Below are 41,050 nucleotides of genomic sequence, written 5' to 3' on the forward strand. Positions count from 1 at the left end.
GAAAGCGGGCCTCCTTCGATGGAGCAACTGGCGTCAGACACCAGCAGCTTCGAGGGAGGCCCGCCCTTCTCGGCGGAGCCACACGGGTGGGGAACTTCGATGAGCGTCAGTGGGGAATTTCAGCGAGTGCGATCACGCAGGGTTCGTCGGGCATATTCATGGGTTGTTCCGTTCGCAGTAAGTCGGAAAGCTCAGTCGGACGCGGGGAGCGCCTTTGCCTGCTTCATCCCAAGCACCTGACCGTCGACACCGAGTGCCGCCTGCCCGCCGCGGGTGCACAGCAGCTCCAGCCCCAGGTCGTCGTGGGCGTACCGCTTGCCGATGAGCGTCTCGCCGCTCCACCCGTCCTCGACACCAAGATCGCCTGGGTGCTCGGTGTCGATGGGAATCATCGATCGGCCGCCGCAGGTGACGTCGATGTCCTGGCCGGGGGCGCGCACGACGATCACCTCGGTGGCATCGACGACGCTCTTCAGGCGTTGACCATTTGTCAGCCGCATTGTCCGCCTCCTGCATCCTGGATCCGTGTGAAGTTCCGCAGTGCCTGGAGGCAACAGGGAAGTTGATGTGTCACAGAACACAGCCTACTATGCAAGTTGCATCCTGGATACAGGATGGTAGTACGGTCAGGGTCCTTGACGGACGGAAGGTGCGTGTCCACTGTGGAGTGGTACTTCGAGAACGATCCAGACTTCGAAAAGCAGCTCGTATGGGTAGATCAATTCGTCACCCAGGAGATCGAACCGCTTGATCTCCTGCTGGGGCATCCCGCAGACGTGCACGATCCGCTACGCAATGAACTGATCCGCCCGTTGCAACAGCAGGTCAAAGATCGCGATTTGTGGGCGGCTCACCTGGGGCCGGAACTCGGGGGACAGGGCTACGGGCAGCTGCGGCTTGCACTTCTGAACGAAATTGTCGGTCGATCACGTTGTGCTCCTGTGGTTTTCGGCAGTCAGGCGCCAGACTCCGGAAACGCCGAGATCCTGGCTCACTTCGGCACGGACGAACAGAAGGCCAGGTATTTGCAACCGCTCCTGGCCGGGGACATCGTCTCCTGTTTTTCGATCACCGAACCTACCGGGGGCGCCGATCCCACATCCTTCACCACCGCGGCGCATCAGGACGGTGACGAGTGGGTGATCAACGGAGAGAAATGGTTCTCGTCGAACGCGCGCTATGCAGAGTTCCTCATCGTGATGGCGGTGACCGACCCCGAGGCGGGTCCCCATCGCAGGATGTCCATGCTGCTGGTCCCGGCAGGCACGCCGGGTGTGGAGATAGTGCGCAACTCCGCCACCGCGGGGCAGCCCTTCCGGGACGGAACACACGCCTATCTGCGATTCACCGACGTCAGGGTGCCTAGCGCTAATCTGCTAGGCGACCGGGGAGCGGCATTCGCCATCGCCCAGACACGGTTGGGTGGGGGCCGTATACACCACGCGATGAGATGCGTGGGGCTGGTCCAGCGCGCGCTCGACATGATGTGTGAGCGGGTTCTGTCCAGGAGCACCCGAGGAGCGCCGCTGGCAAATCGTCAGACCGTGCAAGAACTCATAGCAGACTCCTGGATGGAACTGCAACAGTATCGTCTGCTGGTACTCCAAACTGCCTGGCGCATCGACAAATACAACGACTATCAAAAGGTCCGCGGCGACATCTCCGCGGTCAAGGCGCTGATGCCCAAGGTGCTCAACAACGTGGCGTCCCGCGCGCTTCATCTACACGGGTCGATCGGTACCACCGACGAGATGCCCTTCGCCCGAATGATTCTCGAGTCATTCCAAATGGGTCTGGCAGACGGGCCGACTGAGGTGCACAAGGTGATGGTCGCGCGCGAGGTCCTCAAGAACTACCAGCCCACCGACTCGGTGTTCCCTGCCTACCACCTGATCAGCCGGGAGGCGGAGGCCAGGCAGCGATATCGCGACGAGCTTGCCCGGCACGAGGCCGTGACCGCATGGGCCTGACGAGGGACATCGGGCAGCTTTTCACCCTGGCCGGAAAGGTCGCGATGATCTCCGGTGGCAGCCGCGGTCTCGGGCGTGCCATGGCCCGCACGTTCGCCGCCGCGGGGGCGGAGGTGATCGTGTCGTCGCGCCGTCAGGAATCGTGCGACCAAATCGTGGGGCAGATCCGCGCCAACGGTGGGAAGGCCCACGCCATCGCCGCCCACGTGGGCCGGTGGAACGAGATCGACCGGCTGGTCGAGCGGTGCCTGGAGGTGGTGGACGGGATCGACGTACTGGTGAACAACGCCGGCATGTCGCCTTTGTACCCGACGCCGTCTGCTGTCAAAGAAGAGCTCTTCGACAAGGTCATCGGGGTCAACCTCAAAGGCCCATTCCGGCTGACCGCACTGGTCGGTGAGCTGATGGTCGCCGCCGGTGGCGGATCGATCATCAACATCTCGAGCACGGGCGCGGTGCGGCCGAGCGGGCAGATCATTCCTTATGCCGCAGCCAAGGCCGGGCTCAATGCCATGACCATCGGCTTTGCGGACGCCTTCGGGCCTTCGGTCCGGGTGAACGGGATCATGCCGGGCCGATTCCGGACCGATGTCGCAAAGCACTGGACCGCCGAACAACTATCCGGCGCCAACGCCATGCTCAAGCGGGTGGGCGAAGAAGACGAGATCGTCGGTGCTGCCCTCTATCTCGCCTCACCGGCGTCCAGTTTCACCACCGGTTCGCTTCTGACCGTCGACGGTGGAGGACACTGATGACAGCACCCGACCCCGTCAGCGACTCTGGTCTCACCACGTCGGAACTCGATCGCGTCGCCGACTGGCTCCGAAGAGAGGGTGTGCTTTCCGGTGACATCGAAAACGTCGAGGCGATCGGTGGTGGAACGCAGAACATCCTGGTCGGTGTGGTCTGCGATGGAAAGCATCTGGTGTTGCGGCGCCCACCCCGGAACAAGCGGGCCGGCAGCGACAAAGCCATGCTGCGCGAGATTCAGATTCTGCGGGCACTGGCCGATAGCGAAGTTCCGCACGCACGAGTGCGCGCGGCCTGTAACGATCAGGACGTCATCGGTTCGGTGTTCTATCTGCAGGACCGGGTCGACGGCGTCAACCTTGCCGAGAAGTTCCCCACTCACTATCTGACCGATCTTGACCTTCAGTTCCAGATTGGCCTGTCGCTCGTCGATGCCCTGTTGACGGTGGGCCGCACCGCGATAAACACCGACGCATTTGCCGGATTGGGCCGCCCCGAGGGCTGGATCGAGCGTCAGGTGCGGCGCTGGCACGGGCAACTGCATGAGTATGCAGGCGGGAAGAGCTACGCCGCAGGCCAGTTGCCGCACGCCGAGCGCGTCGCGGCGTGGCTGAATGCTCACCTACCGCCACGGTGGGAACCGGGGTTGATGCACGGCGATTACCACGCCGCCAACGTCATGTTCGACCCCGCACAACCGGTGGTCGCGGCGATCGTGGACTGGGAGCTCGCGACGATCGGTGACCCGTTGGTCGATCTTGCCCATCTGGCCATCACGTGGCCGTCGCTGGACAGGTCGAGCGGCCGCGACATCACCGGTGCAAGAGGGCTGGCCACTGCAAGCGAGCTGATAGCCCGCTATGCCAGGGGAACCGACCGCGACATGAGCCACTTCGAGTGGTACATGGTGTTCGCCAGGTTCCGGCTCGGAATCCTCCTCGAAGGCACCTACGCGCGAGCGTGCGACGGCAAGGCCGACGTCGCCACCGGCGCGCGCTTGCACGATCACGCGATACGCCTCCTCACCGACGCGTTCGCCGCAATCGATCGGGCCGAGGTGCTGATGTGAGATCCCAAATGTCCGATGACCGGAACCACGCGCACGAACCGAAGGAGTAGAGATGTTTCCCACAGAGGCCCCGGATGATCAGGCGTTCCGCATGCAGGTGCGGGAGTGGTTGCACCGCAACAAACCCGAGCTGCCGATGCCGTCGACAGAAACAGCCGACGGCGTACCTGTCCACCTGGAGTGGGAACGCAAACTCCACGAGGGCCGGTGGGCGGCGGTGTCGTGGCCCGATCAGTACGGAGGGCGCGACGCCTCACTGTGGCAGTGGCTGATCTTCGAAGAAGAGTACTACCGGGCCGGGCTACCGCAGCGAGTCGCGCAGAACGGCATCTTCCTGCTGGCGCCGACGCTGCTCGAACTGGGCACCGAGGACCAGAAGGAACGCTATCTGCAGCGGATGGCGGCAGTGAACGACCTGTGGTGCCAGGGCTGGTCGGAACCTGAGGCAGGCAGCGACCTGGCTTCGCTGCGATCCCGCGCGGTTCGTGACGAAGAGGCCGGCGGTTGGCGGCTGTACGGGCAGAAGTGCTGGACCACTCGCGGGGTTTACTGCAGCCACATGTTCGGAATCTTCCGCACCGGTACCCCGGAGGAGCGCCATCGCGGTCTGACCTATTTCCTGATCGACCTGAAGCAGCCGGAGATCACCGTGCGTCCGGTCGCAAGGCTCGACGGTGATGACGGGTTTGCCGATGTGTTTTTCGACGGCGCTTTCGTCGCCGATGCCGATGTGCTCGGTGGCGTCGGACAGGGGTGGCGGGTGGCGATGGCTACCGCGGGATCCGAACGAAGTCTCTCGCTGCGCAGCCCGGGCCGCTTCATCGCTTCGGCTGATCGGCTGATCGATCAGTACCGCAGCGGTGGCGCGGAGATCCGTGACGACCAGCGCCTCCGTCAGGCCGTTGCGGATTCGTGGATGGCGGCGCGCGCCTACAAGCTCGCGACCGACGGGACGGTGTCGCAGCTGACGTCCGGAGGGAACCTCAGCGCCGAAGCGAGTATGAGCAAGGTGTACTGGTCCGAGTTGGACGTGGCCCTCCACGAGACGGCGCTGATGCTTCGTGGAGCCGACGCCGAGATCGATGAGGAGTGGATGCGCGGTTATCAGTTCGCGCTGTCCGGCCCGATCTACGCCGGCACCAACGAAATTCAGAAGAACATCATTGCCGAGCGGTTGCTCGGGCTTCCACGGCCCTAGCCCAAGAAGGAGCACACACATGGATGCATGGTTGAGCGACGACCAGATCTCACTACGCGATGGCCTGCGGGAGGTGCTGAAATCCACTTGCCCGCCGGACGTCGTGCGCGCCGTCTGGGAGAAGGGGATCGGGGCGCACGAACCGCGCCGACTCTGGCAGACCTTGGCCGATCTGGGTCTGTTCGGGCTGCTGGCCGCGGCGGACCTCGGTGGCGGGGACGGCAATGAGGTCGACCTCGTCGTCATGATGGAGGAATGCGGACGGGCCGCAGCACCGGGCCCGCTACTCGAACAGATCGCGGTCGGCGTACCAGCACTGGCAACAGCGCCGGGAAAGCTTGTTGAACAAGCCATCTCAGGTTCAGCGGTGATCACGGCGCAGGAGTCGGACGGGGCGCGCGTCCCGTGGGCCGTCGACGCCGACGTGATCGTGGCCGTGCAGCCCGACGGTGTGGCCTTCGCGACTCGCGACGCGGTGACGGTCTCGGCCGCCCCGGAGTCGGTCGACAAGTCCCGGCAGCTGAATTCGGTCGAGTTCGCGAAGACCACCGAGTTGCCCGGCGTCAGGGCGGACACCGTATTCAACCGCGCGGCACTGGCCGCCGCGGCACAGCTGCTGGGTCTGGCTGATCACCTGATCCGTGCCGCGGTCGACTACGCGCTGGTCCGTCATCAGTTCGGTGTTCCCATCGGCTCGCAACGTCCGGTCCAGCACATGCTGGCCTCGGCGTACATCGAATTGCAACACGCCCGACCCGTTGTGTACGAGGCAGCCAGGGTGATGGCCGCCGACCTCGACACCACCGACCGCGAGGTCAGCTTCGCCAAGGTATATGCCCACCGTGCGGCTCACACTGCAGCGCGTGCTGCACTGCAGTGCCACGGGGCCATCGGGTACACCTGGGAGCACGATCTCCAGCTCTGGATCAAGCGGGTGTGGGCGTTGGGTTCGGTGTGGGGCACCGACACGTTCCACCAGGATCGGGTGTCGCGGCTGGTCCTCGACGCCGGGTCTGAGCCGGTTGCGGTGCGATGAAGGTCCTCGAAGGTATCCGGGTGGTAGAGGTCACCTCGTGGTTGTTCGTGCCCGCCGCCGGAGCGGTGCTGGCCGAGTGGGGCGCCGAAGTCATCAAGATCGACCACCCGGAGCGGCCGGATCCTCTGCGCAACATGCGTGTTGCGGGTATGGGCCGGGATTCGCAGCCGCTGGCACCGATGTATCACCTTGCCAACCGCGGGAAACGCAGCCTCGGTATGGATGTGGGAAGCCGACAGGGGCGCGACATCCTCGCTCAGCTGGTCGCCGACACCGATGTCTTCCTGACGAGCCTGCTGCCGCGCAGCCGCGCCAAACTCGGCCTCGATGTCGACAGTGTCAGAGAGATGAACCCGCGCATCATCTACGCCAAGGGAAGTGGGTACGGACCAGACGGGCCGGATGCAGATGCACCAGGGTTTGATGGCACTGCCTACTGGGCCCGCGGCGGAATCGCGGACTCGCTGACGCCTGCCGGGGCCGCCGAACCGACGCCCTCAGTGCCGGCCATGGGGGATCTCCCGGCCGGGCTGACCCTCGCCGGCGCGATTGCCGCCGCGTTGTTGCGACGGGAGCGCACCGGCGAGACCCCGGTGGTCGACGTGTCACTGTTGGGTACCGCGGTGTGGAACGCGGCTCCGGCGATTTTGTCCTCCGCGTGGACCGGCCGGAAGCCGACCCGCGTCCCCCGAGAGCAGAATCCGAACCCCGCCACGCTCGTGTATCGCCTGCGCGATGATCGTTACATCAAGCTGTCTCTGTTCGCATCCGACCGTCACTTCACCGAGCTCTGCGAACGGATCGGCCGAGCCGACATCGTGGCCGATCCGCGGTTCACTGATTCCCGTTCCCGCGCAGAGCATCACGAGGCATGCATCGCCGAACTCGATGCGGTGTTCGCCACGTTGACGACGCAAGACGTCATCTCCCGTTTCACCGGGATGAGCGGCGCCTGGTCGTTGGTGCGCAATGTCGACGAGGTTGCGTTGGATCCTCAGGTACAGGCCAACGGCTATGTCAGAAGCTTCGCCGTCGACGGTGAGGACATGCCCACTGCGGCCTCGCCGTGGCAATTCGACTCCGCAACACCGGAATTGAGTGCAGCGCCAGCCCACGGTGAACACACCGACGAAATTTTGCTGCAGCTCGGATTGGACTGGGATGCGCTGCTGGAGCTCAAGATGGACGGAGTGATCGTGTGAGTGCTGCTCCGGCAGTGGCGGTGAGTCATCGGGACTCGTGCGCGATCGCCGGTATCGGCGCCACGGATTTTTCGCGGAACTCGGGCCGCACGACTCTGACGCTGGCAACCCAGGCTGCGGTGTCAGCCATCGCGGACGCTGGCCTTGAGCGTGCCGACATCGACGGTTTGGTCAAGTCGGACTATGACGACGTCCAGTGCACCGATCTCGCGCATTCGCTCGGCCTGCCTGGCGTGACGTACTGGGGGGCCACGGGGATCGGTGGCGGGGCACCTTGCGGGATGGTCGGTCAGGCGGTAGCGGCGATCCAGGCCGGACTGGCGACGAACGTGCTGGTCTATCGGGCGCTGAATGGTCGCTCAGGGGTTCGTTTCGGCAAGGGCTCCGGCGTTCAGCGGACCGGGGGCGCCCAGTATGTCGGCGGCAACGGCAGCTACGAAGAGTTCCTGTATCCCTACGGTGTGGTGGCGCCAGGACAAATGTTCGCCATGGTCGCTCGGCGACACATGCTCGAATACGGCACCACCTCAGACGATCTCGGCAGTATCGCGATGACGGTGCGAGCCCGTGCGAACGCTAATCCTGCGGCACAAATGCATGATCGGACGATGAATCGGCAACAGTACGATGCTGCGCCGCTGATCGCGGATCCGTTGCGGCTCTTCGACCACTGCCTGGAAACGGATGGAGCTTGCGCCGTGGTGGTCACCTCCGCCGAGCGGGCTTCGGACCGCCCGCATCCGCGGGTGCTCATCCGGGCGGTGTCACAGGGCATGATCGCGGAGCCGCAGAGCGGAAGCTTTCTCACCGCCCTGTTTCGCGAATCGTTGACCGATCAGCCTTCGGCCCAAGCGGCGAGGACGCTGTATCGACGGGCCGGCATGGGCCCCGATGAGGTCGACGTCGCTCAGTTCTACGACTGTTTCACCATCACGCTGCTGCTCCAGCTCGAGGATTACGGGTTCTGCGCCAAAGGCGAGGGCGGACCGTTCGCCACGAGTGGTGCGATAGACCTTGGTGGTCGGTTGCCGGTGAACACCGCGGGCGGGAATCTGTCCGAGGGCTATATCCACGGCCTCAACCATGTGCTCGAAGGGGTCCGGCAGATGCGTGGTACATCGACCTCCCAGGTGGATGGAGCGCAGACGTGCCTGGTGACCTCGGGTGTACCGGTCAACACGAGTGCGATGATCCTCAGGAAGGGATGATGTCTTCTCTCGCCCCATTGCCCTACACTGAAGATCCCGACACCGCGGGCTTCTGGCGAGCGGCCGCCGAGGGCCGCCTGGTGGTCCGGCAATGTTCGCAGTGCAGACACGTGCTACATCTGCCTCGTGCGTTCTGCGCGCGGTGCGGGTCATGGGACGGCCAATGGGCTGACGTGGCCCCAACCGGCACGCTGTACTCCTGGACGGTGGTCCACCGACTGGTTCATCCGGCGTTTCCCCCGCCCCACACAACGGTTCTGGTGGCGCTCACCGATTTCCCATCGGTCCGCCTCCTCGGGATGCTGGTAGGCGAGTCGCCTCTGTCTGTCGACATGCCGATGCGGGCCCGGTTCGACCGCCACGAGGACACGGTCCTGGTCAACTGGGAGCTTGCCTGACCTCACCGGCGACCGTGTTCAGTCGCGGATCAGTCGAGCACCTCGACGATCGTCGCGTTCGCCTGGCCGCCTCCCTCGCACATGGTCTGCAACCCGTAACGAATTGAGTTGCGGCGCATGTGGAACAGCAGGTCGGTGAGGATGCGGGCGCCCGAGCCGCCGAGGGGATGCCCGAGGGCGATAGCGCCTCCGTTCGGATTGAGCCGGTCATCGTCGACGCCGAACTCCCGCTGCCACGCGATGGGCACCGGCGCGAAGGCTTCGTTGACCTCGAACACTTCGATGTCGTCGATGGACAATCCGGACCTGCGCAGCGCTTTTGTTGTCGCCGGGATGGGCGCGGTGAGCATCATCACCGGGTCTGAGGCGGCAACGGAGGCAGCGACCACGCGCGCCATCGGCGTGAGTCCGTGTTCGTTGGCGGCGGCCTCGCTCATGACGAGCACTGCTGCGGCGCCATCGGAGATCTGGGAGGAATTCCCGGCGTGGATGACTCCGTCCTCTTTGAAGGCCGGCTTCAGGTGCGCCAGTGAGTCGACGGTCGTGGTGGGCCGGATTCCTTCGTCGTCGCTGACGGTAACGGCGTCGACTGTAACCGGCATCGACTGCTCTCGGAAGTGGCCGGCAGCTTGCGCTGCCGCCGCGCGCTGGTGCGACCTCGAGGCGTACGCATCCAGCTCTTCTCGCCCCAATCCCCATTTCTCGGCGATCATCTCGGCGCCCAGACCCTGGTGCGGACGTGATCCATAGCGGTTCAGGAAGGCCGGTCCGACGGGAACACCGCCCACCGCCGAAGACGTTCCGATCGGAATCCTGGACATTGATTCGACGCCGCCGGCGACGACCACGTCGCAATGGCCGGCGCTGACCGCTGCCACCGCGAAATCCAGCGACTGTTGCGATGAGCCGCATTGTCGGTCGATCGTTACCCCTGGAACGGTTTCGGGCCATCCGGCCGATAGCACCGCCGTGCGGGCAATGTCGACCGCCTGCTCGCCCACCTGGGCGACGCAACCCCAGATGACGTCGTCGATGAGCGCGGGGTCCAAGCCGGACCGGGTGGTCAGTTCGTCCAACACAAGGGCGGACAGATCAGCCGGATGAATACCGGACAGGCCGCCGTTACGCTTGCCGACGGGGGTGCGTACCGCGTTCACGATCACCGCTGTCATGGTCGATCCTCCTGATGTACTTGGTATTTCAGTGCGATGGTGGTGTCGACGCGCGCAGCGCGGGCAGCACCTCGCGCGCGAGCAGCCGGACCGACTCGAGGGTCGCCTGGCGCGGAACACCGGGATAGATAGTCCGGATGGTGATGTGGCCGGTGACGTTAGCAGGCAGGTCGGCCAGGATCTGCCACCATGGCAGCAGCTGGTCGATGCACTGCCGCGGCGTTCCCGCGACGAACTGCGGGGGTTTGCCGCCGGCGTCGCCGTCGGAGCCGAACTGCTTGCCCTTCAAGCTGGGTAGGTCGCCGCTCTCGTTGAGCCAGCTGCGATATTGCCGTCCGACGTGTTCGACCCCGGGCCGGACGGTGGCCCATGCGTCCTGCGCAGCGACGAATGCATTGATGGTTAGCGCAACGTGGAAGGGCTCGGTACGGGTCTGGAGTTCGAGCACGGCGAGGCGTTTCGACAGCGCCTTGGGATGGCTGAGTTCGGGGGCTATCCACCCGTTCCCGAGTTCGGCGGCTCGGCGAATCCCGACATCGGCGAAGGCGCCCACCAGCAACGCCGGGCCGCCTTCTTGCCGGGGCGACGGCGTGACCGGGGGAGTGGAATAGTCTGATAGGCCGTGAAATTCGACGGGTTTGCCCGACCAGGCCTGGCGCAGGACTGTGAGAAGTTCATCAAGGCGTCGGCCACGTTCCCGGCGATTGCGGCCCAGCCCCGCGTACTCCGACTCGCGGTAGCCCAGTCCCAGCCCCAGCATCAGGCGCCCGTTGCTGAGATGGTCCAGGACCGCCGCGTCCTCGGCGAGCCGGATCGGGTTGTAGAGTGGTCCGATCATGATGTTCGTGGCCAGTCGGATTCGTTCGGTCCGCTGGCTCAACGCAGCGAGCATGGTCAGGGGAGACGGCAGATAGCCGTCAGCGGCGAAATGATGCTCGCTGAACCACGCGGAGTCCATACCTTCGTTCTCGGCGAGCACGCAGGCATCCAGCGCCAGGGTCAAGGCCTCACCGTTTTCAGCCGACGTCCCGTTCAAGGTCTGAGCGCACACGGCTCCCAGACCCATCTCGATGGGCGGTCGTGGGTGGTGAACGTTTTTGCCGGTCATCTGTCCATCCCGTGTAGTGAAATCGCAAGCAGCGGAGTGGATTCAATCGCCGCGGTGTGCGTGCGCAACGCAGGTGGTTGTGCAGGAGAGACTCAAGTGTATCCTGGATGCAGGCTGTCCGGAATAGCGGTTGTCGGTGAAGATTCGACATGGAGGTCAACGTGGGATCACTCGAAGGCAAAGTCGTGTTCATCACCGGCGTAGCGCGCGGCCAAGGGCGATCGCACGCTGCCCGCTTGGCGTCCGAGGGCGCCAACATCATCGGAATCGACCTGTGTGACCAGGTCTCCACGGTCAGCTACCCGATGTCTACCGAGCAAGACCTGCTGGAGACGGTGGAACTGGTGGAGGCTGCCGGAGGCAAGATGTTAGCCCGCCGGGCGGATGTCAGAGACTTCGACGGGCTGCAGAGCGCAGTGGATGAGGGAGTCGCCCACTTTGGCCGCCTCGATGTCGTCATCGCCAATGCCGGGGTGATGTTTCAGGGGTGCCCACCTGAGCGCGACGGGGACGCGTTCCGTGACGCCATCGACATCATGCTCGTCGGAGCGTGGAACACCATCCGGGTCGCGCTGCCGCAGATGCTCGAGCAGGGAGACGGCGGCTCGATCGTCTTGATCAGTTCGACGAACGGCCTGCGCGGAGCGGTTGCCGGTGCCCGCGGCGGTAACTTCGGGTACGCGGCAGCGAAACACGGCGTTGTCGGACTAATGCGGATGTATGCTAATTACCTTGCACCGCACAGCATTCGAGTTAACACTGTCCACCCGACCGGGGTCGACACCCCTATGCTTGAGGGCTTCGCCGAGTTCGTCGCGCAAATCCCGCCGGATGAGCTGCCCAGTGACCGCTTGGGGAATCCCATGCCGGTAGAACGTATCGAGGCGATCGATGTCAGCAACGCCATCGCGTGGTTGGTGTCGGATCAGGCGCGCTATGTCACCGGAATTACGTTGCCTGTCGACGCGGGCTTCACCAATAAATAGACAGTCTGCCGTACCCTGTATCCAGGGTCCATCGGGAATGACCGGGAGGACCGCGGAGCAGGGGAGGCAACGTGCACGAGGGAACCTCGGGTCTCGGGACGGTGAGTCGCGGGCCGCGCCTGGTCGACGAGGTGGTGGCCAAGCTTCGCGAGGGAATTGTGACAGGTCGCTTGGCTCCCGGCACGCAGTTGTTACAGGTCGATCTCGCACGTGAACTGGGCGTCAGTCGGACCCCGCTGCGGGAAGCCTTTCGCGTCCTTGAGAACGACGGTTTGGTGCGTATCTCGAACAACAACCGCACGGTCGAGGTGGTGGCGATCACCGCCCGTGACATTCGCGAGATGTACGAACTGCGAGAAGTTCTCGACGGGCTCGCTTCAAGATTGGCTGCGGAACGGGGATTTACCCGCGGCGAGGAACAGCACGCGTACGACCTGCTGCGCGCGCTCGATGAATCAAGGGTGCACTATGACCCCGTCAGACGCACCGAGGCGCATACCAATTTTCACCAGTTTGTTGCCCGGGCTTCGGGCAACGGCCGGTTCGAGATGTTCATGGACCTGATCAGGACCAGCAGTGCTGCGCTGCATCAACCCTTCGTCACCGACCCCGAGGCCGTGCAATTGGTTCGCGGGAAAGAGCAGCTGAACTTCAGCGAGGTGATGGCGAAATCCGATGAGCAGCATCGAGAAATCCTTGAGGCGATCATCGCCCGGGATGGGCAGACTGCCGAGACCGCCGCGCGCCGACATGTGCAGCGAACCATCCAGCACGCCGCTGACGTCGACTTTTGGAGAAAGCTGATTACAGCCCGCTCGGAGGAGCTCTAAGTCAGCGCCGATCGCCGTAGCGGGCCGGGCGATCTTGATCCACTCGATCGCGCAGTGCGTCGTGACGTAGAGACACCGCTTTTCGTGAGTCCACGATTGCGCAGGATTGGTACGGCCTGTAGCGTGAGTCACAGCCGCTAGTATCCTGGATGCAGGATTTCGGCCAGAGGTCGGGCGCAGGAGTCGATGTGTCGGCCCACCCACTGGCGGCACCAACCCCTCGCGTCGGGAGATGAGTTATGAACAGCACTGTTGCCACTTCGTTACCCACCGACATGCAGGCTCTCGCGGACAAGGTCCGAAACTGGGGGCGGTGGGGTGAGGACGACGAACTCGGAACTCTGAACCTGATCGACGAGCAGAAAGTCGCGCAGTCCGCTCGGTTGGTCCGTACGGGGCGAGTGTTTTCGATGGGTGCCGATTTCGACACCTCCGGCCCGCAGGGGGCATTTCCTACGCGCACAAACCCGCTGCACTTCGTCACCGTCGATGCGGGCTGCTCGGCACCTGAAAGCGCAATGCAAACGGCGGCAGCTGAATTTGTGGCGGGGTTCTTGCAGGGCGGGCCAGCGCGCTACAACGACGACTACATCGTCATGCCATTGCAGGCCTCGACACAATGGGACGCACTGTCGCATGTGTACTACGACGACGCGATGTACAACGGATTCCCCGCCACCGCAGTCACCGCATTCGGGGCTGCCCGCCTGGGCATCGAGAAGCCCGGCTCGCAAGGTGTGGTGTCCCGCGGCGTGCTCCTGGATCTAGCCCGTCATCGCGGCGTGGATTTTTTGGATCCCGATCAGCCGATCATGCCGTCCGAACTGGACGCCTGCGCAGCGCGACAGGATGTCGCGATAGAGTCCGGCGACATCGTGTTGATCCGAACCGGTTGGTGGGACAGGTTCATCGGTTCGGGCGATCGGGACATGTCGAGTAGCGGCTTGAGCTGGCGATGTGCAGAGTGGTTGCACGAGAACGGGATCGCGGCGGTGGCCGCGGACAATGTGCAGGTGGAACCGCTGTTCCCAGAACCGGATTCGATTCCGCTGGGGCTGCACTGTCTGGCGTTGCGCGATATGGGCATGAGTCTCGGCGAACTGTGGGATCTTCGCGCGATCGCCGCCGACTGCGCGCAGGACGGCGTGTACGACTTCCAGCTCATTGCCCCTCCGATCCGCTTCACCGGCGGCATCGGTTCTCCGCTGAACCCGGTGGCCATCAAATGAGTGGGGAACCACATATCCAGTTCGATGCCCGCCTGCTGATCGACGGCTCCCTGGTCGACACAGACCGTCATTATGCGAATATCGATCCCTACAGCGAGAAGGTGTTGGGTTATACGCCCGAAGCCACCCTTGTGGATACGCAAGCTGCCATCGTGGCTGCGCGGCGCGCCTTCGACCGGACGCGGTGGCGCACTGATCATGACTTCCGGGCGACCTGCCTGATGCAATTGCACGACGGACTGCTGCGGCGGGTCGAGGAGTTGCGCACGATCCTGGTATCAGAATCGGGATGCCCGATCTTCATGACGAGAGGCCAGCAGCTCGACCTGGCGATCGCTGAGATCGTCAACTGGTCGGCGATGGCCAGGCAGTATGCCTACGAGTCCTACCTGTCTCCGACGGCGGGGCCCAGCGGGACGTCAGAGCGGTTGGTGTTGCGGGAGCCCATCGGTGTCGGTGCGCTGATCGCGCCCTACAACTATCCCGTCAACATGCTCATCACCAAGCTGGGCCCCGCCCTCGCCGCGGGTAATACCGTAGTGCTCAAGCCGTCGCCGCACACCCCGTGGACCGCGGCGTTCATCGGTGAAGTGGCTGCTCTGGAAACAGACATTCCCGCAGGCGTGTTCAACGTGATCACCGGCTCCGGCACGGATGTCAGCAGCGTGATGGTCGAGCACCCGCTGGTCGATTTTGTGCACTTCACCGGTTCGACAGAGGTGGGCCGCAGGATCATGGCCAATGCGGCAGGCACGGTCAAGAAGGTGATCCTCGAGCTCGGCGGCAAGTCGGCGCACATTGTTCTCGACGATGCCGACATCGAGGCGGCGGTGCGGTTCACCGTCGCCCGTATGAGCCGGCATTCCGGTCAAGGTTGTACCAACTTGACCCGATTGCTGTTGCCACGCAGGCACTTCGATGGCGCGTTGGAGGTGGCCGCAGAGGCAGCTGCTGAGGTCGTCTGGGGTGATCCGATGTCAGAACGGACGCACATGGGCCCTCAGATCAGCGAAAAGAGCCGCCAACGTGTCCTGGGCGCGATAGACAGAGCCGTGGGCGAGGGGGGGCGTCTGATCGCCGGGGGTGCCGCCCCGGACTCGAAGGGTTTCTTCGTCGAAGCAACAGTGATCGCCGATGTGAGCCCGAAGTCAGCTCTGGCGCAGGAAGAGTTGTTCGCACCTGTGTTGGCCGTGCTGAGTTACGAGGATGACGACGAAGCGGTAGCCATCGCCAATGACTCGATCTACGGGCTGTCGGGTGCGGTCACCGGTGGCTCCGATCGCCGTGCTCTGGAGGTGGCCCGTCGGGTCACTACCGGAACCATGGATGTAAACAACGCCACTTGGTTTGCTCCGGACTCACCGTTCGGTGGACTCAAACAGAGTGGATTGGGAACCGATTGGGGAGTGTATGGACTCGAGGAGTGCCTGCAGACTCGAATCATCGGCCATCCTCCGTTGAGCTGAGGATTGGAACGCAATACCATTGTCGCCCAACTGTTTACACAGAAAAACTACGATCCTGTATCCAGGATTCACAAATGAAAGGAAGGTACCATGCCGCTGCGAGACGACGTGCAACTGATCTCGGTGGATGACCACCTGATCGAGCATCCGATGGTGTGGCAGGACCGTCTGCCCAAGAAGTTCCTCGAGGACGGCCCGCGAATCGTCGAATCGACTGGAACAGAAACTGACCAGTACGGATTCGGGCGCTCCGTCTCGAAGGGCCGTCAGGTCTGGCAGCTCGAAGGAGTCATCTACGCCCAGCTGGGCCTCAACGCGGTCGCGGGCAAGCCGCGGGAGCAGCTGGGCACCGACCCGGTGCGGTTCGACGAGATGATCCCGGGTTGCTACGAGCCCAAGGCCAGGGTTGCCGATATGGACCTCGATGGGGTCCAGTCGGCATTGTTGTTCCCCTCGTTCCCGCGTTTCGCCGGAACGCTTTTCAGCTTTGTCAAGAACAAGGAACTTGCTCTGCTGTGCACCCAGGCCTGGAACGACTTCGTGCTCGAAGAATGGTGCGCGCCGTACCCCGATCGGTTCATCCCGATGATCATCCTGCCGTTCTGGAGCGTCGAGGAGTCGATCGCGGAGATCAAACGCCTTGCCAAATACAACATCCGCGCGGTCTCGTTTCCCGAGAACCCGGCGAAGCTCGGTCTCCCGTCGTTCCATTCCGACCATTGGGATCCGCTGCTTTCTGCCCTCGAAGAGGCCCAGATCGTCGTCTGCCTGCACTTCGGGACTTCGGGGCAGGTGACCATCACCGCAGACGATGCACCCATGGCCGTCATGACGACGTTGATGGGCACCAATTCCATGGCAGCGACGGCCGACCTGCTCTTCTCGCCGGTCTTCCACAACCATCCCAACCTCAAGGTGTCAATCTCTGAGGGTGGAATCGGTTGGATCCCTTGGCTTCTAGAGCGCGCGGACATCACCTGGGAACGTCACCGCTTCTACCAGAATATCCATCAGACGATCCGGCCCTCCGAACTGTTCAACAAGCATGTCTACGGCTGCTTCATCGTCGACCAATACGGCGTCGACAATCGCCACGCCATCGGGATCGACCGTCTGACTTGGGAATGTGATTACCCGCATTCGGATTCGTTCTGGCCGAACAGCCGCAAGACCGCCAGCGAAATGTTCTTCAACGTGCCCGACGACGAGGTGAAGCGAATCGTCGAGACCAACGCCCGCGACCTGTTCCGCTACCCGCGGATGTGATCTCCGCTCGAACTGATGAAGGAACACCGATGTCACCACTTATCGTTGGAATCGGCGGGACGCTGCGAGAGAACTCGAGCTCGCAGGCAGCGCTGGATGTCGCGCTGGCAGCAGCGCGGGCCAACGGAGCCAGAACGGCCCGCTTCGTCGGCAGAGATCTGGACATACCGCACTACGAGCCGGGTTCAGAGGGGTCGCGGAGCGAGAAGCAGGCCGCCCTGATCTCCGCGTTCCGCGCGGCCGACGGGTTCATCATCTCCAGTCCCGGCTACCATGGCACGCTCTCGGGCCTGGTGAAGAACGCGCTCGACTACGTAGAAGATCTGGTCAACGACGAACGCGCCTATTTCGCCGGACTACCGGTTGGGTGCATCGGCGTCGCCTACGGCAATCAGGCAGCGGTGGCGGTCGTCACCGGTTTGCGGTCCATCACCCACGCGCTACGCGGATTCCCCACGCCGTACGGGGCAACGGTGGTGGTCAAGCCGGAGATCTACCAACACGGCGTGTACGTCGATCGCGATGTCATTTCCTGCCTGGAGCTGGTGGGGACCGAAGTCGCGGCGTACGCAGGAAAACTCAGCCCCGCTGCCGCGCGGGTCTAGGGAGTAGGACGCAATGGGTATCGATCTGGTTCTGGAAATGGCGACGTCAGCGTTTCCGGATCGGCTTGCAGTGGGACGGCGAGGCGAGGGGCTCACGTACGAGGCGCTCGATCGTCTAGCCGACTGCGGCGCCGCTCTGCTGACAAACGCGAACGGGAGTCACCTCGTGTTCGTTGGTGTAAACGGGACGGCACTACCGGCGCTCACATTCGCCGCGGCGAGGGCTGGAATTCCATTCGTACCAATGAATTACCGCCTGGCGCAGCATCAATTGGTTGATCTGATCGGTCAGCTCGACGACCCGGTGGTGGTGGCGGACACGGACTATCTCGCCAGCGTCGCAGGAGCAGCGCGGGTGAACTGGTCGACAGACCAGTTCCTCGAGGCGGCAGGGGGCCACGAGCCACTGCCGCGCGCTGCGGTGCCCGATGACGCCACGGCCATCGTTCTGTTCACTTCGGGAACCACCTCGGCGCCGAAAGGGGTGGTGCTGCGCCATCATCACCTGTTGTCGTATGTCATGCAGACCGTGGACTTCGGCGCAGCCACCGAGGACCAGGCGGCGCTGGTGAGCACACCCCCATACCACATCGCCGGTATAGGAGCTGTGCTTTCGAATGTCTACTCAGGTCGACGTATGGTGCACCTGCCCAACTTCACACCCTCTGGCTGGCTGGACTTGGTTCGGATCGAGGGCGTGACGTCGGCAATGCTGGTGCCGACGATGCTGGCCCGGGTGGTCGAGCATCTCGACGGAGCACCCGCAGAGACACCCACCCTGGAATCGCTAGCCTATGGTGGCGCCCGGATGCCGCAGCCCGTTCTTGAAGCGGCTCTGGCTGCTTTCGCCGACACCGGCTTCGTCAATGCCTATGGGCTGACCGAGACGAGTTCGACGGTGGCGGTACTGGGGCCCGAGGATCACAGGGACGCGTGGCGGAATGACGAACTGCGGAGCCGGCTGGGATCCGTCGGCCGGATAGTGCCGGGCATCGAAGCCGAAATCCGCGACGAGAGCGGCGCGGTGCTCGGTGACGGCGAGACAGGTCTGCTGTGGGTTCGCGGTGGGCAGGTCTCGGGGGACTACATGGGACAGGCGTCCGTCCTCGACGAGAATGGTTGGTTCCCGACCCGGGATCGCGCGCGCATCGAGGAAGGGTTCCTGTACATCGGCGGCCGCGCAGACGACACGATCATCCGCGGCGGCGAGAACATCGCGCCCGCTGAGATCGAAGACGTTCTGGTACGCCATCCCGGTGTCAAGGAGATCGCCGTCATTGGCGTACCCGACGATCACTGGGGTGAGAGCATCTGTGCAGCAATAGTTCCTGCTGGCCAGACTGAGCCAGACCCGGATGACATCCGGGAATTCTGTCGGGCCAGGTTGCGCGGATCTCGAACGCCGGACTCCGTCGTGTTCGTCGCGGAACTACCCAAGAACTCCACCGGCAAGTTGGTCCGTCGTGACCTACTTCCGCTGGTGATCGCGGCGGCACCGTGACGGCCGAGCAGGGGCCACTGGCCGGATTGCGGGTGATCGAACTCGCGGGCATGGGGCCGGCACCGTTCGCCGCAATGATGTTGGCCGACCTGGGTGCGGAGGTGGTTCGGATCGACCGTCCCGGTGCGGTTCTCGGTCCGGATCTGATTCTGAACCGGAACCGGCGTTCGGTCGTGCTGGATCTCAAGGATCCGCGGGGCGCACAGGCGGTGTTGACGATGATCGAGGGCGCCGACGTTCTCCTGGAGGGTTTCCGCCCAGGAGTCGCGGAGCGACTCGGTCTCGGGCCGGAGCACTGCCTGCAGCGCAACCCGGCCCTGGTCTACGGTCGGATGACCGGGTGGGGACAGGACGGGCCACTGGCTGCGACGGCGGGCCACGACATCGACTACATAGCCAGGACAGGACTGCTTCACGCCATCGGCAGCGTAGGTGGTCCACCACAGGTGCCGTTGAACGTGGTTGGTGACTTCGGCGGTGGCGGAATGCTTCTGGCCTTCGGGGTCATGGCCGCGCTGTGGGAGCGATATCGGTCTGGACAGGGACAGGTCGTGGATGCGGCCATCGTCGACGGTGTCGCTTCGCTACTGGCAATGCAGTACGGATTCCTGGCCCATGGACGTTGGAACGACGAGCGGGGAACCAACCTGTTGGATTCCGGTGCGCCGCAATACACAGTCTACGAGACGTCGGACGGGCGGTGGATGGCCGTCGGCGCCGTGGAACCGCAATTCTATGCCCAACTCGTGGACAAACTCAGGCTGACCGGCCTACCCGATCGGGCGGACAGCGCCAACTGGCCCGAGATTCGCCGGGCCATCGCGCAGCGCTTCCTGGAGCGCACCGCATCGGAGTGGGAGTCGATCTTCGATGGCGCCGACGCATGCGTGGCTCCGGTGCGCTCACTGAGTGAGGCGCCGACGGATCCTCATCTAGCCGCGCGCGGCACCTACGTCGAAGCCAACGGGGTGATTCAGCCGGGTGTCTCACCCAGATTCTCCAGAACGTCTTCGTCGCAGCCACTTCCAGCACCGCAACCAGGCTCGCACACGCGAAGCACGCTGGTCGATTGGGGTGTGGGGGACGTCGAGGATCTCATTTCGGCCGGCGTGGCCAGACAGCTCGACTGACTCGATCACAGCACACACTTTTCACACCATCAGGAGTTCAATGAATATCGCGGGGAAGTCGGTTCTGGTCACAGGTGGCGCTTCGGGGCTCGGACGAGCCACTGCGCAGGTGCTGCTGGGACGGGGAGCGCACGTGATCTTGCTCGACCTGCCGCAGTCCAACGGCACCGCCGTGGCTGCGGAGTTGGGGGACCGAGCGGAATTCGTAGCCGCTGACGTGACCGACGAGCAGGGGGTCTCGGCGGCACTCGATGCCGCAGGACGTCGGGCGGAATTGCGCGCTGTGGTGCATTGTGCCGGGACTGGCAAGTCGCGCAGGGTAATCGGGCGTCAAGGTGTCTATCCGCTGGACGAGTTCGCCCGCATCGTCACCATCAATCTGATCGGCACGTTCAATGTCGTCCGGCTCGCCGCCGAGCGCATGTCGCGCTATGAACTCGATGGTGAGGATCGCGGCGTGGTCGTCACCACCGCGTCGGTAGCAGCATTCGAGGGCCAGGTCGGGCAGGCTGCCTACGCAGCCTCCAAGGCGGGGGTGTCGGGTATGACGCTTCCGCTGGCGCGCGATCTGGCCAGGCTCGGTGTGCGGGTGGTGTCCATCGCGCCCGGACTGTTCGACACCCCAATTCTCGGGGGCCTCAACGATGAGGCCAAATCATCTCTGGCCAAACAGATTCCGCATCCGAGTCGGCTGGGCGAGCCTGCGGAGTTCGGTGCACTTGCCGCCCACATCATCGAGAACGGGATGCTGAACGGCGAAGTGATCCGTCTCGACGGAGCCATCCGGATGGCTCCACGCTAGTCGGATCGGCCGCCGCGATTCAAGCGTCCAAGTCCGACTGCTGTTCTGCCACTGCGGCATTGAGGCCCTCGGCGAGGTCCTCGCGGGTGAGCGCAGTGAATCTCTGAATCTGTACGTCGGTGAAATCGACTTCGTCGGCGGCGAGCAACGCATCGAGGTCAGCGTCGTCGAGGCGGGCGCTGCGGTGGTCTCGAGCCCGCTCCACGACGTTGCGGACAAAGCCGGCGTTTCCGAGGACATCGATCGTGCGAATGTGGTCGCCGTCGTGGGAGATAGTCTCCTGGTTGTAGAATTTGGTGAAGGTTGGCTTGAGTACCGTCAGCGCGCCGTCGGCGATCGCGTCGCGTCCCTCGCCTGCCATCAGTTGGGTGAGGGCGATCAACTCGTCCGGGGTATAGCTGAAGAACTCGATAACGGTCGAGAACCGGCGCCGTAGGCCGGGATTGACAGCCAGCATCTGATCCATCGCCCGTGCATAACCCGCGCCGAAGACGATGAGTTCGTCACGGTGATTCTCCATGTACACCAACAGCGTGTTGATGATGGCGTTGCCGTAGGCGTCGCCTTGTGAGTAGCCCCGTTCGTGCAGAGTGTGCATCTCGTCGATGAACACGGCACCGCCGATTGCCTCATCGAGCACTTCCTCGGTGTTCTTCTCCGAGTCGGCCATGTAACGGCCTACCAGCTTGGCCCGACTCGTCTCCACCACATAGGGCTTCCGCAGTACCTCGAGTCCGCACAGTTGCTTGGTGAATGCACGCGCCACCGAAGTCTTTCCCGTGCCGGGAGGACCCACGAGCAGGGTGTGACGAGAAGTCGCCGGTACGGGAAGACCCATTTTGGCGCGCGCTCGGTTGACCTTCGTCGTCGACTTGATCAGCTGTAGTTCGCGTTTGGCACGTTCCATCCCGAACATGGCGTGCAGTTCGGCGTCCCCTTCGATGAGATACTGCTTGGCCTTCTGAGCGTGCTCGGCGGCCTCCTTCTCGGCTCGGGTGGGAGAACTGGCGGGATCCCAGGGGTCGGTCCTCGCCGCGATCGTCTGAGGGTCGCTGAGAATCAGTCGCAGGTCGGGTTGATCGAGCGCGGCACGGGCTGCGGTGAAAGACGAATCGCGCGAATACACCCGCCGCAGGATCTCGGTGGACTCGCCGTCGCGGGCCAGATGCCGCAGGCACATGGCTTGGCAGTACAGTGCAAGATTCGTCGCGGCCGGGATCAGGTCCAGCTCGGCGACTTCTTGTGCTTGGCGGCAGGCCTCCTCGAATACACCCAGCGATGCCAGCGCCTGCGTGACCATCGCTCCTGCCGCTGCCTTCACCTCTGGATATCGCCATTGCGTGGTCGCGGGGAACAACGTGATGACGCCCGGCCATCGACCGGTACGAAAGTGCAGAAGAGCGCGGACGTAGTTAACCACTTCTTGATCGTAGAATCGTTCCGGCACAATGGAATTAAGCAGATCATTGGCTTGAGCGAACTGACCGTCGGAGATCAGGGCCGTGGCATAGACGGCTGCCAGGGTCTCGGTACTGGTGATTGCCAACCGCAGAAACATGCCGTCTGAGACCTCAGGAAGGAACTGTCGCTCGTCGATTCCGAGGCGTCGAGTCTCCCAGCCGAACGAATGCGACGACGACCAGGCTTGAGCCAAGGTGTCGAGGCTGGCGTCCCCTGCCAGCACGCGAGCCAGCCAGCCGTCGCACATGCTGGGATCGATCGCGGTAGCCGTCGAGAACATTTGCAGCGCCACTTCGCGATTGTGTGACGGCTGCATGCCGTCCACGGAGATGCCGGAGGCCAGCAGACCGGCCACCATTGCTTTACGCGCGTTCAGGATATCGGCACGCGAGGTCGTCATCGGCCCGCGCCTTCTGGATCGAAGGAACGCCGACTCGAAGGCATCAACGGCAACAAGAGTTCTTCATCAGCAGCCAAGGGGCGGCGCGCAATGTCGAGTGACAGTTTCACGGGAACGGGAAGGGTTGCCTTCAGGGCAGCCAGCTGCTGTCCGTACGCCCGATTCAACCCGGCGGGCTTGTTGTCCGAGTCCGCGGCGCGGTGCTTTCGAACGAGTGCTGAGACCACAACAGTCTGTCCCGCAGCGGGTTCCAGCCGAATGACGGTGACTGTCGGCGCGGTGGCGTTGCTCAGCAGCGCATCAAAGGTGGCGTAGTGGATGTCGTGGGGAGATATCCACCAGCTCGACGCACTATCCACCTCCTCGTCTGCCGTGCGGCGCTTCAGCGTGCCGCACCGATGCTGAATTTCGTTTGGGTTCCACTCGATCAGCAAGTCCCGCTCGACCTCCGAAATCTCGTCGATCGTCAACGGAAGGACCGTGCAGTGTCGGCTCGTCATCAGATCCGAAAGTCGTTCGGTAACTGCCGAACACAACGATGCAACGCAGTCCCGCGCCGCGATGGCGCCGAAGTTCATCGATTGGTTCATCCGTACGATCAGCCAGGTGCGCGGCGGCGAGCCGTCCTGCCGGCCGCGGGTGACCGTCACGATGTCGGCACTGGACAGCCGCACGTCGAACTGGAATAGGCTCGACGCGACTGCCCCAATGGACAGCGTTTCCCTCTCGGCAGAGGCGTTGACGGCTGCAACCGACAACAACTGGTCGCGGTGTGCACGGACTCCGACTCCGTTGCGTCCGAACCGCCGATGGTGATCGACGGCGGCGAACTGGTGCGCGTCGATCGCTTCGACGCGCGCGAACCTGCCGAACAACCACGTGGAGAGCAATGCCGACAATATCTTTCGTCGCACCGTGACAGTGCCGAGAATTGCGATGATGACGGCCAGGGTAACGACTGACCACCAGATCCTGGTGTCGGCAGGCGGACCGACCGGCCATCTACTGGCTGCGACCAGTAGGGCAACGTTGATCGCGAGCACCGGGGTGACTGTGGACCACGAGAGGTCGATACCGATCGCGCGTTGCGACTTCATCTCTGCTCCGATCCACGTCGAGTCAACTTGAGCACCCCCGACGTCGCGCTGGCCCCCAATACAAGCAGGACGAGCGCGCCAGAGGCCACCCATATCGGTGTGGCGTCCGGCTTAGGAGGTATGGCCGGCACCGGCAGCGGCGCCGACATCTGCTGCGGCGGCTCCCGGCGTTCGTCGGGGACATCCCAGGTGAGGGCTGCCACCGGATCGACGATGCCGTGCCCGACCTCGTTGTCCACACCGCGCGCGGGTGCTCGCGCGGTCTGGACGAGGCGATTACGAACCTGCATCGCCGACAGCTGTGGATACCTTGCCCGGACGAGGGCGGCCACACCACTGACGAGTGCCGCCGCAAAGCCGGGCCCAGTCGGAACGAGCGTCGTGTTGTCCGGTCCGGCTACGGCATTAATCAGTCCGTCATCGCGTGGCGACAGCGATACAAGATCGGTGGCAGGTGCGGCAAGGGACACCCAAGGTCCGGACACGCTGGACTTGTCCAGAAACGTACCGTCCGAATCGACAGCGCCGACGGTGAGTACGTATTCGTCGAACCACGATGGCGTGGCTACCGTGGTGACCGAGTTCCATCCGCGGGGATCATCGGCGCGTGCGGGCCCTGGTGGTGGGTTCTGCTTGCAGTCGTGGTCGCCGACATCGCCGGCTGAGGCTACGACCAGGACATTGCGGTCGACGGTCACATACCGAAGGGCGGCGCCGAGCTCGACTTGTTCGCTGACGTTGCGGGCGTCCAAACACGCGACCTTGGACAGATTGATCACTTGGGCGCCCATATCCGCTGCGTAGACCACCGCGCGCGCTATGGTGCGGATCAAGCTGGCGGTCTGCCGTGTCTGAGGGTCCATCCCGTCGCCGTACGGGTCTTTTGTGGCGAACATCTGGCTCGAGACGCGGATCGAGATGATTTCGGCGTCCGGTGCGACACCCGTGAATCCGTCGGTCTCGGGTGGACTCATCGGAGGCGCGCTGGGGGCAGGTGCGTTCTGGAGGGGGTGGACACCGTGGAAGAGCGCTCTCGAAGTGACCGTGGTGGTGCCGGATGCCGTCGAGAGAGAGGCCGGCGCGATCTCGGGACTCGGCGTCGGGATCAAAGGCGGTGCAGGGGCATCAATCCCGGGAGCGAAGCCAGGCGCCAGCGGTGGTCCATCCGCCGGCGTAGGTGGTGGTGGAGGCTGCGGTGCTGGTACCTCCACCGTCACGGTTTGTGGTGGCGGTGGAGGGGGTGCGGGCGGTGGCGCCTCGGTCGTCGGTACCGACGGGGGACGGCGGGTTTCCTGTGGCTCGAGTCCGAAGCTGCCGTCAGCAGGTGCAGCACCGATCAAAGAGGCAACGATCGTGCCGTGGGCATCGCAATCCGAAAGCCCATCCCCACCGTCCATCACGTAGTCGCCACCGCCGACGAGATGAGGGAGTCTGGGGTGCGGAGTGACACCGGTGTCTATCACAGCCACCCGTACACCGGCGCCGCGGCCGAATTTCCACGCTTCGGGAAGTGACAGCATGTCCAAGAACTTCGGCCTGATCCGAAAGTCGGTGCCGGGCAGAACCGCAACGTCCGAACAGTATGAAGCCTGGCGCATCGGCTGCTCAGGGCTTGGCGTGCTGCTCGGTGGTGGCGCCGCGGGTCCGATGAAGGGTCGCTCGACACCTACTGCGAGCGGTGCCGTAGCCAGTGCCGCCGGCACAACCGATGTCACAGCCAAGGCGGTTGCGAGGAGGCGGCGGGCCACCGGTGCGGGGTTACCGGTAGCGGATTGCTTCGTAGACATTCATCATCCAGAGGACCAGGGGGAACAGCGGCATGAGGCAGAGGTATTCGACCCATTCGACCGCCTTGCGGAAGAGCGGGCTGTAAGTGGTGTTGGGCACCACCGCCGCGGCGATCAGTCCGAGCGCAGGAACAGCCAAGAGCACGACGACTCCGATGGCTAGGGCAAGTGGCGTCCACAACGTGACTGCGTAGCGCACCGACACGAGCGCGACGATGATCACCGCGGTGGCTGCCACGATGATCGCTTGTACGCGGTCCATGAAGGACCGCGCGCGCAGGACCAGGAAGCCGGCGGTCAACGCACCCAATACTATTGGCAGCCAACGGCGCTCGGCGCCCGGATCACACATTCCGGTCACACTGACCACCAGCAACGCGCCGAACGATACGAGCAAGCCAGTCAGGAACGCGCGCGCCCGCTCGGCGCGGACGACGACATCACGGACCGAGGCGGGCCCTTCGAGCACGGTGCTGCCGTCATCGTTGTGAACGACGGTAGGAAGTTCGGGGCGAGCTTCGAAGATCCACCGGCTATCGGCCGCAGGGAACACCGGGAGCCGAATACCGGCACACCAGCGCGCTATCGGGGCCGCCGACTGGTATCCCAGGACGCCGACGACGAACATGCAGCCGAGCAGTGTCATGACATTGACGGGTGCCAGCATCTGCACGACGCCCACGGTCATTGCCGCGAGACTGAGCATAATGATGACCGAATGGGTGGCCAGTGCGCGGCCCCCGCAGCGCACCGCCATGACCGAACCCGCCGCCAACACACCGAAACCCACGGCTGCATGCGGTGCCCCCACAGGGCCGGGTACCGCGGATGCCGTCGCGACGGCGAGCGCGGGGCTGCCTGTGAAGACCAGTACGTCGACGGCTGTGCGATCGAAACGTGTTTGCGCCCAGGCCACCATCACAGCGGCGATCGCGAAGACGGCGACGGCGATCGCAGCCGCGCTCGCAGCAGTCAGCCATGTGTCGTGGCGATACCGCCAAGCGGCGAGCAGGCCCACCGCGAGGAAGACCGCTACCGAGAGCATGCCGATACCGACCCGAACGGCTGTCGCAGGGTCGATCGCACGGTGCCGCTTGGACAGGCCAGCTGCTACGGCTGTCGAGATGTGTTCGGCGACATGGGTGCGGCGCTCGGTGTCTTCAAGGAAGCGCAGCCAGAGCAGGTCACCGTCCATGACATCCTGCGCTATCAGCGATTGGCTGTGTTGCAACGGCTTTCCATCGGCGCGACACAGAGCCCAACGCCCTCGGGCGGAGGAGTCCAGAGGTGCCTCGTCCAGTTCGACGAGGCGGTCGTTGACGACCGCCCGCAGGGGTTCGACCATGACGGATAGCGGCGCCTCCCCGTCCAGGATCATCCCGATCTGCGCACTGCCGGCCATGACGCCGATCAGTGCGGATCGAGTTGATGACGCAGCGGTGCACCGCTCGGCGCGCTCCGCCCGTGGTGCGGCGATGTCGGATTCTCCTCTGCTGCGGTGGTTCTCACCACTGGTGATGCCGGCAGTCGTTGTTTGCTGTGCCACATTGCCCTCGTCGTCTACTGTGCTGCGGAGTCGATGGGTGTTCCCCACCTACCGCCGGTGTCGCTCCCACGCACCGAACGGAAGTGTGTCGAGCAGGGTTTTGACGCCCACTCCAATGAATTGCGGCGTCGCGGGGCATATCGCCATCCAGGGTCGATCGGAGCCCGCCACGGGCGGTTGCTGATACATCGCGATCCGGCCTGACGAACCGTCCTTGATCGACAGCACCGACTCACTCGATGCGCGAGTGTCGTCGCGGTGCTGCCGTGCATAGACAACCGCTTCGGCGCGGGTGTCCGATAACGCCTGGCTGAGCGCGGCCAAGGTTGCCGGGTTCAAGCCCAGCCGGCGTAGTTCACGCGCCGCGAACACGTCGAAACCCGAATTCTGCCAATCTGATGCGGCGTCGACAGCCTCTTCTGTGGGGACAGTGACAGCAGTGATGTGCGCCGGCTCAGCCGGCGCGATCGCGTCGAGTGCATCGAGGACCAGGCCGGCGATTGACCCAGCGCCGGACACCGAGACATCGTCGACAGTGATGTCGGTACCTGATCGCACCGCCGACACCCAACGTTCGTCGCGACGCGCCAGCACGATCCGCAGCTCGCAATCGGAAACGACGTGACGCCCAGGGGCATCATCGGCGGCGGCTGCTCCATAACGCAACGGCTGCCGGGCCACCATCAGGATCACTTCGATGTCGGGGGCGCCCAACACCTCCATCCTGGCAGCGACATCTGGATGAATGTGGCCGTCGACGATGACACCCTGCTCCTGCATCACCGATATTCCTGGGTGCTCGAACAGCTCCGAATCTGAACCCGTCGAGACGTAGGGGCGACCCTTCAGCTCCGGCGCGACGTGACGAATATCCAACAGCGCCTGCAGCAACCATAGCCCTTCGGTGTTTACGGTCACGTCGGTCCGCTCGTGGACAATCATCTGTTCTCCTCTTCCGGTGTCAGTGCGGCGTCGGCAACCTGCACGAAGACGCCGGTATCTGCGGCCATCAACAAGCCGCGCCCGCGGGGCAGCGGTCCTCCTCGCATCTTGGCGCGGATGAAACCCTCATCAGGGTCGGCGTCCATCACCAGCAACGGAGCGTTCGCCTGATGTAGCGCTCGAAGCATCGGATCGCTGCCGGCCGACGACCAACCGCCGAACGTACGCGTGATGATGACGTGCAGCCCGACGTCTGCCGCTCTGCCGATCAACGGCGTGAGCCGCTGTAGTGGTGAGTCGTAACCTGTTGGTAGCAGCTGAATGTCGTCAATGATGAGGAATATCTCCGGCCCGCTCCACCAGGAGCGAGACAACAGCTCGTGTGCCGACAGCCCCGGTGGCGGTTCTCGGCGGTGCAGGACTTGAGCGAGCTCTTCGACCATCGCCGCGACGTTGTCGCCGCTGTAGGCGAAGCGCTCCAGGTAATCAGATCCCATGGTGGTCAGCAGCTGTCGCCGTGGATCGATCAGCCAGATCTGGGCGGATGGCCCCGTGGTCGATGAAGCCGATGTGGCGCCAGGCGCATACACCCGCCCGATCTCGGACATGATCACCGAAAGCGTGGTTGTGCGACCGCATCCGCGGCGGCCGGTGACCATCAGGTGCGGGCTGTCGGCGAAGTCGAGGTAGACCGGTTGGAGGTCCAACTCCGACATCGCCCAGGCGATACCACCGGCTCCAAGGCCTCGACGCTCATCCATGGACACGGATTCGCGGAGCAGACCGAGTCCGAAGCGGGACGGCAATCTCCGTATCGGTCGCGCTCGATTCGGTGTCATCTCGGCGATAGCAGACGACACCGTGCCGGATTCGAATGTGTCTGTCGGCGTGCCGCGCATAGCTGGCCGGGCGACGAGAGTGTGCAGCCCGGCTTGTGGGTCGGTGTCGAGACGAACGTAATTAACGGCCACCATGCCCCGCCCCGGCTTGGTCGGCACGTTCTGTGCGAACCGCGGTCGCACCAATCGGGCGTCTTCGACTGCCGCCAGCCGCAACTCAATGCGTGATCCGAATCCGCTTCGTACGGCTGGTCGCAATTCCGATTCGCGGTCAGCGGTGACGATCGCGTGCACTCCGAAAGATGGTCCTTGATTGACGATCTGGTTGATCTGCTCAAGGACGACTTCGTTCTCCTCGGCCAGCGCCCGATAGTTGTCGAGAACGAGGTAGATGTCCCCGAAGTTGTCCTCGGGAACCGCGCCGGGCGCGCCGGCGAACTTGCGCCGACGGAATACGTCTATCGAAGCGATGTCACAGGCGATAAAGCTTCGCCTGCGTTCTCGGACGAGTTCCAACAATTCGGCCACCGTTCGCCGAACACCGTCGGGATCCGTCGGGCCGACGACGCCGCCGACGTGAGGGATGTCGGTGACGGTCGTCAGCGCCGTCCCGCTGTACGCAAGACAGTAGAACTGCACCTGCTCGGGAGTGTGCGTGAGCGCCGCCGCGCAGATCAACGTCTGTAACGCGGTGGTCTTGCCTGCCCCCCCCGCGCCGAGAATCAATACGTTGGCGCCGGGGCCGGAAGTGTCGATGAGCCAAGGGGGTTGGTCGTGTTTGAACGGACGGTCGATGACACCGATCGGAAAAACGAGATCTCGGGCGGTTCCGTACGCGTCGCGCCAGCTGCGGCCTAGGTGCTGATCGACAAGGACATCGATGGCGATCGGCTGATCCAGCGGCGCCTGCCACAGCCGATGGGGTTCGAAGTCGATCTGGCGTAGCCGGTCGATAAGCACTGTGCCGACCTTCGGTACACGAATGGCGTCTTCGGCGGGGTGCTCGGATTTGGCGTCCGCGGCTGCGGTGTCGGCCGACGATGGCACGGGCTCGGCTGTCGTCATCTCGAGTGGCGCGAAAGCTGTGGTGAACAGCTGTGGACGAATGTAATCGACACCGAGGCTCACCGGTGCGGCGACGTCATCGTCGAATGAACTGCTGCGCAGGAAGTCTCGCCACAGGAACTCCGCTTGGAACTTGATGGTGTCCGCTCCGCTACGTCGGAAGTAGCCCACGCCTGCCTTGGCCGGCAGGTTGACTGCGTTGGGCACACCGGCGGCCTGTGCTGCAGCCGCTGTCTGAGCCTTGAGTACGAGCCGATAGCCCATGTTCTCCATCAGCTTCTCGGCGCGACTCTCGATGGTTTGTGACGCCATCACCAAATGCACCCAGTAGGCCCGGCCCTGCCGACCGATCGAGTCGAGCACGTCGACCGCTGTCGGCATGATCCGGAACCATTCGTAGAATTCATCGATCACGACGACGAGCATGGGCAGCGGAGCCATCTGCTCACCTCTGCTCTCCATCCTGCGCCTCAGCTCGTTGTATTCCTTTGCGCCGTCGACGCCGGCTGCGTCGCAGACGTTCTTGCGGCGCGCGATCTCGCCCCACATGGCCTCAAGGAATCGCTCCATCAGTGCCTGATCGTCCTCGAGGTCGGTTATGATCCGTGAGACGTGAGGCACGCCGGCGAACGGCTTGACCGCCGACCCGCCTTTGAGATCGGCGAGGACGAACTGCAATTCATCGGGCGGGTGCGCGAGCATCAGCGACGTGATGACCGTGCGGACCAGCGTGGACTTTCCGGAGCCGGTGGTTCCGGACATGACACCGTGCGGGCCGTCGCCGCCTTCGTCCAGGGACTTCATATCCAGGAACACGAGTTCGTTGTTGTCCGCGCGGACCCCGAACGGCACACGTAACCGCGACCGATCCGGTGAGTCCGCACGACGGTCCCACAACTCGCGGAAGTCCACCGTGTCGGGATCGTCGATACCATAATGCGACAGGATGTCTCGTGTACCGACTTGGACGACCCGATGCCCCATCTCCTCGTAGGCCTCGGCCAGTCGCCAGCGGGCGAGCTGCATCGCGAATTGTCCCGCCTCCGGTTCGGGCATCCGATCGGCAAGCGCGAAGAACCAGCTTCGATCATCGTCGCCGAGTGCAGTGTCCGCATCGCGCGGCTGCGCCTGGAGTGTGCCGTCGCCCTTGAACCGCAACACTCGGTGCGGCGCCTCACCGGCGACCTCGCACGCTCCCACCAAGTCGATGAAGGTGATTCCGTCGATCCCATCGGAAGTGAGTACGTACTCCCACTGGTAGTCTTCGACGTCGACGATCACGATGTGGTGGGGGGTCGAGGTGTGTGCGGGTATGCCATGTCGTGCCGGGGTGAACGATCCTCGACCGGCGAACAGTGAGTCCGAGTGTGCCTTCGCGAAATCGCGCGGTGAGGTGTACACCATTCTTGCGCTGCCAGCGGCGTCGGATCGACGACGATCGCCTACATGCGGAAGCCACTTCACCCAGTCCCACGCGGATGCCTCAGCCGTGACGACGATCATGGCGAGGTGATCGGGGCCGTGCGAGAAGGCCAGTTGACACATCAACGCTCGAACGAGATCGAGCACCCGCTCGCGGTCGCCCTGGATCCGATACCAGGGTTCGGCGAGAAGCGAGATCGTCTTTGGCAGGTTGTAGACGACGCTCTGGTACCGACCGAAGTCCCGAAGCGCTGAGACAGTGACGGGTTCGAGATCGATGTCCTCGGGCATGTCGTGCGGTTCGCCCCATGTGATCTCGGGCCGAGCGATACCGACTCCAACTCTGACGACCCCGAAGTTGAGGTCTCGGCCGTCCGGACTGCGCTCCCACATGCGGCTCGATCCGACTGAGGCGGCAAGCGTACAGGGTGCTGGATGAAACCAGCGGTATGATGCGTCCATCTCGTCAGCCGACCGAGATGCCAGCTCGCGCAACTCATCCAGCGTCGCCATGAACTTTGAACGTAGGGTGTCGAGTCGGGCCCGGCTGAGTTGCTGTCCACTACCTCCGAACCTGCCGCCGAACATCATCATGGCGATGCCACCGATCATCAGGATCGGGAACAGAGCGCCCGCTCCCATGAACATTCGCGACCCGCTGGCCACCGTCATGGCAACCATGGCGATGACGAGACCGGCGATCAGTACGCCGACCACCACCAGCCACCACGGCTTGCCTTCGGGAGGCGGGACGTTGATCGGCGTTGGCAGGACGATGTTCTCCGGCTTGACCGCTGGTGCCCGCTCCACGGTGGGTCGGGCGAAGCCGCGCTTCATCTCGGAACCTCCAGTGCGGCTGGATCTGTAGACATCGGCAGGGTGTCGTACCGCACCAACGCGTCGCTGCGCGAGAGCGTCGGCCCGGGGGGCAACAGGCGCAGCGCGGCCCAGGGTGCCGGACTCGGTTGTGTCGTCAATCCGAGTGCGTTACGGGCGTCATCGTGGTTGTCCACACCGAACCGGACCCCGGAACCCGACAACCACCACAACGAATCGGCAGACTGGGCATCCGGTTGGTTTCCCGTGGCAGAAACGAAGTTCGCGTGATCGGGCCCGTAGTAGACGTGATCGGCCGCGCTACCTGAAGTGTTCGTCTTGACCAGTGAAACCACCCGCTCGACTTCGCCGTGGGGGATGGGGAGCGATGGTCCGGCGACCAAGCTGACGCGTGCACGATTCTCCCCGACGGTGCGTTGCCACCACCAGCAGGTCGACGGATGCTCGGTAGGTTCGAGCACGGTCAATGGTTCAGGCGGATAGGCGGATAGGTCGAGTCCGTCGACGATGGGTAGCGTGGTCAACGTCGATGGAGGCACCACGATCTGCTGCCCGCCGGTTTCGTCTCTTGTGTTCTGGAGTATCTGTGCAACGATGGGCGAGATGGTCTGGACACCGTCGGCGAGTACCACGGAGAACTGCTGGGGCCCACTGATCTGGGGGGTCACGAACACGGTGCCCACGGCTCCCGGGGCGCCGGGAAAGCGCGCTGGGGCACCGGCTTCCGGTATGAGCGGCACCGTCAACTCCCTGCCGACGGGCAGCACGTTGAAGAGAGCTTGACTCATCGGCGGCGCCTGGCTTATCTGCTCCGGGCTGAGCCCCAAGGGTAGTAGAACGGCACGGTTGGCCGCGTCGACTCTTGATCGGTGACCGTCGCGGACCACCCAGGTATCCGGGCCGTACCGCAACAGCGCGGTGTCCGCTGGGGTCAGCACCTTTCGCCTGTCCGTCAGATCCGGGGTGCCGTTGATCACTGTGACGAGTACCGGCGATGACTCGGCTGAGCCCGGCGTCGGCGTGACGGAATCACAGATCAACCAGGATGACGATGTCGGAATCCTCGGCCGGAGATCTGATGGTGCACCCGGAATGCCGACCAGCGGTCCTTGAGGTTGCTTCTCGATCTCGGCAGGGCGCACCATCTGCGGATTGCCAGGGCTTCCTGCGATCAGACGCGCAGAGGCCAGATTGAGTGCAGGGTAGAAGGTTTTGCCTACGCGCACGTAAAGCGCACCGGTGTCCCGGTCGGCGACGATCGCGGCATCCCCGACTCGGCCGGCCGGGCTGATGAAAGACCACAGGAGTGCGCCGAGGCAGATGACCGCGGCGGCAGAGACAGACGCCACGACGGCCAGCGATTGGCGCCGATTGGGTTCCACCTCCATGCGCACCCGCCACCGCGTGAGCGCCAGTGCAGTACGACGGCCAAGAAACTGATGTCCGCTGACCTGCGTACGGGTGGACAACCCCAGTCCGTGTCCGGAGCGCCGCTTGGAGTCAGTCATGCCGCAGGCCATGTTCGGGAGATGCTGATGTCATTTGATGCCTATGCCATGGAAGCGGTTGCGGCAAGGCTATTTTTACGATGCCGCAACCGCATGCCATCAGAGCCAGCTAGATCCGACCGCACCGTCGGTGTCTGCCATGCTGTTACCTGCGGACTGAACGCGGTTGCCGTGGTTTGCGGCTTGTTGATAGATGATCTGGAAGTTGCGACCGAGCTGGGTGACAAAATCCTGATACGACATTGACCCGGCTCCTCCCCAGAAGTCCGATGCAGCGACGACGTCGCGGATGATGGCTTGGTGCTCGGCCTCGAGTGCGGCCGCCTGCGCCTTGATCACCGCGCCGTGCGCGTCGATGTCACCGAAGACGTAATTGATCGACATCTGGGTCTCCTTAGCTGCTCAAAGTGGCTTGTGAGGTGGCTTCTTGGTGCTCGTAGCTGTTGGCATCGCGAACCAGGCCGTCGCGAACCCCGTGAAGCATGGTCACGATGTTGCGGAACGCTTGCTGCATCTGAGCCATGGTGTCGTAGGAAGTTTGCGAGGCCACACCGCTCCAGCCGGTGCCGGAAATGTTGGCCGACGACGCCCACATCTTGCGAGCCTCGTCTTCGACGGTCTGGGCATGCAGATCGAACCGCGCAGCCATCGCCCGCATCTGGTGCGGATCAGTCAAGAACTGGGCTGGCATGTTTTGTTCTCCTTAAAGCTGTCGAATGTCTTAGTTGGGTGGAGATTGGCGCGACACCGCCGAGGGTGCGTTGTTGCATACAAGTGGCGTGCGGAACTGGTTGTCCCCCTTCGTTTGAGTGCTCAGCCGCCGAGTTCAGCCGACCGTTGCTGCGTTTGCAGCTTCGGTGGCGGCATACGAACCGGCGCTCGTTGACAGGGTCTCCACGAATTGGGCATGGATCACCGCGGCCTGCGCGCTGACCGATTGGTAGACCTGGGCGTGGGCGCTGAACTGGGCGGCAGTCAGTGCCGATACCTCATCAGCTGCAGCGGGCGAAAGAGCGGTTGTGGGACCGGAGGCCATGCGGTTGCTGTTTGAGACCGCAGCTCCGATCGCGTCAAGGCTGGCAGCTGCGGAGCTGAGGGCTTCAGGTTGAGCGTTGACGAATGACATTGACTCTCCTTGCTTCTCGATGATACTCGGGCGATGAATCGATGACGGTGGCCTACCGGTCGATGGCTTCCTTGATGAGCAGGGACGCTGAGCGCTTGAGGACGTCGCGCTCTCTGCTGGCATCGGCGATCGCCGCGCGCAACTGTTCCAGCTCGTCGCGCTCGACCGAGGACCCCGCGCTGCGTGATGACTGCGTGAGGAGGGGTCGGGCAGCAGCGTCGTCTCTGGCGGAAACTTCGCCCGGCAGTCGCGGGATCAGTTTGAGTCTGCTGCCTGCCCGGTCACGGGAGTCGCCTGTGCGGGGTGCGTTCACCACACTGCCCATCGCGCCCGGAGCTCCCATCAGCCCGCCAGGCGCTGCAGCCGGAACCGCGTTCGAGACGAGGGGTTCGGATGCGGCTGCCAAGCGGATGTGTGTGGTGGAGGAGTTGACCGATTGTGGTACGGATAGGCCGCCGACGGTGCTGGCGCGGCCGAGTCCGGCTTGGACCTCCCTGGGGGCGTAGGAACCGGCGAGATTGGTTCCGGCGCCGCCCGATACGCCCGACGCAGTCGCCGCGGGGGGTGCTGCTGCGGCAGACGCTTGCGCGGCAGACACTGCGGCCGCGGCGCCTTCTGCTGCGTTGACGCCCGGCCCAGCGTTGAATCCGACTCCCGAGATCACATAACCCGTCATGCTCAGGAAGCCCATATATGGGTTGAGACCGCCTACGAGTGCTTCGAAATCCTGTATCGGTTGGCTGGTGAGGATCTGCAGCAGGAAGTCGGAGATGGGACCGCTCAATCGCGCTTCCGCGGTGGCGTTTGTTGTTGTGGTGATGGCGTTGTGTGTGGCTGTGGTGGCGGCTTGGTTGACGGCGGCTTGTTGGTTGGCGATGCCGTCGGGGTCGGTGTCGGGCGCTTTGGCGGTGAAGGGTGTGAGTGTGCTGGCGGCTGCGGTGGAGGCGCTGGCGTAGCCATACATCGCTGCAGTGTCTTGGGCCCACATCTCGGCGTAGATCGCTTCGGTGGTGGCGATGGCAGGAGTGTTCTGGCCCAGGATGTTGGTGGCCACCAGCGATGCGAGTGTGGCGCGGTTGGCCGCAATCAGTGGCGGTGGCACTGTGGCAGTGAAGGCGGCTTCGTAGGCTGCTGCTGCGGCTCGGGCTTGGGTGGCAGTCTGTTCGGCTTGTCCGGCGGTGATCTGCATCCAGGTGATATAGGGCGCCGCGGCGGCGGCCATGGACGCTGCTGCGGGTCCGATCCAGGGTTGGCTGGTCAGTTCGGTGATGATGGAGCGGTACGCCGTTGCGGCCGAGCTGAGTTCGGCAGCCAGACCGTCCCACGCCGTGGCTGCGGTGATCATCGGTGCCGCGCCGGCGCCGACATACATCCGAGCGGAGTTGATCTCCGGCGGCAACAACCCGAAATCCAGTGGAGCGGTCACTTGTGAACAGCCTCCTTGATCAATCGGGCAGCCGCGTCACGCTCCAGCGCGACTTCGGCGTACTCGGCGCGCAGTCTCTCGAGCTCTGCGCGTGTCTCCGCGCTGAGGCCGGCACTGGTTCCTACCGGCGCATCGCAGATTTGCGAGGGAACGCCGCCGGGTGCATAAGGCACCTCGGGTAGCACTTTGACCCGACGTCTTTTGCGTGTCTTGGCGCTGTCGCGGGGGGCGTTCACCACGCTCGCCAGCATCGGCAAACCGCCGGCACCGGCCGCGGGGAGGGCATGTCCAACAAGAGGTTCGGATGCGGCTGCCAAGCGGATGGGTGTGGTGGAGGAGTTGACCGATTGTGGTACGGATAGGCCGCCGACGGTGCTGGCGCGGCCGAGTCCGGCTTGGACCTCCCTGGGGGCGTACGAACCGGTGAGATTGGTTGCGGCGTCGGTCGGCATGTCAGGTACTGCCGGCGGTGGTGGCACAGTCGGCATGGCCGCGAGTGCAGCTTTCGACGCTTCGATGGACATCTGCGTGGCGACGAAATTCTGCGGAACCACAGCTGCGAACATTCCGCCGACCGTCCAACTCATCGGTGCGGTCAGCGCACCGACGAAGGACGACATCGCTTGATTGAGAGGGCTGTTGAACACATCGAAGATTGGTTGAAGCGGCGTTCCGGCTTTCGCAACAGCTTCCGCGGTGGCGTTTGTTGTTGCGGTGATGGCGTTGTGTGTGGCTGTGGTGGCGGCTTGGTTGACGGCGGCTTGTTGGTTGGCGATGCCGTCGGGGTCGGTGTCGGGCGCTTTGGCGGTGAAGGGTGTGAGTGTGCTGGCGGCTGCGGTGGAGGCGCTGGCGTAGCCATACATCGCTGCAGTGTCTTGGGCCCACATCTCGGCGTAGATCGCTTCGGTGGTGGCGATGGCAGGAGTGTTCTGGCCCAGGATGTTGGTGGCCACCAGCGATGCGAGTGTGGCGCGGTTGGCCGCAATCAGTGGCGGTGGCACTGTGGCAGTGAAGGCGGCTTCGTAGGCTGCTGCTGCGGCTCGGGCTTGGGTGGCAGTCTGTTCGGCTTGTCCGGCGGTGATCTGCATCCAGGTGATATAGGGCGCCGCGGCGGCGGCCATGGACGCTGCTGCGGGTCCGATCCAGGGTTGGCTGGTCAGTTCGGTGATGATGGAGCGGTACGCCGTTGCGGCCGAGCTGAGTTCGGCAGCCAGACCGTCCCACGCCGTGGCTGCGGTGATCATCGGTGCCGCGCCGGCGCCGACATACATCCGAGCGGAGTTGATCTCCGGCGGCAACAACCCGAAATCCATCATCGCAGGGACACCTCGGGGGCAGGCGTCGAAACTGGACGACGAGCGCCTGCCCAATCGCCGATCGCCGTAATGCTCACTGGCCGAGGAGAATCCACTCCATCGATGGTGCGCCGGTTGTTGTTCACGCGGGAAATCGCCTTCCGGACAGTTGGCCGGTTCAGAGACGCGGCCGCAAAAGTTCGAAGCCCAGTGTGATGGGGGACACTCCGCGCTGCAAGCGTGGTTCCGGTGAGCGGAACATGCCTGTTGATAACGCGTTAATATAGTCAATGCACCACTTTGACAATACATTTCGGTAGAGCAGCGCGATCTTGGAGCTCCGCGACGGAACCGTCCGTGCGATGGCTTTCCTCGTTCGACACATGGCACGCGGAGGAACGGAACCACGAAACTACAACAGCCTTCACCCGGTTAGGGCCGGCTGCGGTCGGGCTGCCCGAGTCGCTAAGCCTGGCGCGTTGCCGACATCGTCTGGGGCGTGATGGCGAATCGACTGTGTTGTTCGTGCGCTTCGTTCGAGATATTGCGCGCTGTTGCCGACAATATGGGCGCGAGTCTACCTACGACAAGGCGGTGATTGGTGCCCGCCACCGACACCCCCGCAGCTGCAGAGAAGGCCGGCAGGGCAATGCCGAGGCAGGCGAGTTCGCTGCCATGATTACCTCTTTCGATGGCCAGGCCATGGTTGACCCGGACCTGGGCGAGCTCCCCATGCAGGCTGTTGAGAGCTGCTGCGGGGCTGTCGGTTCGACGGATCGCTGCCGCGGCGTACACGTCGTCGAGTGTCTCGGGTGCGAGCTGCGCGAGCATCGCTTTGCCCACCGCGGTGCAGTGCGCGGTTAGTCGCCGTCCGATCATGGAATGACTGACGTTAGCGAAATCACCTCCGGAACAGTCCAGAAAGTAAACCTCTGTCCGATCGAGGATTGCGAGGTGGGCAACCAACCCTGTGTGGGAGGCTAGCTCGTGAAGGTGAGGGAGTGCGATCGCGCGCAGGTTTGTGTGCCAAGCCCATCGGTCACCGAGGGCATAGGCACGATGACCCAGGTGATACTCAGTGGAAGACCGTTCCAACCATCCCAAGGCGACGAGCTGACACAAGATTCGATAGGTGGTGGTGCGTGGCAGCCCGGTACGGAGGGCGACATCTTCGTGGGTCAGCCGTCGACCCGGGTGGTCGAAGACCTCGACGATCGACGTCATTCGTTCGATCATCGAAGTGCCTGGGATCGCTGCCAGCGGTTGGGCATACCGGAGGCGTACGCCTGCTGACGAACTGGTTCGCGCACCCACGTCAGCCTCCCCTAGCCATTCCATCCTCTTCCTGATTAGCCGCCAATCCCTCTAGGGCGCGTTCAGTCAGCCGGTGCTGAATAACGTTCGTGCAGCTGGTGCAGGAGCTGGAGCCGCTTCTCCAGTCGCTGTGAAGTCGCGGGGTCCGAATCGTTCGTCAGCGCCGCGAGCTCCTTGCTGACGACGTCAATCTCTTCTTTGAGACGAAACTGGGCTTCGTCCAGCGTCAGGAGATCCTGGTCATCCCAGTCGGATTCGCCGAGAGTGCGAACTTCTTCCATCGTCATCTCCGTTTCGTCGTCAGATTGCCAATAGATGCGCCGCGTGTTTCCGCGCATCGGTTGCAGGCGGAAATGGTGATTGCTCAGCAGTTTTGAGAGTTGCGACCTCGGTGACCACTAGGCCGCGTGCATGGATAGTGTCCGGATCAAACAGACGGCCGGTGAGGACGCGAACCTCCCGTGCACCCAGATGGGCGAGTATTGCTGCACCCGAGGTCATTACGTCATCAGTGGGTTGTCCACCGCGGCCCGCAGCGTTGGTGTGGTCGACATGTCCGATTCCGGCTCGCGGTCCACGCAGGTAAACGATCACTCCTGCGCCGCTGTCGGAGATCGCCGCGCGCGCGGCGGCGAGGGTTGCTGCGCAGTCACAGTGGAGCCCGGCAAAGGTCTCGCCGGCACGGCATTCCTGGTGTAGATATGCGAGGACGGGAAGCCGAAAATCGACCGACCCGTAGGTCACGCTCAGGTGCTCGGATCCGCTGTTTTTATCCCGGAACACGCTGAACTCGGCCATCCCGGACATCGTGTCGACGGTAGACGACGAGATACAGTCCACAAGATCGGTCGTCCGGCGCCGGTGGCGCACGATTTCGTCGATGGAAACCATTACCAGTCCGTGTTCATTTGCGATTTTCGACAGATCGTCACGCCGGGCCGTGGCTCCGTCGGGGTTGACGATCTCGCACAGCAGACCCGCTGGTGGCTCTCCGGCCATCGCGGCCAGGTCGACGGCCGCCTCAGCGCGTCCGGCGTGGTCGAACAAAGTATTGGTGCTTGCGCGCAGTGGAAGAACGTGCCCCGGACGAGTCAGGTCGGCTGGCCGTGTACCCGGGTGCGCGAGCGCGCGGACGGTGGCCGCGCGATCGTTGGCCGAAATGCCAGTCGTGGTTCCATTGACTGCATCGACGGTTACTGCCATGTTGGCCGATAGGCCGTCGGCACGTCCTGGAAACATCATCGGAATCTCGAGCGCATCGAGTCGATCGCCCGGCATCGCAACGCAGGCAAATCCGCTGCAATGTCGGATTAGAAATGCCATCGCTCGCGCGGTCGTGTGCGATGCTGCCAACACCAGATCGCCTTCGCTGTCCGGGCTGTCACTGTGAAGCAGCACGACGAAGTCGCCGCGCCCAATGGCGATGATGGCTCTCTCGACGGTGTTCCCTGCGCTCATTTCGTGGTGCTCCTCATCCTGATGAATGTCGGCCCGAATCGCAGGCCCACACCGCGCCGAAGCCGGCCTGACTCCGTTTACCGGATTCGGTGTATTGGCCGAAAGCTGCGAGGTACGGTGCGTGGGTACTGAATCCTGGATGCAGGTCGACGGTATCGTTTCTGTGTCCTATATCGCAAGCTTTTCGGCTTGCCGAAAGAAAGACAGGTCACATCAGATGAGCGAGTTTGTCGAAGACAAAGTGGTCGATTATTCACAACGCGGTGCTGTCGCAGTGATCACGATGACACGCGCTGCATACCGCAACGCCCAGAACAACCGCATGACCTATGAACTGGACGATGCGTTCTACCGCGCCTCCGAGGACGAGTCCGTCAAGGTCGTCGTACTGGCGGGCGAGGGCAAACACTTCTCGGCCGGCCATGACATCGGGACGCCGGGGCGCGACATGGATGTGCACTTCGCGCGGCGGGCGGTTGCGTCCAGCAGAGTGGTGTACGAGTCGGACCTGATCAGCGGTACCGGCGTGTCGTAGCCGGATGAATGAAGGTCATCGCGTGATTCTTCGAGAGACCCGCGAAAGTCACTCGAGCAAAGGAAT

35 protein-coding genes and 2 pseudogenes are annotated in these 41,050 nt (G+C 63.7%); 19 read left to right on the plus strand and 18 right to left on the minus strand.

All coding sequences use genetic code 11. From position 1 onward, the window contains the following. Positions 1-191: 191 nt before the first annotated feature. A complete protein-coding gene (locus HPC46_RS26715) occupies positions 192-500 on the minus strand; it encodes a hypothetical protein (RefSeq protein ID WP_179475204.1) in 309 nt (102 codons plus the stop codon). Positions 501-662: 162 nt separating this feature from the next. Between HPC46_RS26715 and HPC46_RS26720 the strand changes: the two genes are divergently transcribed. From HPC46_RS26720 to HPC46_RS35805, 9 genes and pseudogenes are all read left to right on the plus strand, one after another. Further along, the gene (locus HPC46_RS26720; RefSeq protein ID WP_179475232.1) at positions 663-1,970 is read left to right on the plus strand and encodes an acyl-CoA dehydrogenase family protein; all 1,308 of its coding nucleotides are present in this window, start codon (positions 663-665) and stop codon (positions 1,968-1,970) included. Next, positions 1,961-2,722: an SDR family NAD(P)-dependent oxidoreductase gene (locus HPC46_RS26725; RefSeq protein ID WP_179475205.1), complete on the plus strand. Its 762-nt coding sequence runs from the start codon at positions 1,961-1,963 to the stop codon at positions 2,720-2,722. The genes HPC46_RS26720 and HPC46_RS26725 overlap by 10 nt, the downstream gene beginning before the upstream one ends. Further along, positions 2,722-3,789 carry a phosphotransferase family protein gene (locus HPC46_RS26730; protein ID WP_179475206.1) on the plus strand — a complete coding sequence of 356 codons (1,068 nt, stop codon included), beginning with the start codon at positions 2,722-2,724 and terminating at the stop codon, positions 3,787-3,789. Before HPC46_RS26725 ends, HPC46_RS26730 begins: the two co-directional genes overlap by 1 nt. Positions 3,790-3,841: 52 nt before the next feature. Further along, positions 3,842-4,987 (plus strand): acyl-CoA dehydrogenase family protein, encoded by a 1,146-nt coding sequence (locus HPC46_RS26735; protein WP_179475207.1) that lies wholly within the window; start codon positions 3,842-3,844, stop codon positions 4,985-4,987. 19 nt (positions 4,988-5,006) lie between these two features. Next, a complete protein-coding gene (locus HPC46_RS26740; protein WP_179475208.1) occupies positions 5,007-6,023 on the plus strand; it encodes an acyl-CoA dehydrogenase family protein in 1,017 nt (338 codons plus the stop codon). After that, positions 6,020-7,225, plus strand: a complete 1,206-nt coding sequence (locus tag HPC46_RS26745; protein WP_179475209.1) for a CaiB/BaiF CoA transferase family protein — start codon at positions 6,020-6,022, stop codon at positions 7,223-7,225. Before HPC46_RS26740 ends, HPC46_RS26745 begins: the two co-directional genes overlap by 4 nt. Further along, the gene (locus tag HPC46_RS26750; RefSeq protein ID WP_325096781.1) at positions 7,222-8,433 is read left to right on the plus strand and encodes a thiolase C-terminal domain-containing protein; all 1,212 of its coding nucleotides are present in this window, start codon (positions 7,222-7,224) and stop codon (positions 8,431-8,433) included. The genes HPC46_RS26745 and HPC46_RS26750 overlap by 4 nt, the downstream gene beginning before the upstream one ends. Further along, positions 8,433-8,573: pseudogene (locus HPC46_RS35800) on the plus strand (zinc ribbon domain-containing protein); the annotation flags it as partial. The gene HPC46_RS26750 and the pseudogene HPC46_RS35800, both read left to right, overlap by 1 nt. Before the next feature lie 33 nt (positions 8,574-8,606). After that, a complete protein-coding gene (locus HPC46_RS35805) occupies positions 8,607-8,831 on the plus strand; it encodes a Zn-ribbon domain-containing OB-fold protein (RefSeq protein WP_325096787.1) in 225 nt (74 codons plus the stop codon). A 29-nt stretch (positions 8,832-8,860) separates the two neighbouring features. Here the strand turns inward: HPC46_RS35805 and HPC46_RS26760 are convergent, their stop codons facing one another. Both HPC46_RS26760 and HPC46_RS26765 read right to left on the minus strand, forming a co-directional pair. Further along, positions 8,861-10,003 (minus strand): thiolase family protein, encoded by a 1,143-nt coding sequence (locus HPC46_RS26760; protein ID WP_179475211.1) that lies wholly within the window; start codon positions 10,001-10,003, stop codon positions 8,861-8,863. A gap of 28 nt (positions 10,004-10,031) precedes the next feature. Further along, complete coding sequence (locus tag HPC46_RS26765; RefSeq protein WP_233716721.1) at positions 10,032-11,111, minus strand: LLM class flavin-dependent oxidoreductase; 1,080 nt, start codon at positions 11,109-11,111, stop codon at positions 10,032-10,034. Between the two features lie 149 nt (positions 11,112-11,260). On the opposite strand from HPC46_RS26765, the gene HPC46_RS26770 reads away from it, so the two are divergent. The 9 genes from HPC46_RS26770 to HPC46_RS26810 all read left to right on the plus strand — a co-directional run bounded on the left by HPC46_RS26770 (position 11,261) and on the right by HPC46_RS26810 (position 20,926). After that, the gene (locus tag HPC46_RS26770; protein ID WP_179475212.1) at positions 11,261-12,097 is read left to right on the plus strand and encodes a mycofactocin-coupled SDR family oxidoreductase; all 837 of its coding nucleotides are present in this window, start codon (positions 11,261-11,263) and stop codon (positions 12,095-12,097) included. A gap of 71 nt (positions 12,098-12,168) precedes the next feature. After that, the gene (locus HPC46_RS26775; protein WP_179475213.1) at positions 12,169-12,927 is read left to right on the plus strand and encodes a GntR family transcriptional regulator; all 759 of its coding nucleotides are present in this window, start codon (positions 12,169-12,171) and stop codon (positions 12,925-12,927) included. Positions 12,928-13,166: 239 nt separating this feature from the next. Then, positions 13,167-14,156 (plus strand): cyclase family protein, encoded by a 990-nt coding sequence (locus tag HPC46_RS26780; RefSeq protein WP_233716723.1) that lies wholly within the window; start codon positions 13,167-13,169, stop codon positions 14,154-14,156. Continuing rightward, complete coding sequence (locus HPC46_RS26785; RefSeq protein WP_179475214.1) at positions 14,153-15,622, plus strand: aldehyde dehydrogenase family protein; 1,470 nt, start codon at positions 14,153-14,155, stop codon at positions 15,620-15,622. The genes HPC46_RS26780 and HPC46_RS26785 overlap by 4 nt, the downstream gene beginning before the upstream one ends. Before the next feature lie 90 nt (positions 15,623-15,712). Next, a complete protein-coding gene (locus HPC46_RS26790) occupies positions 15,713-16,888 on the plus strand; it encodes an amidohydrolase family protein (RefSeq protein ID WP_179475215.1) in 1,176 nt (391 codons plus the stop codon). A 29-nt stretch (positions 16,889-16,917) separates the two neighbouring features. Then, positions 16,918-17,493, plus strand: a complete 576-nt coding sequence (locus HPC46_RS26795) for an NADPH-dependent FMN reductase (RefSeq protein WP_179475216.1) — start codon at positions 16,918-16,920, stop codon at positions 17,491-17,493. A gap of 13 nt (positions 17,494-17,506) precedes the next feature. Next, positions 17,507-18,994, plus strand: coding sequence for a class I adenylate-forming enzyme family protein (locus HPC46_RS26800; protein WP_179475217.1), 1,488 nt, complete (start codon positions 17,507-17,509; stop codon positions 18,992-18,994). Then, a complete protein-coding gene (locus tag HPC46_RS26805) occupies positions 18,991-20,124 on the plus strand; it encodes a CaiB/BaiF CoA transferase family protein (protein ID WP_179475218.1) in 1,134 nt (377 codons plus the stop codon). Before HPC46_RS26800 ends, HPC46_RS26805 begins: the two co-directional genes overlap by 4 nt. 40 nt (positions 20,125-20,164) lie before the next feature. Further along, entirely contained in the window at positions 20,165-20,926 is a 762-nt protein-coding gene (locus HPC46_RS26810; protein ID WP_179475219.1) for an SDR family NAD(P)-dependent oxidoreductase, read from the plus strand. A gap of 19 nt (positions 20,927-20,945) precedes the next feature. Here the strand turns inward: HPC46_RS26810 and eccA are convergent, their stop codons facing one another. From eccA to HPC46_RS26885, 15 genes are all read right to left on the minus strand, one after another. Then, on the minus strand, positions 20,946-22,787 hold the full coding sequence (gene eccA, locus HPC46_RS26815) for a type VII secretion AAA-ATPase EccA (protein ID WP_179475220.1): 1,842 nt from the start codon (positions 22,785-22,787) through the stop codon (positions 20,946-20,948). Beyond that, a complete protein-coding gene (gene eccE / locus HPC46_RS26820; protein WP_325096783.1) occupies positions 22,784-23,977 on the minus strand; it encodes a type VII secretion protein EccE in 1,194 nt (397 codons plus the stop codon). The genes eccA and eccE overlap by 4 nt, the downstream gene beginning before the upstream one ends. Then, complete coding sequence (locus tag HPC46_RS26825; RefSeq protein WP_179475222.1) at positions 23,881-25,671, minus strand: type VII secretion-associated serine protease mycosin; 1,791 nt, start codon at positions 25,669-25,671, stop codon at positions 23,881-23,883. The genes eccE and HPC46_RS26825 overlap by 97 nt, the downstream gene beginning before the upstream one ends. Further along, positions 25,643-27,148: a type VII secretion integral membrane protein EccD gene (gene eccD, locus HPC46_RS26830; RefSeq protein WP_325096788.1), complete on the minus strand. Its 1,506-nt coding sequence runs from the start codon at positions 27,146-27,148 to the stop codon at positions 25,643-25,645. Before eccD ends, HPC46_RS26825 begins: the two co-directional genes overlap by 29 nt. Positions 27,149-27,265: 117 nt before the next feature. Next, complete coding sequence (locus HPC46_RS26835; protein ID WP_179475223.1) at positions 27,266-28,159, minus strand: ESX secretion-associated protein EspG; 894 nt, start codon at positions 28,157-28,159, stop codon at positions 27,266-27,268. Further along, positions 28,156-32,322: a type VII secretion protein EccCa gene (gene eccCa / locus HPC46_RS26840; RefSeq protein ID WP_179475224.1), complete on the minus strand. Its 4,167-nt coding sequence runs from the start codon at positions 32,320-32,322 to the stop codon at positions 28,156-28,158. The genes HPC46_RS26835 and eccCa overlap by 4 nt, the downstream gene beginning before the upstream one ends. Continuing rightward, positions 32,319-33,830, minus strand: coding sequence for a type VII secretion protein EccB (gene eccB / locus HPC46_RS26845; RefSeq protein WP_179475225.1), 1,512 nt, complete (start codon positions 33,828-33,830; stop codon positions 32,319-32,321). Before eccB ends, eccCa begins: the two co-directional genes overlap by 4 nt. A 99-nt stretch (positions 33,831-33,929) precedes the next feature. Further along, positions 33,930-34,214, minus strand: a complete 285-nt coding sequence (locus HPC46_RS26850; RefSeq protein WP_179475226.1) for a WXG100 family type VII secretion target — start codon at positions 34,212-34,214, stop codon at positions 33,930-33,932. A gap of 10 nt (positions 34,215-34,224) precedes the next feature. Next, entirely contained in the window at positions 34,225-34,521 is a 297-nt protein-coding gene (locus HPC46_RS26855) for a WXG100 family type VII secretion target (RefSeq protein WP_179475227.1), read from the minus strand. Between the two features lie 135 nt (positions 34,522-34,656). Continuing rightward, positions 34,657-34,956, minus strand: coding sequence for a PE family protein (locus tag HPC46_RS26860; RefSeq protein ID WP_179475228.1), 300 nt, complete (start codon positions 34,954-34,956; stop codon positions 34,657-34,659). Positions 34,957-35,008: 52 nt separating this feature from the next. Continuing rightward, positions 35,009-36,382 carry a PPE family protein gene (locus HPC46_RS26865; protein ID WP_325096784.1) on the minus strand — a complete coding sequence of 458 codons (1,374 nt, stop codon included), beginning with the start codon at positions 36,380-36,382 and terminating at the stop codon, positions 35,009-35,011. Beyond that, positions 36,379-37,695: a PPE family protein gene (locus HPC46_RS35810; RefSeq protein WP_179475238.1), complete on the minus strand. Its 1,317-nt coding sequence runs from the start codon at positions 37,693-37,695 to the stop codon at positions 36,379-36,381. The genes HPC46_RS26865 and HPC46_RS35810 overlap by 4 nt, the downstream gene beginning before the upstream one ends. A 447-nt stretch (positions 37,696-38,142) precedes the next feature. Continuing rightward, positions 38,143-38,901, minus strand: a complete 759-nt coding sequence (locus tag HPC46_RS26875; RefSeq protein ID WP_179475229.1) for an IclR family transcriptional regulator — start codon at positions 38,899-38,901, stop codon at positions 38,143-38,145. A 152-nt stretch (positions 38,902-39,053) separates the two neighbouring features. Then, positions 39,054-39,278: a hypothetical protein gene (locus HPC46_RS26880; protein ID WP_179475230.1), complete on the minus strand. Its 225-nt coding sequence runs from the start codon at positions 39,276-39,278 to the stop codon at positions 39,054-39,056. A 13-nt stretch (positions 39,279-39,291) separates the two neighbouring features. After that, entirely contained in the window at positions 39,292-40,449 is a 1,158-nt protein-coding gene (locus HPC46_RS26885) for a 3,4-dihydroxy-2-butanone-4-phosphate synthase (RefSeq protein ID WP_179475231.1), read from the minus strand. A 217-nt stretch (positions 40,450-40,666) separates the two neighbouring features. On the opposite strand from HPC46_RS26885, the pseudogene HPC46_RS36055 reads away from it, so the two are divergent. After that, a pseudogene (locus tag HPC46_RS36055) lies at positions 40,667-40,927 on the plus strand (enoyl-CoA hydratase-related protein); the annotation flags it as partial. Between the last annotated feature and the right edge of the window lie 123 nt (positions 40,928-41,050).

Origin of the sequence: Mycolicibacterium vinylchloridicum, from assembly GCF_013404075.1 — a bacterium.
GTDB classification, from domain to species: Bacteria; Actinomycetota; Actinomycetes; order Mycobacteriales; family Mycobacteriaceae; genus Mycobacterium; species Mycobacterium vinylchloridicum.

Excerpts from the sequence above, each read along its gene's own strand:
- HPC46_RS26735 (WP_179475207.1), top strand. The coding sequence starts at position 3,842 with ATGTTTCCCACAGAGGCCCCGGATGATCAGGCGTTCCGCATGCAGGTG.
- HPC46_RS26810 (WP_179475219.1), top strand. The coding sequence starts at position 20,165 with ATGAATATCGCGGGGAAGTCGGTTCTGGTCACAGGTGGCGCTTCGGGG.
- HPC46_RS26745 (WP_179475209.1), top strand. The coding sequence starts at position 6,020 with ATGAAGGTCCTCGAAGGTATCCGGGTGGTAGAGGTCACCTCGTGGTTG.
- eccCa (WP_179475224.1), bottom strand. The coding sequence starts at position 32,322 with ATGAAGCGCGGCTTCGCCCGACCCACCGTGGAGCGGGCACCAGCGGTC.
- HPC46_RS26770 (WP_179475212.1), top strand. The coding sequence starts at position 11,261 with ATGGAGGTCAACGTGGGATCACTCGAAGGCAAAGTCGTGTTCATCACC.
- HPC46_RS26855 (WP_179475227.1), bottom strand. The coding sequence starts at position 34,521 with ATGCCAGCCCAGTTCTTGACTGATCCGCACCAGATGCGGGCGATGGCT.
- HPC46_RS26780 (WP_233716723.1), top strand. The coding sequence starts at position 13,167 with ATGAACAGCACTGTTGCCACTTCGTTACCCACCGACATGCAGGCTCTC.
- HPC46_RS26885 (WP_179475231.1), bottom strand. The coding sequence starts at position 40,449 with ATGAGCGCAGGGAACACCGTCGAGAGAGCCATCATCGCCATTGGGCGC.
- HPC46_RS26835 (WP_179475223.1), bottom strand. The coding sequence starts at position 28,159 with ATGATTGTCCACGAGCGGACCGACGTGACCGTAAACACCGAAGGGCTA.
- HPC46_RS26715 (WP_179475204.1), bottom strand. The coding sequence starts at position 500 with ATGCGGCTGACAAATGGTCAACGCCTGAAGAGCGTCGTCGATGCCACC.
- HPC46_RS26795 (WP_179475216.1), top strand. The coding sequence starts at position 16,918 with ATGTCACCACTTATCGTTGGAATCGGCGGGACGCTGCGAGAGAACTCG.
- HPC46_RS26765 (WP_233716721.1), bottom strand. The coding sequence starts at position 11,111 with ATGACCGGCAAAAACGTTCACCACCCACGACCGCCCATCGAGATGGGT.
- HPC46_RS26880 (WP_179475230.1), bottom strand. The coding sequence starts at position 39,278 with ATGACGATGGAAGAAGTTCGCACTCTCGGCGAATCCGACTGGGATGAC.
- HPC46_RS26860 (WP_179475228.1), bottom strand. The coding sequence starts at position 34,956 with ATGTCATTCGTCAACGCTCAACCTGAAGCCCTCAGCTCCGCAGCTGCC.
- HPC46_RS26875 (WP_179475229.1), bottom strand. The coding sequence starts at position 38,901 with ATGACGTCGATCGTCGAGGTCTTCGACCACCCGGGTCGACGGCTGACC.
- HPC46_RS35810 (WP_179475238.1), bottom strand. The coding sequence starts at position 37,695 with ATGGATTTCGGGTTGTTGCCGCCGGAGATCAACTCCGCTCGGATGTAT.
- HPC46_RS26725 (WP_179475205.1), top strand. The coding sequence starts at position 1,961 with ATGGGCCTGACGAGGGACATCGGGCAGCTTTTCACCCTGGCCGGAAAG.
- HPC46_RS26850 (WP_179475226.1), bottom strand. The coding sequence starts at position 34,214 with ATGTCGATCAATTACGTCTTCGGTGACATCGACGCGCACGGCGCGGTG.
- HPC46_RS26760 (WP_179475211.1), bottom strand. The coding sequence starts at position 10,003 with ATGACAGCGGTGATCGTGAACGCGGTACGCACCCCCGTCGGCAAGCGT.
- HPC46_RS26730 (WP_179475206.1), top strand. The coding sequence starts at position 2,722 with ATGACAGCACCCGACCCCGTCAGCGACTCTGGTCTCACCACGTCGGAA.
- HPC46_RS26740 (WP_179475208.1), top strand. The coding sequence starts at position 5,007 with ATGGATGCATGGTTGAGCGACGACCAGATCTCACTACGCGATGGCCTG.
- eccA (WP_179475220.1), bottom strand. The coding sequence starts at position 22,787 with ATGACGACCTCGCGTGCCGATATCCTGAACGCGCGTAAAGCAATGGTG.
- eccE (WP_325096783.1), bottom strand. The coding sequence starts at position 23,977 with ATGGGTGGCCTCTGGCGCGCTCGTCCTGCTTGTATTGGGGGCCAGCGC.
- HPC46_RS26800 (WP_179475217.1), top strand. The coding sequence starts at position 17,507 with ATGGGTATCGATCTGGTTCTGGAAATGGCGACGTCAGCGTTTCCGGAT.
- HPC46_RS26790 (WP_179475215.1), top strand. The coding sequence starts at position 15,713 with ATGCCGCTGCGAGACGACGTGCAACTGATCTCGGTGGATGACCACCTG.
- HPC46_RS26825 (WP_179475222.1), bottom strand. The coding sequence starts at position 25,671 with ATGTCTACGAAGCAATCCGCTACCGGTAACCCCGCACCGGTGGCCCGC.
- eccB (WP_179475225.1), bottom strand. The coding sequence starts at position 33,830 with ATGACTGACTCCAAGCGGCGCTCCGGACACGGACTGGGGTTGTCCACC.
- HPC46_RS26785 (WP_179475214.1), top strand. The coding sequence starts at position 14,153 with ATGAGTGGGGAACCACATATCCAGTTCGATGCCCGCCTGCTGATCGAC.